Here is a 57,671-nt window from a genome sequence, read left to right on the forward strand (position 1 = left end):
GGACCCGCCATGGGCTAACGACTACCACACCAATATCAACATGCAGATGTTGTATTGGCCGGCAGAAACGACTAACCTTTCGGAATGTTATCTGCCGTTATCGGACTTCACCAAATCGATTGTTGAACCTGGAAAACTGGCGGCGAAGGAATTTTTCAACACAAGGGGCTGGACTGTCAATACCATGCTCAATGCCTATGGTTTCACATCGCCGGGATGGAGTTTTCCCTGGGGATTTTACCCCGGTGGAGCAGGCTGGTTAAGTCAGCATTTATGGGAACATTATGCTTTTACAAATGATGTTGTCTATCTAAAAAACACCGCCTACCCAATTTTGAAGGAAGCCTCTCTTTTCTGGATTGATTATCTGACAAAAGGAAAAAGCGGATATCTGGTTTCATCTCCATCTTATTCTCCGGAACACGGAGGGATTTCGACCGGTGCGTCCATGGATCACCAAATTGCCTGGGACGTACTTTCCAATACGATTCTTGCCAGTAAAGTTTTAAAAACAGATACCGAATTTGCTTCCGAAGCGCAAAAGATAAAGGATCAGATCCAGCCGCCACAAATTGGACGCTGGGGACAATTGCAGGAATGGAACGAGGATGTGGATGATTCCACCAATAAACACCGTCACGTTTCACACCTTTTTGCGCTGCATCCTGGCCACCAGATTTCGTTAACAGAAACACCCGCGTTTGCAAATGCCGCCAAGGTAACCCTGAATGCCAGAGGCGACGAAGGAACGGGCTGGTCGCTGGCGTGGAAAGTTAATTTCTGGGCAAGATTGCAGGATGGAAACCGCGCTTACTCTTTATTTAAAAGAATCCTGCGTCCGGTTGACGATAAAACAGAAAACATGATGAACGGCGGTGGCTCCTATGCAAACCTGCTTTGCGCGCACCCGCCATTCCAACTGGATGGCAATATGGGCTCGACAGCAGGCGTCGCCGAAATGCTTTTGCAGTCGCAGGCTGGTGTCATAGAATTGTTGCCTGCTTTGCCCGATACATGGCCAACAGGTGAAGTGAAAGGTTTGAAAGCACGCGGAAATGTTACCGTAGATGAGCAGTGGAAAGCAGGAAAGCTTGTTTCCGTGACGCTAACTGCGGGCGCTTCGGGAAAACGGACATTAAAATCGGGAGCGAAAACATTAGAGGTTAATCTGGTAAAAGGCCAGAAAAAAACCATTTTGGCCAGTTCCTTTAAATAAGCAGGATTGGGCCAAACAGGTTGTGCCACCCCTTCGGGGTTGAAACGAACGAGATTTTGTATTTTCTATAATACGATCATCCCTTCGGGATTTTCGCACAAGTATAATCCCAAAGAGATGGCAGTGTTATAGAAAATACTCGTTGCGCTCACGAGTTTTAACCCCGGAGGGGTGATAGAACCAACACCACCAACTTTTGATCGGCCACATCAATTATAAAAATTCTGGATATTAATAAACCGATAGCGATGAACATCCGGGAAGAACTTTTGAAACAGCAGATTCACTTCAAAAAACACGCACTGGCCATTACAGAATTTGCCGTTTCTTCTGACAAAAATTTCAAAGAGCTTATAGACTGTTTTCTTTCCAAGGATATTCGCGTCGCACAGAGAGCTGCGTGGAGTGTTAGTTGGGCTGCTCAGAAAAAACCGGAAATCATTCAGCCCTACATTGGTATTCTGGTTGATCAGCTAAGGAAAACAGATGTACACAATGCGGTAATCAGAAACAGTCTGCGGATCCTCGAAGACCTGGTAATACCGGAAGAATTTCATGGCGAAGTAATGGATGCCTGTTTTACATTTCTTCAAAAACGTGACAGCGCTATCGCAATCAAGGCATTTGCACTCACGGTGCTTTTTAATCTCTCAAAAATTTACCCCGAAATAAAGAACGAACTGCGTTTTATTATCGAAGAAAATATGGATTATGAAACAGCCGCTTACAAATCACGGGGAAAGAAAATTCTGGCAAAATTGTAAAATAGAAGAATAAAGGATGAAGCACTTAGTTTGCCGGCTAGCATGGATAACGTAGCTTTAAGGGTTGATTTATAAAATCATTGTCAGGAGGTTATAAATTTCTTCAAAAGATAATTCGAAAAAATACAGGTAAAATCGGGATATTCTCCCTCTTTAAACATAGAAACGATGATCATATACTGTCATGCTAATCTTGATGAGGTGCTTCAAAACCGATTGAAGGAAGCGCTCTCTCCAAAATATACTTTACATTTTCAATCAGATACGACATCAAAAACAGAGGCGCAAAGTTTATTTAACAAGGCCGATTACATATTGGGAAACCCGCCGTTGGACTGGTTTTCGGAGCCACAGAACAATCTGAAATTCTGGCAGCTTGATTCAGCAGGATTTGACCAATATGCATCAGTTCCCTTAAATGAACAGACCAAAGTAGCCAATATGGGCGACTGGTTTGCCCGTCCTTGTGCGGAGTCGATTATTGGAGGTATTTTGGCCTTGTACCGCGGGCTTGACAAGCTGACGTTGTTAAAAGAAAAAACCGAATGGATTGGCAGTCCGTTACGCGCACACCTGCGTTTGCTGTCCGGACAGGAAGTTGTGATTCTGGGTGCGGGAACGATCGGAAAAACGGTCCATAATTTTTTGCAAGGATTTGGCTGCACATTACATATGATGGCCCGAACCTCGCCCGATGCCGATATCCATTCGAGAGAGGAGCTGTTTGACATTTTACCAAATACGGATCTTGTGATCAATACCTTGCCCGGCTCGGCCAACCAGTTTGTGGACCAGCAGTTTTTCCAGACCATGAAAAAAGGCAGTGTGTATGCAAGTGTAGGACGTGGCAGTACAACGGATGAGCCGGCGCTGATTGCGGCGCTTCATTCACAACATCTGGACGGGGCCGTGCTGGACGTGACAGAAGTGGAACCTATCCCAAATGACAATCCCTTATGGAAAATGGAAAATGTCATTTTAAGTCAGCATACAGGCGGAGGCCATGCAGACGAACATGTGGGAAAAGTCGATCTGTTTTTGAACAACATCATGACCATCGAAAACGGCGGCAGTCCGATCAACGAAGTAAATCTTGCCAAGGGATATTAATTAGAAATTGAAACGGTTATCCTTTAAGTCAAACTTAATGGCTAGTCTACAACCAAAATATAGATGATAAGTACAGAATCGAGTACCGCAGACAGAATACGGAATAAATATATTGAGCATTTCGGAGGTGATTCCAACGCCCGTGATTTCAGACTTTTCCGCTCACCGGGCCGCATTAATCTAATTGGCGAACATACGGATTATAACAACGGATTTGTTTTGCCAGCCAGCGCAGACAAGGCTGTCTATTTTGCAATTTCTCCAAGAACCGATAACCAGGTCCTGTTATACGCCGTTGATTTAAACGAGACCTACACCTTTTCCGTTGAAGATATTTCCAAACCGGATCAAAAATGGGCTTATTTCCAGCTCGGTGTGATTGAGCAGATTTATAAAAACGACTTAACCATCGGCGGATTCCAGGCTGCTTTTGGCGGTGATGTACCGCAAGGGGCCGGGATGTCGTCATCTGCCGCTTTGGAATGCTGTTTATTATTTGCGCTTAATGAAATTTTCAGCCTTGGACTTGACCGGTTTTCTGTTGTAAAACTGGCTCAAAAAGCGGAGAATGAATATGTTGGTGTTCAGTGCGGGATTATGGATCAGTTTGCATCCGCTTTTGGTAAAAACGAAGCCGTGATCCGCTTGGATTGCCGATCACTGGAATACGAATATTTCCCGTTCCCGATGGATGAATACCTGATCGTACTTTGTAATACAATGGTGGAACATTCTCTCGCGAGTTCGGAATACAATACCCGCCGGCTGGAATGTGAAAAAGGTGTTTCTATTCTTCAAAAATACTATCCGGAAGTTAAAAGCCTGCGTGACGCAACACCTGCGCAGGTGGAAGAGCATAAAACAGAGCTCGGCGATGTTGTCTACCGCCGCTGCAAATTTATGACCGAAGAAATCGAACGCGTGCAGGTTGCCTGTGATTTTCTGACCGCCGGTGACCTGATCAGTTTTGGTAAAAAAATGTATGAAACGCATCAGGGCCTTCAGCATGAATATGAAGTAAGCTGCGAAGAACTCGATTTTCTGGTTGCACAGACTCTGGACGATGACTCGGTGATCGGGGCGCGGATGATGGGCGGCGGTTTTGGTGGCTGCACAATTAACCTTGTCAAAAAAGATGAAGTGGACCGTTTTGAAGAAAAAATGAAAAAAGCCTATCAGGAGCAATTTCAGATCGATATGCCATGCTATCGTGTGCGAATCACTGACGGAACCGAGGAAATTATATAGAACGTTTAAACCATCATATTTCCGGAAATACCTTTATGAAAAAACGATCATTTATACTCGCTGCACTGATCGGGATAGGCCTGATGAGTTGCTCAAAAACCAAAAACGAAAACGAAAGTAAAACAATGACCAGTACGATTTCGAAAGAAGTATTCGGGGATCTTCCGGACGGTAAAAAGGCAGACCTTTACACGCTGACAAATGCCAACGGGATGACTGTTAAGATCACCAATTACGGTGGAATTATTACAGAATTAACCGCAAAAGACAAAGATGGAAAATGGGAAGATGTAGTGCTCGGCTTCGATTCGCTGGCTCCATATCTGGGTGAACATCCTTTCTTCGGCGCACTGGTTGGCCGTTTTGGAAACCGTATTGCAAACGGAAAATTTACATTGGATGGTAAAACGTATAATTTGCCGATCAATAACGGACCGAATTCTTTGCACGGCGGTATCAATGGTTTTAATAAAAAACTATGGAACGCAACTGAAATTAAAAACGATTCGATCGTTGGTCTGGAATTGACGTATCTGAGTAAAGATGGTGAAGAAGGCTATCCGGGCAATCTGAATGTTAAAGTGATCTATACGCTTTCCAATGACAACGGACTTCGTATCGACTATGAAGCGACAACGGATAAAAATACGGTTGTCAACCTGACAAATCACTCGTATTTTAACCTTACAGGCTTAAAGCGTGATATCTTGAATCATGAAGTTTCAATTAAGTCGGACAGCCTGGTGCCGGTTAACGCCACGCTTATTCCTACCGGAAAACTTTTGAATGTAAAAGGAACTCCATTCGATTTCAACGAGCCTACACTGGTTGGGAAAAGAATCAACGACAGCACGGATGTACAAATCAAGAATGGTGGCGGGTATGACCACTGCTGGGTTATCAACCGCGCTGCGGACAAAAGTTTGTTACTTTTCGCAACGGTAAAAGACCCTGAAAGCGGCCGCTTCATGGAGGTTTATACTACTGAACCTGCTGTACAGTTTTACACGGGTAACTTCCTTGATGGTAAATTAACAGGAAAAGGCGCGACTTACTCAAAACGCTTCGGTCTTTGCCTTGAAACAGAACATTATCCTGATTCTCCAAACCAGCCTCAGTTCCCGACAACGGAGCTAAAACCGGGCGAGACGTATAAAACTTCCACTGAGTATAAGTTTTCGGTGAAGTAAAAAATCAAAAAAAAATAGATCGAACTGCCGGTAGAGGAATCTGCCGGCAGTTTTTTGTTTATAAGTTATCATTGAAGTAGAGGCAATGGCTAAAGCCGGAAAGATTCGGATTTAGCCGCCCTCCCAAGGCTAAAGCCTTGGGTTAAATTCATTCGCCCGTGACAAACTAGTGGAAGAAATGAATTCCGGCTGCTAGGGATTAATCCAGGGTTTTTACACCAACCCAACGGTTCAGCCTTGGAAGCCAGAAGTACCACCGGCCTTATCCATTGATTGCCCAGTTCAAGAACCACTCATACATAAAAAAGAAGATTCCTCGCGCACACTTAACCCAAGGCTTCAGCCTTGGGGACACGCCAGATGCCCGAAGCCCCCGGCTTTAGCCATTGATTTCCCCTCACCTGATCCAAAAAGTAATTTATTAACAATAAAATTCCCCCGATGAATTATCTTTGCGGGAAATTTATTGCAACTAATAACATCAACATGCTAACCAGAACAGTAAAAATCAGTAACGTCACAAACTTATCCGATGCCCGTTATTGTGCAGGTATGGGTGTGGAAATGCTTGGTTTTTCAATTGATCAGGATTCTCCCAATTACATTTCTCCCAAAAAATTCGAAGAAATATGTTCATGGCTGGCTGGCGTGCAGTTGGTTGCGGAATCCAGCCAAAGCGACCCTGAACTTCTTCTGAAAGCACTTTCGGAATATCCTGTACATTACGTTCAGGTTGAAACGCCGGGATTGCTTACTTATTTACAGAGCGAGCTGAACCTTCCACTGATCCTCCGGGTGAGTGTGGACACCTATGATGCCAACGATATTTATTCAATTCTGAGCCGTTATGGCGACGATGTTGCCTATTTCCTCTTGGAAAGTGACGCCAATACTACCTTATCCGAAGAATGGGTCGATGTGCTGGCTAAACTGGCCAAAGAATATCCGATACTGATCGGTTTTGGTCTTGATGACGAAAATACTGTCAATAACCTTACCGAAACTTTTCCCGAAATAGGGATTGCTTTGCGTGGAAGTGAAGAAATCCGTCCAGGCTACAAAGACTTCGGCAGCATGATGGATATTCTTGAAGCACTTGAAGAAGAATAAAATACAACGTAACTTCCCGAATGACAGATAAAAGGAATTGCTTTCATTACCAATTGCTTTTATCTGTTTTCATTTAAAATTGGAGCTGTTTCAGTGTAACTAAAAGTTTAAAAATCGGAAATCATTCCAGATTACCTTTTAACACGATTACTAACCGATAATAAACTTCCAGCTTGCAGTATCTTGTATCACCCACTACCTTTGATTACAAATAAACGTAAACAACGAAATGGAAAAGAAATTGCACCGCATACCCGATCAGGCCGTATTTGGAGGAGTTGCTTCCGGTATTGCCCAATATTTACAAATAGATGTCGTAATCGTTAGGGTTTTATTTGTCGTGATGTTATTCCTGCCCATCCCGCCAAGTTTCGGCTGGACCGGTATTTTGTACATCATCTTATGGGCTGTGCTTCCAACCGGCAATGCGGATGTCCATAATTTCGACACCATTGCCTCAAAACCACACGATCCCGAAGCCGAGAAAAAACGTAACGACCAGACGATCAAAATTCTTGGAGGTGCGTTGGTCCTGTTTGGTATCTTTATGCTGGTTGACGACTTCCCGTTGTGGTACGAAATCAAACCCTATTTCTGGCCGGTCGCACTGATTATTGTGGGTGCATTTTTGATCCTTCGTCAGCGTGATAAAGAACAGGAAAATGGCAATACCACAGTTTACCCAACAACACCGCCACCGACGGAGCCGGTAGAGCCATACACACCAACACCAGATCCGCAACCTTATACACCATTCAGCACAACTGAATCTACACCAGCGGATACGTTTCCTCAGGATCCAAACGGGCCCAAAGGAGAAAATGATGACGATGTAATAAAAGTTAATTAGAGTAAATGAGTTGAAAACACTAAAAATTTTCAACCGCGCGGCGGACCGCTCTTAACTGTCAACTCTCAACTATTTTAGCCATGAACTTTCGAAGCATATTCTGGGGTGTTATCCTCATCATTGCAGGCTGCCTGTTTCTTATCGAAGAACTTACCGGTTTTGACTTCAAAGGCTTTTTCTGGCCTGTCATGCTCATCATCGCAGGCGCTCTGCTTTTACTCAAAAATTTCATTAATTCTGATACATCCAACCACTCAAATATTTAAGCAATCATGAAAAATTCAAGAGGCGTTTTTTGGGGTGGAATTCTTATTGTCATTGGTATCGTTGCTCTCCTTCGTAAACTAAATCTGTTTTACTTCCACTGGGATTCCGTTTTACCGTACTGGCCGGTGCTGCTCATTTTGGCCGGGATATTGTTGCTGGTAACACAAAAACATGCGCCAGCCCGGGCATTCGTAGGTATTTTGATTGGCCTCGCTGTTTTCGGTGGCATTGCACACAGAACTGACCGCGCCATTGACCACAACCGCGACAACTGGAATTTTAACTGGAATGACGACGACGATCAGGATCAGGACGATAATGATGATCAGGACGATAACGACGATGAAAATAAAGACGAAGACTACGAACAGGACCGCAGCGACAATCAGGATGATGGAGATAATAAGTTAAAAAACAACTCCTATCAGTACGATATGCAGGATTTTATCCAGAAAGCAAATTTCAATCTGGAAGGCGGCGCAGGTTCTTTCACAATGAAGGGCAACACGGATAAATTGTTTGAAGCCGATACAAAATCTTCCGTGATCGGTTTTCTGTCAAACACATCCATCAACAAACTGGCTAATTCAGCGACCGTTAACTTTAAAATGGAAGATGGCAATGTGAAACTGAATCACGGCGAGCTGAGCAACAAGGCACAGATTGAATTGAATGATAAGCCTGTCTGGACGATTGATCTGGGTCTTGGAGCTGGTAAAGGCGATTTCGACCTGAGCAATTATAAAGTAGAGTCCCTGAAAGTAAGCACCGGTGTGGCCGACATGAACATCCGTTTGGGAGATAAACTGGACAATTCAAAAGTGGACATTGAAGCTGGTGTAGCATCAATCGATCTTGAAATCCCGAAATCGGCCGGCTGCGAAATCGTCCTGGACGGAGCCCTCAACCTGACCTCATTTGATGATCTTGAAAAAATAAATGACAAACTTTATCGTTCTCCCGGATATGATAAGGCATCGAAAAAGATCAATATCAACTTTGAAGGCGGTCTGTCGAAGGTAAAAATCAGAAGATATTAATCATTTCCCCTCCTTTTCAAACACTGAAAAGGAGGGATTATTTATTGTTTGAAGTGTATGCGTGCTTTTAAGGTATTTTTTTCGATTGCGTTTTTTTCAGTTTGCTTCACATCAGGTCAGGCACAGCACGCTAAAAATCAACCTGAAAAGAATATTTCCCCTACCGAAAAAAAGATACTCGATCAAGGGCTCGTCAATATCCAGACCGTCAATCCCGATATACTGATTGAGTTAAAATATGCGACTGCTGATAATTTCATGAAGAGAAATGTGTATGGAGATTTGACCCATGCTTATCTTCAACCGGAAATGGCTAAAAAACTTTCTCAGGCCAGTGTCATTCTTCAACGTACAAAACCAGGTTTCAAATTGCTGGTGTACGATGCAGCCCGTCCGAATTCAGTTCAATACAAGTTGTGGGATGCGCTCGATGATCTCAAAATACCTGTTCGTCAGAAAACGCAGTATGTTGCCGATCCAAAAATTGGCTCCAACCATAATTTTGGTTGTGCCATAGACCTTACGGTTGTAGACGAAAAAGGACAGCCGCTGGATATGGGGACCAAATATGATTTCTTTGGCCCCCTCGCCTATCCCCGCTCGGAACAGGAAATGCTGAAACAGGGTAAGCTCACATCCAAACAAATTGCGAACCGAAATATTCTGCGCAAAGCCATGACTCAGGCCGGTTTCACCGTCAATACAACCGAGTGGTGGCATTTTGACGGGATGTCGAAAAAACAGGCACGGGCCCGATACGGGATAATCAAATAACTTAATCCTGATGCACCGAACTGCCGCCGGAAACCTTTTTCTGAACGTTCGGATTTCCCAGATACCTTAAATTACTCGCTCCGCTGGCATCAGCTTTCAAAAATTTACTGACACGGACTTTCCCTTTGCTGGCTCCTGACAACTGAAGATCCGATTCTTCTGCCTGATAATCGAAACTGCTTAATTCCGACGCCCCCGACAGTTCTCCATCCAGAAACTGCCCGCCGCCAACCAGGCTCAGATAAGAGGCGCCGGATAAGTCAACTTCGATACTTTTAGCAGACCCGATAAAATTACACTGAGAAGCACCAGATAATTCAAAGTCGATTTCACGTGCATTTTCAAATCCACGAATACCGGCGTCCACTGCTCCCGAAAACTCTACACCGGATAAGTTGGGCATGGTAACGTCAATTGTCATTTTTTTACGACGATTCCTCCAATCCTTATAACGGACGACAAGTTCTCCATCCTGAGTAAAAATTTCAAGGTCATCAAGATCATTCAGTTCACCCGTTGCCGCGATGGCATAGGTGTTGCCCGCCTTTACGTTGACATGAAAAGCGTTGCCCATTTCAAGCTGGTCAAAACCGGTGAAATTAAAATTACGCGTACTTGTTCCGCGTGGTTCCGGATCGTCGTCGACATATTCACAGGATTGCAGACTGAATAAAGTAAAAGCGTAAACAAACAAGGGAAGAAATAATTTTTTCATAGCTAATAAATGATGATTGACTTAGGATATTTCCTGTTCTCCCTCTCAGGACAATCCAAAAATATTTTCCCCCTACGCATAAAAATATTTTTTTACATAGGGGGAAAGAAGCTTCCGTTTGTCATATAGAAAAGAAACTTGAACCGTGTCAGCAACCGCTCTTATTAATCGGGATTTTATAATCGGAAGAGATTATCTACTTTTGGCCAAAAATCAAAAGAGAAAGTCTGTGCAAGCCACCGATCCGGAAATTGTTCAAGCGATAAGAAGAGGAGACGAAGCCGCTTTCGAGCGTACTTTTCGTTTCTATTACCAGCGCTTGTGCAATTATGCCAGCTCTCTGCTGAAAGACGAAGAGGATGCGGAGGAAATTGTACAAACAGTCTTTATAACGATTTGGGAAAAAAGAGAAGATCTTGAAATTACCCTTTCGTTAAAATCTTACCTGTATCGCGCAGTGCATAATCATTGCCTGAACCGGTTCAAGCATGCATCGGTGAAAGAGGCGTACCGGGAATATTCGGTTAACTATATGCCGCAATCATATGAATCCGTAACGGAGGTGATCCATGCGGACGAACTGGCTGAACGCATTGAAAAAGCAATACGCCGCCTGCCGGAACAATGCCAGAAAGCATTCCGGATGAGCCGCTTTGAAGAAATGAAATATCAGGAAATTGCCGATCAGCTTAGTATTTCCATCAAAACAGTGGAAAACCAAATTGGCAAAGCATTGAAAATATTACGGAGTGAGCTGGCGGATTACCTTCCTTCCCTGCTTTTATTAGTTTATTTTTTACATCAACAGTTTTTCCAATCGTAAGCATGAACAATCATGAAAACATATCGGATGAGCTGTTAGCACGCTACATGGCCGACATTGCCACTGCTGAGGAAATAGCAGAGGTACAAAACTGGCTTAAAAATTCACCCGAAAATGAAAAGGAGCTTGCAGCCTTTGAAATGATCTGGGAGAAGTCTGCTGCGCTAAAAACAAAACAGGTAAAAGTAGATACCGACGCGGCCTGGGATAAGGTTCGTTTAAAAATGACTGCTAAGAATCCGGTCGTTGCGGAAACACGTATTGATCCGGACCCGGCTCATGAAACAATTATCAAAAAATTACCTGTAAAAAAACAGGTTTCCTATACATTATGGATTGCCGCAGCGGTTTCAATGGTTATGATGGCATTTGGATGGTACGTTTTTCAGACCCAGTTCAACAACCCCGAGCCATTGCAGGTTGCCACAACCAACAATACAACCGAAGCAATCCTGCCCGACGGGACCAAAGTGTTTTTGAATTATAACTCAAAAATAACTTATCCCGAAAATTTTAGCGGTGATTTACGTTCGGTTGCTTTACAGGGAGAAGCCTTTTTTGATGTAAAACCTGACGCTGCCCACCCTTTTGTTATTGATGCGAATGGCACCGAAGTAAGGGTTTTGGGAACTTCTTTTAACGTGAAAGCCTATAAAAAAGAACTTGTACGTGTTGATGTAAAAACCGGAAAAGTGCGCGTCAGCAAGGCCGATCAACAAATTGAATTGGTCAAGGGGGAAAGTGCAGAAGTGGAAGAGGACACCTTGCGAAGTTTGCAGGCCGATTTGAACATCATGGGTTATCGCACGCAGGTTTTTGATTTTAATGCAGCACATTTGGGCGATATTATTAATTCGTTAAAAGACGGTTATCACGCTGATATTCGCTTAGCCAACGCTGACCTGGCGAAATGCCGGCTGACCATTGGTTTTCAAAAGGAGCCACTCGATGCCACGCTTTCCGTTATCGCTGAAACCCTGCAATTACGTTTGAGAAAAGAAGGAACGACTTATTGGCTTGACGGAAACAGCTGCCAGTAGTACCTCGTTTCATTGCCGCAAGCCTCAACCTATCCGCACATTCCCTTGAAAAATTTCCAGTTCCCTTTCCTGATAATGTTATTGAGTTTTCTGGTGTCCATTCCTTCCCAAGCGCAGGAATTGTTGGAACGAAAAATCTCAATCCGGGTCAATAACCAGCCTCTGGATGAAGTTTTACAGCAAATCGGTAACCTGGGCGGGTTTAGTTTTTCATATAGCCCTGATGTTATCGATACCAGAACCCGCGTCTCTGTTAACGTGTCCAATCAAAGCATACGTGAAATACTGATTGAGTTGTTTAAGGGAAAAGTTAATTTCAAGGAGCGGCACAAGTACATTATTTTACAAAGCAATCCGAAAAAGGAAAACGAGGTCCCTGAAAATTTCAATCTGAACGGCTACATCATAGATAAAAGAACGGGCGAAAAACTCGCCAATGCCAGTATTTATGACCCATACACGCTGGCTTCAACGATAAGCGACCGGTATGGTTATTATAAAATCCGGTTACCCACAGCTTCTTCGCCGGTAAGACTTGAAGTCAGGAAACACCAGTATGTTGGCAAATCGGTTATTATATCCAGTAAAAAAAATACTTATTTGCCCATTTCTCTTAATCCGGATACCATCAAATCGCTATCCGTCAGGCCAATCAATATTCCTAAAAAGACAACTTCTCCTGATAATCCCAAAATACTAATTCCACAATTTGAATATACTTCAACTACCTACGTATCACCTGATACCATCATTGAAATAGATTCCATTCGTTTTCAGAAAAAACTGCGGACTACCTACCAGCGCGTCCGAAAGGATTTCAGTATGGCATTTGCCTCAGCAAAACAGGCCATCAACACCAGAAACATTACCGACACTTTGTACCGGACGGTGCAGAACTCCATTTTACCATTTCTCAGTACCAACCGCGAATTGAGCGGCAACGTGGTCAATGACTATTCTTTCAACGTTTTTGCAGGGTATTCCCTCGGCACCAATAAGCTGGAAATTGGTGGATTTTTTAATGCCGACCGGGGGCATGTACGAGGCGTTCAGCTTGCCGGGATTGCCAATGTGGTCGGAAATAACGTCACCGGTTTCCAGTACGCCACAGCGCTTAATGTGGTCATGGGCAGTGTGACAGGTTTTCAGTATTCTACCTTGTTGAATTTCACGGCCGGCAATTTCCATGGCCTGCAACTCGCGGGCGCGGGCAATGTGCTTTTAGGAAATCTTTATGGATGGCAGGTTTCAGGAGGTTACAACTATGCAAGAACGGTACGTCGCGGTCATCAGCTGAGCGCCGTTAACTACGCGGATTCATCAGCGACAACACCTATTGGATTATTCAGTTATGTGCGTAAAAACGGATACCGTCGCTATGAGGTCGCGACTGATGAATTCAACTACATAAACTCGTCTTTTAAAACCGGGGTGAACGCATTTTACAACATATTTACGTTTGGATTTAACGCGCTGGCTCACAACAAACCAATCGCAAGTATTGGCTACGGTTTTGGTACGGCAAGAAATCTCGGACGCGGGTGGATGGTCAATGCTGATGTAACAGCCAACCTTGTATTCGTGGATGAACATATTGAGGATAACGATCCGGCAGGTTTGTTCAGACTTGTTACTGCCATTGAAAGAAAACTCGGCAACAGGTTTTCATTAGCTTTTGGCCCATCAATAAATTTGCTGACCGGAAATTATGTAGGTAGGGCCAGAGATGACCGGAGATTTTTTTCCACGTTTTGGCTCGGTGGAAAACCCGATCAGACACGGAGCAACTACGGCTGGGTGGGGTTTCAGGCTGCTATTAGGTTCCGGGATAAAATTTGAGAAGGGTTTCACGCAAAGCAATAAAGCTAAAAACGCAAAGATCACACAGAGTTTAAACTTTGCGCTCTTTGCGTTTTTTTACTTTGTCTCTTTGCGTGAAACCAAAAAGAAGTCCTAAAATCCGATTCTTCCCCTGCTATTCCTTCCCCCATTGCCACCTGCATATTCTCTCAGTTCTTCCAATTCTTTTTCAAATCCTCCTGAAAGAATCGGGAAACGGCACCAGGAACGTGGATCCAGATTCAGGTCATCCAAATGGAAGGACGGCGCATAACGCTCTCTTTTCCATTGATTCCGGCTCCATAATTTAAAGAATCTTTCCGTCCAGCCTAGCACCTGTGCATCCGAATAAACGCCGTTATATTTTACGAGCATGTGCCTGTAACAGTCAACCGGCGATTTTTTATCCCGGATGGCTACTTTTTCCAAAGCATCCAGAAAATCATACGGCATCAGATCCGCCTCATCCGTCTGGTTTAATTCCAACGGCCGGAGCTCTGCTGTGGGTTGCAGCGAATTGACCTTTTTCAAACCTTCAATCCTGATATGTTTTCCTTTCACCTCACATCCAACGGTTTCCAGCCACCGAAGCCACTGACGCAAATAATGTTTGTCAATTCCAGCCAGCGGGCTGATACTTCCGGAAGTATCGCCATCCATCGTAGCGTAACCCACCGCCACTTCGGAACGATTGGAGGTGGCCAGCAGCAGGTGATTTGACAGGTTAGTCAGTAACCAAACACCCGGGGCACGCACCCTCGCCTGGATATTCTGCAAGGCGATATCGTCCGTTTTCCAGGACAATTTCCGACCGATCTGATCTTCAATTAATCCTTTGTAGGTCTCAACCAGACCGTTGATATTAATGTTATAAAAAGTTGACCCAATAGACAAAGCCAGTGAACTGGCCGAATCCAGCGTGTCAGACGAGCTGTTTTCCGTGCCCTGATAAATATTATGGATCAAAGCCAAAGCAATATCTTCCTCCGTCTTGGCTGACTGAATGCCCTTGATATACGACAGTTTTTCCTTAAACCGTTTCAGACCAATACTTTCATCGGCAAGACGGATCATCAGACCACATAACGCAGTACAGGCGCAGGAATCAGCACCTCCGGACAAGGAAATGGTAAAACCATTGGAACGACTTTTTCTCAGATAGTCAAAAAGCCCAAGAGAAACGGCACGTGCAAATTCCTCTTCCTTCAAGGCACCGCCCTTTTCAAAAGCTTCCAATTCTGCTATTTGCTGCGGAACGGGACTTATCTCCGGAAAATCAAAACGTCCGGCGACACGCCAGGTTTTATCTTTATTTGACGATGATATCTTGTTCTGTAACTGATTCAAACGTGTATTGTCGGTATCGATCACCGCGGTGATGATCAGATAGTCTTCATAACTGAACCGGTCACTTGTTACCAGCATTTCACCGTTGGAGGCGATCATCGCATCACCATCATAAATGGCTCTCCCGGCTTCATTTCCCAATAAATTGGTGTAAACATAACTGCAACCGAATGATCTCGAACCATCAAGCACCAATCTTTCACGTGTAAGAAACTTATGGAAAGCAAAATGGCTGGCGCTTGGATTTAATATCACATCCACACCACGTTCATAATGGCGGCGCCCCGGACGGTTTGACACCCAGGCATCTTCGCAAATTTCAAAGCCGATCCTGATTCCTGACAAATCAAAAATCACATCCCCGATCGGATACAACATCTGATCAATTTCGATACTTTCAACCAGCCCCGCAGGCCATGGACGAAACCATCTTGCCTCATAGTGGATCCCGTTATTGGCGAGATTTTGTTTACAATAAAATCCTATAATCTGCTTATTGGCAATAAGACAGGCGGCATTGTACAAGCTGTTGTTATGACGAACCGGTAAACCCACCGCAACAATAATTCCGGCAGTAGCCCGAACAATTTCATGAAGACATTTCTGAGCCTGATCCACAAGATCCTGCGCGAAAAAATAATCTTCACAACCATAACCCGACACGCACAATTCAGGCAGACAGAGCAGGCTTACATCCTGTTTCTTTGCTTCTTCAATCGCCTGTAAAATGTGTTTGGTATTGGATTCCCACGCCATCGGCGTCTGATTTACTACGCCTGAGGATACTTTTATAAATGACATATTTAGAATAATCCGTTTTGAGGTACTGGAGTTTTACCGTTTGACAGAACACAAACCGCTTAGCAACTTAACAAAAAAATGAGGAGAAGAATTGAATATTTTGATCTAAGACGTAAAAAAACATAAAAGAAAGCGTGATTACGGTATTTACCATGGATTCGAGAGGAAGTAAACTTTTTCGCTACTTTTGTCAGAATAATAATAAAATCTAAAATCCGATTTCTTTGCAGTTTCCCTCATTTATCGCCAAACGCATCCGGAACAACGAAGCCGGTTCTTTTTCTGCAACGGTTTCACGCATTGGCGTAGCCAGTATTGCTATCGGTGTGGCGGTCGGAATTGTTTCATTTGCAGTGCTGATCGGGTTTAAGGAAACAATTCAGAAAAAAGTTTTCCTCTTCGGTGCCCACATCAACGTGACCGCTTTTGCGTTGGGAAATATGTATGAAGAGGGCGCTATGCATATCAAAAACCCGGTTTCTGACGCCTTGAAGAAAATGCCGGAAATAAGTCACTGGCAGGCCGTCGCTCACAAATCGGGCATCCTGAAAACCTCTGATGAGATAAAGGGCGTGGTTTTAAAAGGTGTAGGCAAGGATTATGATTGGGACTTGTTTAAAAGTACACTGGTAGAGGGTCGTTTAATCGGTACGAAAGATTCGTCATCTTTGAAGTATGGCTATTCTTCCGAAATCCTGATCAGTCGAAAAATTGCATCCCAGTTGAAGCTGAAATCCGGCGACGACGTTATTATGTATTCGCTGCAAGATCCACCGCGTCCCAGAAAACTGAAAATTTCGGGTATTTATGATACGCAGATGGAAGAATTCGACGACCGGCTTATCATTGGCGACCTCGCTCTGGTACAGCGCCTCAATGGCTGGGGACCAGATTCGATCGGTACTTATGAAATCTATCTTAAAGATTTTCAGCAGCTGGACAACGTTTCGCATAAGTTGAAAAAGATTTTGCCGCCAGCTGTTTATCTTCAAAAAGTCACGGATACATTCCGCCAGTTATTCGACTGGCTCATACTACTCGACAGAAATACAGCCGTTTTCCTTACGTTAATCCTTTTCGTTGCCTGCTTCAACATGATCTCCATTTTACTGGTTATGATCATGGAAAGGACGCCTTTAATTGGTTTATTAAAAACCCTCGGCAGCCCAAACAAACAAATCAGAATGGTTTTTTTACGGGTAGGTTTGTATATGGTGCGTACAGGACTGCTGATTGGGAATGTGACCGGTCTGGCATTTTGCTGGCTGCAATATCAATTCAAAATCATTCCGCTTGATCCGGTCAATTACAACATGGACACCGTTCCCATCATTTTTGACTGGCCCACGTTTTTGTTAATTAACGTGATCACCGCTGTTGTTTCTGCCTTGATTCTCATGATTCCTACACTGATCATTACCCGCATCCAACCGATTAAAGCCTTGTTATTCAAGAAATAAAGGTTTGTGTTTAGGTTACACAGAGAACCACAGAGGTAAAGAGAGATTCACAGAGTTAATGTTATAATAACCTCTGTATATCTCCTTTTATTTCCACGTACCTCTTAGGTTACACAGAGAACCACTGAGTAAAAAAGAGATTCACATAATTGATGTTGAATAATAACCTCTGTGTACCTCCATTTACCTCGCGTATCTCTGTGTAACCACAAAATGATCACCAAACAACCTTGTTCAATAACGCAGCGGCTTTTAGAAGGGTATCATTGTTTTTAGCAAAGCAAAATCTCAAAACCCGGAAATCCGCAGGCTGATCGTAAAATGAAGAAATAGGAATTGAAGCAACGCCCGCTTCCCTCGTCAGCCTTTCTGCCAAAACAAAATCATGCTCATCGGACAAATGCGCATAAGATACGTTCTGAAAAAAACTTCCTTCCGAAGGTTTAAGAATAAATCCAGTGTCCCTGATTGCATTATTAAACAGGTTCCGCTTGGTCTCATAAAATGAGGAAAGACTTAAATAATGATCCGGTTCCTGCAGATACTCTGCCAGCGCGAACTGGAATGGCGTAACCACACTGAAAACCATGTACTGATGGATTTTACGGAACTCGGCGGTATATTCCGTCGGTGCCAGGCAATACCCCACTTTCCATCCTGTTGTATGAAAAGTTTTCCCGAAAGACCCGCAAAGAAATGTTCTGGAAGCCAGTGCAGGTATCGAAGCTGCTGAAATATGCTGTAATCCGTCAAAAATAATATGTTCGTAAACTTCGTCGCTGATCACAAACAAGTCATGTTTTTCAGCCAGAAAACTAAGTTGTTGCAGGTCCGTTGAAGTCCATACTTTCCCCGTGGGATTGTGTGGTGTATTGATGATGACCGCCTTTGTTTTGTCCGTGACCTTTGCTCCGACAATAGCCCAGTCAATGTATTCATATTGCGGATCCAGGGTCACAAAAACCGGGATTCCGCCGTTCATTTCAATCGCCGGAACATAACTGTCATAAGCAGGTTCAAAAACAATTACCTCGTCACCCGGATTCACCACCGTTGAAATAGCAACGTAAAGCGCCTCCGTGGCTCCGCTGGTTATGGTGATTTCGGATACGGGGTGATATTCCGTGCCCGTTGCCTCAAACACCTTCCTGGAAATGGCCTCCCTTAATGCCAGCACGCCTGCCATCGGCGCATATTGATTTTTGCCCTGCCGAATGTATTTGTCAACCAGTTTTTGCAAATCCGGAGCACAGTCAAATTCCGGAAAACCCTGCGCCAGATTAATCGCCTTGTGATCTTCGGCAAGTTTCGACATATGGGTAAAAATGGTAGTACCCACCTTGGGCAGTTTCGACTGGATTCCTGAGATTGCAGAAGGCATAAAAAACGTAACAGAAGTGTCAGATGAATGAAAATATTACACCGGCAACCGGACTGGTTCAAATATAATTGAAACAGTCTGACTGCCGGTGCAGATGATATAAATTTTAAATACTTTTATTTTTTGTCTTTCCAGTCGTAAACTGTTTTCAACAGCTCCTTACGATTTGGCGCTCCGTCGAAATTTTCGTCCACAAAAGTGTAGGCAATTTTTCTGTCATTACCGATCACGAACAATGATGGTGTGAAAACTTCCTCTGAAATGCCCGCAATGCGGTCCCAGATCGGCGATGTTTCCGAGTAAACCCCGTAAGAACGCGCCACGTTGAAGTCCTTATCGTGAATGATGGCAAAATCAAGTTGCAGCTTCTTTACTATCCGCTCTATTTGCTTTGGTGACTCGTTGGTCAGCACCAGAAGCTGTCCGCCAAATGCTTCTATTTGCGGAGCAAGTTCCTGCAAAACAGCCAGATGTTTGGGCGCATAACTTCCCCAGCATGGACAATAGAAACTCAGTACAAGTGGCTTGTAAGACAACAGATCAATCAGAGACCTGGAATCGTTGGCTACGGAATATCCGGAAACAGATGTTACCTGCACGCCATCTTCCGATCTCAAATAAAATAAAGGGGCCAGATCACCAACTGCCAGTTCCTCAGCTTGTTCGTCCTGCTCCCGCTCTTTCAGCTGAATGGTAGAAATGTTACCCAATTCATCTTCGATTTCGTAATACATAATCGTTAGGGTTGTGTACTTGTTTGAGTTTCTAATGCAAAGGTATTATTAATCTATATAATCTACAATATTTATAGACTTTTAATTTAAAAGAATATTTTTTAGTAGAAACGAAACGATGATTTGTTTACTAGATGACAAGGACGCAGGAGACAAATTCCGGAAGAACCTATTATTTCCGGAAAAATAAATCCGAAGAAATACCGCCCCTATCGGAACATCCTTTTTCAATGCAATTCCATTCCTAAAACCCACATATGAAACGATTTTACCTGTTTTTATTGCTATTGACATCTGGGTATCTGTTACCGCCTGCTTCCGCCCAATCTGTGCGATGGCATGAAATTCATCCCGGAATCTGGAAGGGCACCGTTGGAAAACCCGATGCTTATGATTTACTGAAAGCAGCCGATACAGAACCGTCGTCAACTCTGAAAAAACTCAAAAAAGCAGATTTCCCGTTAAACAACGAGGATATTTCCGTTGAAGTGAAAAATGGTAAAACCTATCTTCGTTTTCCACTCGAAAGAAATGAACAACTTTATGGCTTTGGTCTGAACTTTCAGACGATCCACCAACGCGGGCGGATTATGCAGCTGCACGCGGATCATTATGGCAAATCCGATAACGGACGAACCCATGCACCCGTTCCTTTTTATGTCTCTTCCCTGGGATATGGCGTATTTGTAAATTCAGCGAAATACATTGATGTTTATGCCGGATCGTCGGTCAGGAAAGACAGCAGAAACGCCCCGGAGGTTCAGGACAGAAATACGGATAAAAACTGGCAGGCCCACCCCTATTCCGACGCCGTGGAAATGCTTGTACCTGCCGAAGGGATTGAGCTATATGTTTTTGCTGGTCCTAAGCCCGTGAACGCGATTGAGCGATTCAATTTGTTAAGCGGCGGGGGTTGCCTGCCGCCCCGGTGGGGACTGGGCTTCACGCAGCGTGTCAACAGGCTTTATAACGAGGAACAGGTAAAAGCCGAAGCCAAGGCTTTTTCGGATAAAGGTTATCCGCTCGATTTTATTGGATTGGAACCTGGCTGGCAGAGTAAATCCTATCCCTGCACGTTTGAATGGGACCAAATCCGTTTTCCAAATCCTGAAAAGTTTGTAAAGGAAATGGATGCTGTCGGTGTAAAAATTAACTTATGGACCAACCCATATGTTTCGCCGGATGCTTCTATTTATTCAAAAATAAAACCTTACACCGCGTCTAATACCGTGTGGAACGGGATTGTGCCCGATCTTTCTATGCCGGAAGCGAGAAAGATATTGTTTGGACAGTTTGAAAAAGAGCATGTAAAAATTGGTGTGAGTGGATATAAAATTGACGAAGTGGATGGTTTCGATACTTATTTATGGCCGGATGTCGCAACTTTCCCTTCGGGTCACACGGCCGAACAGCTAAGACAAACCTACGGATTGCTGGTCCAGAAATATTCCTATGACATGTTCAGGAAAAACAACAGCCGTACCTATGGCCTGGTACGCGGCTCCAATGCCGGCGGCTCTTCTTTTCCTTACGTTATTTACAACGACAATTACAGCCACGAAGATTTTATTACCGCGCTGATCAATAGTGGTTATTCAGGCGTATTGTGGACACCGGAAGTGCGCGCATCCAAAACAAGCGAGGAATGGCTCCGAAGATTTCAGACCGTATGCTTTTCTCCTATGGCTATGATCAACGCCTGGGCAAGCAGCACCCAACCCTGGACATTCCCCGATGTGGCCGAACAGGTTAAAGACATGGCTCAGCTACGGATGCGCATGATGCCCTATTGGTACAGCACTTTTGCCAAATATCACTACGAGGGCACCCCGCCATTCCGTGGAATGAACCTCGAAGAGGGTTTTGGGATGGAGATAAATAAAGAAAAAACGCCGACTAATCTGGAAGAAAATCCGTATGAGGAAGCCACGGCAAAAGAAGTTAAAAACCAGTATATGGCAGGAGAATATTTACTGGTAGCTCCGCTTTTTACAGGACAAACTTCCAGGAAGGTTATCTTGCCAAAAGGGAAATGGTACGATTTCTACACCGGAAAATTTGCAGGTGAAGGCGAGGTCATTACGGTAACACCCGGATTATCCAAAATCCCTGTTTTCGTGAAGGATGGCGGCATTATCCCGATGATGCCCGCGTTGTTACATGCCCCCAAAGCAAATGAAAAGGTCGATCTGGAAATACGGTATTACGGGAAAAAGCAGGCAGCGGTTTCCAGCCTGTACGACGACGACGGCGAAACTTTCGCTTACGAAAATAACCGGTACACCTGGCGTGAATTAAAGGTGGAAAGCCGCAACGGTGTTTTGAGAGGCACTATTTCTGCACCTGAGAAAGACAAGCCAAACACCATCGGCAGAGTAACCTGGCATTTTATGACAAACTAGTTGTCGCGGTATTCAGGTTTTTAAAACCCAGATTAATATGCAGAATGGCAGTAGTGTTAAGTAACAAATCGGTCGTGATAAATTCCGGATAAATACTTCCGGAATCGATTTGTCCGATGTCTTCCCAATGAAACAACAACTCGTTATCATCTTCCCGGACGACAAAATCCAGCTGATTTTCAATGTCCGGGATTTCCATTTTGTAATAAAAACCGATCTCATGATACCGGATTTCATTGTATTCAAAGAAATTCTCAACCACCCATAACAAATTGCCGACGTGCACGGTTTTACCGATCTCCTCAACCATTTCGCGCAAAAGCGTTTCTCTGGAAAATTCAAACATATCCACACGCCCACCCGGCAGACTCCAGAAATTATCAGTTGGTGTCTTGTGAAGAAGCAGTTTTCCGTTTTGAACAGCAACGCCGGCTACCCTGAAATTGAACAGTGAATTGCCCACGGGAAGGCAGATAGATTCGGCGCTGTTCATAGATCAATCGACATTTTAATTACACATCAACGGTTTTACTCGCCGTCGATTCTCTGATGATCAAGGATGTTTTCAATGATCTTGTTTCAAAAACAGTCGGTTTTTTGGGGTGCTCGATCAGCCTGATTAAAAGCTCCGTGGCCTGATGGCCCATATCCAATGCCGGCTGTACAACGGCAGTCAGCGGCGGGTTCAGCAAATCTGCAATGCCGGTATTGGTAAAACCGACAACGGCTATTTCTTCGGGAATCCTGATGTGTTTCTGGTGTAAAACCGATAAACAGCTGGTTGTTAACCGGTCGCTGGCAGTAAAAATGGCATCCGGCGGCTCAGGCATATCCAGTAGTTCCTGCACAGCAGTTTCGTTTTCACTGGTCATCATCCCGCCATGGTGACAATATTTAACATACGATTCATCAAACGGAATGCCGTTATCTTCCAGCGCCTGCCGGTATCCGTCAAGCCGCTCCATAGTGATCGACAGATAAAAAGGGCTGGTCAAATGTGCGATTTTTTTCCTTCCCGTTTTGATCAGATGTTCCGTTGCCTGATAACTTCCAAAGAAATTATCCACGACGATTTTATGCGTATCAATATTCTTGGGAACCCGGTCGATAAACACGATGGGCATCCCCTTTTCCAGCAGTTCTTCAAAATGTGTCAGATCTGTGGTAAGGCTCGAAAGCGACACCAAAAGGCCATCCACCTTTCTTGAAACAAGATAATTTGTATTGGCGACCTCCCGCTCGTAAGACTCATGGCTTTGAAAAATCACAACATGATAACCCATGTTGTAGGCAATGGATTCGATGCCATTGATAAGCTGGGAGAAAAAATTATTAGCAATTTCAGGAATGATAACGCCGATCGATTTGCTCTTGCTGTCTCTCAAACTCAAAGCAATCGGATTAGGCCGGTAGTTCATTTTCTCGGCATATTCCAGTACCAGCTTTTTAGTTTCATTATTGATTTCGTAACTATTTCTCAACGCACGGGAGACCGTGGATGTTGACAAATTTAATGCACGGGCAATATCTTTTATTGTAATTGTTTCCAAAGAATATATTCGTTTATTACAACTTATTCCTAGATAAAATATACTTAACTAAACACTCAGTGAATATACTAAATTACCCTTTAATTCTACAATTTTCAATTATTAACTTACCACCTGACATTTCTGGTAACGTTCCCGAGAACGATTGCACAAAAAAAGACAATCCAATATTTGATAATTCTAATTATTAAATCTAAACTCGTTGAAAATCATACCCATTTTTTGCAAAAACTGGCTGTATTTATGCCAGCGGCCCAAAAATCAACAGAAACATTTAAATGAATAGTACAAATTTGTTCAACCTAACCGGGAAAACTGCACTCGTAACTGGTTGTAATCGTGGTATAGGCAAAGCTATGGCCGAAGCACTGGCCGAAGCTGGGGCTGATATCATCGGCATATCTTCTTCGCTGCCCACAACGGAAAGCGAAATTCAAAAATCGATCATATCGCTTGGGAGGAAATTTTATCCTTATCAGGTAGATTTGAGCAGCCGCGAGAGTCTTTATGCTTTTCTCAAAGTGGTTAAAGAAGATCATCCGGTTATTGATATTCTGGTCAATAATGCCGGCATTATCCTTCGCCAGCCTGCGGCCGAGCACAGCGACGAATACTGGGATCAGGTATTGAACATTAACCTGGACGCACCTTTCATCCTTTCCCGTGAACTCGGTAAAGAAATGGTTACGCGAGGATATGGTAAAATAATCTTCACTGCATCTCTGCTGACTTTCCAGGGTGGAATAAATGTACCGGGTTATACGGCATCCAAAAGTGCCATTGGAGGTTTGGTGAAAGCGCTGGCCAACGAATGGGCCGGAAAAGGAGTTAATGTGAACGCCATTGCGCCGGGTTATATCAACACCGACAACACCGAGGCGCTGCGCAACGATCCGGTCAGAAGCAAATCCATTCTCGACCGTATTCCCGCCGGTCGCTGGGGATTACCCGAAGATTTCAAAGGCCCTACGTTGTTTCTTGCCTCGGATGCCTCCAATTACGTCAACGGAACGACTTTGACCGTCGATGGCGGCTGGATGGGTAGATAGCGGTCTGGCGCGCGGTTAATAATAGCATGTTGACTCTCCCGAATTTAATAGGTAACAACAAAATTTATAAAAGCGCTGTTTTCTAAAAAGCCAATTGCTAACAGCCAAAAGCTAATAAATACCCCTAAACTATGGAAATCAGGTTTGAAAGTAGCCGTAAGGAAGTATCTCAGATGAATACCGAGACTTTGCGGGAGAATTTTTTAATTGAAAATATATTTGAATCCGGTAAGATCAACTGGGTTTATTCGCATTACGACCGTGTGATGATCGGTGGCGCCATACCCGTTTCCACGCCTCTGGTGCTGGAAACGTTCGATTCGTTGAAAGCAAATTATTTCCTGGAAAGACGTGAAATCGGTATCATCAACATTGGCGGCGATGGAAAAGTTACCGCTGACGGTGAAGAAATAGCAATCAGCAAACTGGGCTGTATTTATGTAGGAAAAGGGACGCAGAAGGTCATTTTCACAAGCAACGACGCAGAAAATCCTGCCGCATTTTACTTGTTGTCGTCACCGGCGCATCAGACTTATCCAACGCGTTTATTCACAAAAGAAGATGCAACGCCGGTAACGATCGGAAGTATGGAAACTTCCAACCACCGGACCATCTACAAATACATTCACCTGGATGGTATCCAAAGCTGCCAGCTGGTGATGGGGCTTACGGTGCTAAAAACGGGCAGTGTATGGAACACCATGCCATCGCACGTGCATGACCGTCGCATGGAGGCTTACTGTTATTTTGACGTACCTGCCAACCAGCGTGTGCTGCATTTGATGGGTGAGCCGTCTGAAACCCGTCATTTATGGGTAGCCGACCGTCAGGCTATTATCTCGCCACCCTGGTCGATCCACTCGGGCTGTGGTACCTCCAACTATTCATTTATTTGGGGAATGGCCGGAGAAAACAAAGATTACACCGACATGGACGCCGTTGCCATAGGCGATTTGCGTTAACAGCATCCAAAAAATACAGAGGAGTTTGGTAAAATTAAGTCTTTTACCAAACTCCTTTTTTATTGCTATAATACCAATTTTCAGCAAGCCGTTTTTGCTCTCAAACAGCTTCAAATTCCGCCTAAATTCATTTATACAGCTTAAAATCATATCTGATCAGGTAAAATACTTCGACTGGCAACGTTCCCGAGAACGATTGCACAACAAAAGACAATTTATTATTTGATAATTATAATTATAAGCTATAAACTCGTCGTATCCCAGGATATTCGCTGCTGATGACAACAGGGAATAATTATTAAAATAAGTCAATTAATGAAACCATTTCCGGGAAACCGGCGGTGTATGAAACAAGGATGAAAAAACTATTATTACTTTCTCTGGTAATCATTTTAGGGTTCAGACCGGATCAGGATAAAATCCAGGTTTTTCTGATTGGTGATTCTACTTTGGCCAATAAACAACCTGGGGACGCTCCCGAAACTGGTTGGGGAATGGTTTTTCAGGATTTTTTCGAAAATAATATTCAGGTACAAAATCACGCGATGAATGGCCGCAGCACCAAAAGTTTTATCAACGAAGGACGCTGGGCAACAATCACAAAAACGATGAAATCAGGCGACTGGGTATTGATCCAGTTCGGGCACAATGATTCAAAAGATAAAGACACCAGCCGTTACGCCGCTGCCAATACCGATTATAAGAAAAATCTGGCTCGTTTTATAAACGAAACCCGGGCCAAAGGTGGAAAACCGGTTTTGATAACCCCCGTAATGCGTCGCCGTTTTGACGAAAAAGGCAAATTTTTGGATACCCACGGCGACTATCCTGCTGCGGTAAAAGCAGTGGCGACAGAATTAAAAGTGCCGGTGATTGACCTGCATCAATTAAGTCAGGCAGTCATTGTCCAGCACGGTATTGAAGGGTCGAAGGCTTTGTTTATGCATCTGGAAGGTGGTTATTATCCAAAATTCCCAAAAGGTATTGTGGACGACACCCATTTCTCCGAATACGGTGCGCGGATTATGGCCGGTTTGGTTGCCAAAGAAATAAAGTCTCAAAATCTTGCTTTGGAAAAGCATCTCAAACATTTCGGCACCACCGACAAATATGTGTTTGATTTGCCAGTCATTCAACAGCCGGCGTTCCGGAAAGACACCTTCAACATCATTTCCTATGGTGCTAAAAATGATGGCATAACCCTCAATTCCGTTGCCATCAGCAAGGCTATAAATGCCTGCGCAGAAAAAGGAGGCGGAACGGTTTTAATTCCGGAAGGTTTCTGGCTGACCGGCCCGATTACTTTAAAAAGCAACATTAACCTGCACATTGCCAAAGGCGCTCTGTTACAATTCAGTGACAATTATAAAGATTATCCCCTTGTAAAAACCACCTGGGAAGGGTTGGACGCCATTCGCTGCCAATCGCCGGTGAGTGCCGCCGATGCGGTTAATATCGCCATCACCGGCAGCGGGATTATTGACGGAGCCGGGCAAGTCTGGCGGTCAGTTAAAAAGGAAAAATTAACAGATTCACAATGGCAAAAACTGATTACCTCCGGAGGCGTTCTCGATGAAGGCCAAAAAACCTGGTATCCAAGTGAAGGTTCACGTTTGGGAAATAAAACGCCGGGAGCAGGCAACATTGCGGCCGGTTACACGATAGAAAATGTTGTTAAATTTCAGGAGTTTTTGCGTCCCAACCTGATCCGCTTCACCAATTGCAAAAAGATATTGCTGGAAGGCGTCACATTCCAGAACTCCCCTGCCTGGAACCTGCACCCGATGCTTTGCGACCATATCACGTTAAAAAATTTAACGGTTCGTAACCCCTGGTATGCACAGAACGGAGACGGTGTCGACCTGGAATCGTGCCGGTTCGGAATGATCGACAATTGTACTTTTGATGTAGGCGACGACGGAATTTGCATTAAATCCGGCCGTGACGAAGAAGGCCGTAGGCGTGGCGTACCTACCGAAAATGTTATCGTCCAGAATTCAACGGTTTTCCACGGCCACGGTGGTTTTGTGATCGGCAGTGAAATGTCCGGCGGCGTTAAAAACCTGTTTATCAACAATTGTAATTTTCTGGGAACCGACGTTGGGCTTCGCTTCAAAACAGCACGCGGCCGCGGTGGTGTGGTTGAAAATATTTTCATCTCCGACATTAACATGTCAAATATTCCGGGCGAAGCAGTTTTATTCGATATGTATTACATGGCCAAAGATCCGGTTCCAAAAGCGGGCGAGAAAAATGAACTACCCGTTATGAAAGCAGAACCGGTTAACGCCGGAACACCACAATTTCAGAATTTCCATATCCGCAACATCGTTTGCAAGGGGGCCGAAACGGCCATCATGGTTCGCGGTTTACCTGAAATGAGTATTAAAAACATCACCATCGAAAACGCGGTATTGCAAAGTAATAAAGGCTTTATCTGCATTGAAGGCGAAAATATCAATCTGAAAAACGTCTCACTTTTTACAAAAGATAAAACCGTGATGCAAATTCAGAACAGTGCCAATGTCACGATGGATAATATCAAATATTCTGACGGCAAAGAGTTGCTTTTGAACATTACCGGCGATCGTTCCAAAGGAATCCGCCTATTGAATACCGATGAAAAGAAGGCAAAGAAAAATATTGAATTTGGTGGAAATGCCTCAGCAAAAGCATTAACCGGAAAATAATTATCGCACCGGGCAGGCGTCATAAAATATATCATTAAATCATAATGGACCAAAAAGGAAAAGAGTTTATCAACGATTCGGAAATTGACTGGGAAGAGCTCGGAGGCGGATTGAAAAGGAAAATCATGTCATACGACGATAACCTGATGATGGTGAAAGTCGCTTTTGAAAAAGGCGGCATCGGTACTTTGCACAGCCATTTTCATACCCAGATGAGCTATATCGACAGCGGCTCATTTGAGATAACCATCGGCGATAAAACCGGCGTATTGAAAAAGGGAGATGCCTACTACATTCCGCCAAACATCGTGCATGGCGCTTTGTGCCTGGAAGCGGGCATACTTGTTGATATTTTCACCCCGCTGCGGGAAGATTTTATCTCAAAATAAGAATTTCAGACATCAATTAAATCATGAGTCACAAATCACAACTTTTTAAGTCCGCACTAGTTTGTTTAGGGCTTTTCCTTTCCGGCAATCCGTTATTCGCACAAAATGCTCAGGCGACTGCCGCAAAAGGAAAACAATTTATCGTGGATGCTGAAATCCCCTGGCAAGAGCTGGGCGTGGGATTGAAACGTAAGATCATGTCTTACGACGAGACCATGATGATGGTAAAAATCGACTTCCAGAAGGGCGGTACCGGCACACCTCACAAGCACGTGCATACTCAGATGAGTTATGTCGACAGCGGTGTTTTTGAAGTCACAATCGGAGATAAAAAACAGATTCTGAAAAAAGGTGACGCCTTTTACGTGCCATCCAATATCATGCACGGCGCCGTTTGCCTGGAAGCCGGCGTGCTGATAGACATGTTTACGCCGATGCGTGAGGATTTTGTAAAGTAAAAAACCGAAACCAGTATATATTTTAAGATTTTGAATTGCATGAAATATTTATCCAACCGTTTTATAAAAATTACTTCGTCCCTGCTTTTTGGGCTCACCGCCATATCCTCCCACGCGCAGGAAAAACCGTGGTCGACACGCATGGCGGATTCGTTTATTTCGTGGAACAAAGACTCGATCCTCGTAGGGGAAGCCAAACGTTCCAACTGGAATTATGAGCAGGGTTTGATGCTAAAAGCGCTTGAAAGAGTGTTTTATCGCACGGGTGAAGGTAAATATTTCGAGTATATCAGAAAGGATGAGGATCAGTTTGTGAAACCGGACGGCTCCATCCGCACCTATGATTTCAGTTCTTTCAACCTGGATAATATCCCGACTGGTCGTGCCTTACTAACCCTTTACCAGCAAACACAGCCTGACAAAGAGAAATACAAAAAAGCGGCTGATCTTCTTTGGAAGCAGTTAGCTGAGCAGCCTCGCACCAAGGAAGGTGGATACTGGCATAAAAAGAGGTATCCAAACCAGATGTGGCTCGACGGGTTATTCATGGCTGAACCTTTTTCTGCCGAATACAGCCTGCTGTTTAACCACCCCGAGCATTTTGATGACATCGCCAAACAGTTTGAGCTTATTGAAAAATATGCAGTGGATGAAAAAACAGGCCTGATTTACCATGCCTATGACGAGAGTAAAGAGCAAAAATGGGCAGATAAAAAAACAGGCAGATCTCCTCATTTCTGGGGGCGTGCCATCGGATGGTATGTCATGGCGCTGGTTGACGTGCTGGATTATTTTCCAAAAGACCACCCAAAACGACCTGAGCTGATCAAATATCTTCAGAGAATTGCACCGGTGCTGGCCAGATATCAGGATAAAAATTCCGGTGTATGGTATCAGATCATGGATCAGGGAACACGCAAGGGCAATTATCTTGAAGCTTCTGCCTCCACGATGTTTGTGTATGCGCTGGCAAAAGGCTCGCGTTTGGGTTACATTCCGGCGAACTATGCTGCTGTGGCCAAAAAAGGTTATGACGGGATCATTAAAAACTTTATCGAAAAAGAATCCGACGGGACGATAAGTCTGAATAAAACGGTGAGCGTAGGCGGACTTGGCGGCACACCTTACCGTGACGGGAGTTATGAATATTACCTGAGCGAACCAATCCGCAAAAACGATCTCAAAGGTGTAGGACCATTTATCATGGCCAGCATCGAAATAGAAATTGCTGCTGAAAATGCTGTTGGAAAAGGTAAAAAAGTGGGACTGGATTATCATTTCAATAAAGAAGTGAGAAAAAATGCCGCCGGTCAGCAAGAACCGTTTCACTATACCTGGGAAGATCGTCAGCATTCGGGCTACTGGTTGTGGGGGAAAATCTATCGTGAGTTAGGTGCAGAAACAGTTTCAATCCCGTCCGCTCCCACCGCAGAAAACCTCAAAGACATTGACGTATACATCATCGTTGACCCTGATACAAAAAAAGAATCACCAACCCCAAACTTCGTACAGGCGAAAGACATCGCTGAAATTGAAAAATGGGTGAAGGCTGGCGGTGTGCTGGTATTAATGGCAAACGACACAGCCAACTGCGAAATACCTCATTTCAACCAGCTGGCAAAGGTTTTTGGTATTCAGTTTACCAATAAAAACAGAAACATGGTCCAGGGTCTTCAGTTTGAACAGGGCCGGATTGACGTGCCTGCCAGCGACAAGGCCATTTTCAAAAATGCCAGCAAACTGTATATCAAAGAATTATCTCCAATTGCGGTGACACCACCTGCCAAATCGGCTCTGACCGACCATGATGACATTATCATGGCTGTTTCAAAATATGGCAAAGGGACAGTATTCGCGCTTGGAGATCCGTGGATTTACAACGAATATCTTGATGGTCGCAGAATCAATAATACGTTCCAGAACTTCGAAGCTGCCAAAGAACTTTCCACCTGGTTATTGCAGCAAACAGCAAAAAAATAGGATCTGACTTTTTACATTGACTAAGATTTAAAACTTATGAATCACCTATTTCGCGAACATTTGCGCCGGCTGCGGAACCATCCGGACGTGACCGTACCAGACGATTCAGTTTTCGAATTGCCGGAAAAAGTAATTCAGTTTGGAACCGGCGCATTTTTACGCGGACTTGCTGATTATTTTGTAGACAAAGCAAACCGTGAAGGTATTTTCAACGGACGGATTGTTGTTGTAAAATCAACTGATGAAGGCGATTTAAAAGCATTTGACCGTCAGGATAACCTTTACACCCTTGCCATGAAAGGGGTGCATAATGGAAAGTTAATCGAGGAAACCATCATTTCCTCATCGATCAGCCGGGTCTTATCTGCTAAAAACCAATGGTCGCTTGTCCTTGACTGTGCCAGAAATCCGGCGATAAAAATTGTGTTTTCCAATACCACCGAACTCGGTATCCAGCTCGTTCAGGATGATATTTACCAGTGGCCTCCGATTTCATTTCCGGGTAAATTATTGGCATTCCTATATGCCCGTTTTACCGCATTTGCCGGAAGTCCCGACCATGGATTGGTGATTGTACCAACGGAATTAATTTCTGATAACGGAAAAAAACTGGAATCGATCGTACTGGAACTCGCCCACAGAAACGGGCTGGAAGGCTCTTTCATAGATTGGCTTGAACAAAACAATTCGTTCTGTAACTCGCTCGTTGACCGCATTGTACCCGGCCGGCCGGATGTTCAGATCAAAAAACAGATCGAAGAAGAATTGGGTTACATCGACGACCTGATGATTATTTCGGAACATTACCGCATGTGGGCTATCGAAGGTGATGAAAGGGTAAAAGAAATTTTATCATTCAGCCAGGTAGACTCCGGCGTTATTATCGAGCCGGATATTGAATTATATCGTGAATTAAAACTTCGTTTGCTCAACGGCGCGCATACGCTTGGTTCCGGTCTGGCCTATTTGTGCGGTTTTACCACCGTGGTAGAGGCCATGGAAAATGCAACATTCGCCGCATATCTGAGCAATCTGATACAGGGTGAAATTTCCCTTGCCATTCCTTATCCGGTAAGTGAAGAAAGGGCTCAGAAATTCAGTAAAATGGTACTGGACCGTTTTCTGAACCCGTACATTGAGCACAAGTGGATCAATATCACCCATAATTATTCTGCTAAAATCAACTCGCGCGTTATCCCGGCCTTTTTACAATTTCATAAAGAATTTGGCACCACGCCCGAATACATGACTTTTGGTTTCGCGGTGTATATATTTTTCATGAAGTCGGTTCGTAAAGACGGTGATCATTTTTACGGCCTTGCAAACGGCAGTTATTATCTCATTCAGGATCAGCGGGCGGCTTATTTTCACCAGAAATGGCAGATCACGTCTTTACCCGAAATGGCCCATCTGATTTTAAAAGATCCGTTCATTTGGGGCTCTGACCTCACGAAGTTGGGGGTATCAGAGGAGAATGTCGTCCAGTATTTAGAATCCCTTGAAAACGTCGGCGCATCTCAGACTCTGGCCGATTTTCTTTCGAAAGTTGAGTACGTCAAAATTTAAGTTAAACCCCGGAAACAATAATCTGTCGCAAATATGCTTACTACCGAAATCCCCAAGTTGGAAAATCAAATGACGAAGTACCGCTGGCGCGTTGTTGCTTTGCTGTTTTTTGCAACCACCATCAACTATCTCGACCGCCAGGTATTGGGTTTATTGAAACCAGCCCTGGAATCTGATTTTAGCTGGACTGAAAAAGATTTCAGCCACATTGTAATGGCCTTCCAGGCAGCATATGCAATTTCGCTCATCGGTTTCGGTGCCATTATTGATAAAATCGGGACTAAGCTGGGATACATTATTTCGGTTGTGGTATGGAGTATTGCGGCTATTTTACATGCCGCGGCTACCGGAACACTCAGTTTCGGTTTCATGCGTGCACTGCTCGGACTGGGTGAAGCCGGCAACTTTCCGGTGGCTATTAAGGCAACTGCGGAATGGTTCCCCAAAAAAGAGCGTGCACTGGCGACTGGTATTTTTAATTCAGGTGCTAACATTGGTGCCGTGGTTGCACCGATTATGGTTCCCTGGTTATTGGGAGCTTACGGCTGGCAGGAAGCATTTTTGATCACGGGCGCACTGGGTTTTGTCTGGTTATTTTTCTGGTGGAGATACTACGAGGTACCTGCAAAACAACAACGCATGAACCAGGCAGAATTTGAATATATCCACAGCGACAACGAACCGGACACCAGCAAAGAAGCACCTGTAAAATGGCTTGACCTTTTCAAAGTACGTCAGACCTGGGCTTTTGTTTTCGGAAAAATGCTGACTGATCCTATCTGGTGGTTCTTTCTTTACTGGCTCCCTTCCTACTTTGCAGAAGCATTCAAACTGAACCTTTCCAAACCAAGTCTTGAACTTGTGATCGTTTATACGGCTACTACCATTGGTAGTATCGGCGGGGGGTATCTTTCAGGATACTTTATTAAAAAAGGCTGGCCGATTTTCCGCGCCCGTAAAACCTCGATGTTCATTTTCGCAGTTTTGGTTACACCGATTATGCTCGCACAATACACAACCAACATCTGGCAGGCTGTATTTTTGATAAGTTTGGCAGCTGCTGCGCACCAGGCCTGGAGTGCCAATATTTTTACAACGGCATCCGATATGTTCCCTAAAAAAGCCGTTAGTTCGGTTGTCGGTATAGGTGGTATGGCCGGATCAGTAGGTGGGATACTTTTCCCGCTTTTGGTAGGTATTATCCTTGACAATTATAAAACAGCTGGCAACATCGGTGCCGGCTACAACCTGATCTTTATCATTTGCGGTTTCGCCTATTTGCTTGCTTGGGCAGTTATGCACTTCTTTGCACCTAAAATGGAACAGGTTAAAATTTAAAAGCATTCGTTCCCGAAAACTCTAAAATCATTTTTGATCATTATGAAAAAAACATTCTTTGTCGCAGCGTTATTGTTATTTACCAGTCTGGCTTCTTTTGCCCAAAGTGCTGATGAAAAAGCAGTTGGTGATGCTGTGGAAAAATTAAAAAATGCAATTATTGCCGCGGATGCACCGGTATTGGACAAACTGACTTCTCCGCTATTATCTTATGGACACTCCAACGGGCTGCTTGAAGATAAAAAGGAATTTATCCGTGCCCTTACGAGCGGCGAATCACATTTCACCAAAATTGACCTCTCGGACCAGACTATCTCTGTTTCCGGGGATTTGGCTATTGTTCGTCATAAGCTGATTGGAGATACACATAACAAGGGCAAGGATCCTGCTCCGGTTAAGCTGGGAGTGTTCTATGTTTGGCAAAAAACAAAGGGTGCCTGGTTGTTATTAGGTCGTCAGGCGTTTAAATTACCAATGTAACTGCAGTCCCTTGTGGTTGCCCGTTATCCCATCCAAAATCCTGGATATGGCCAATATTTCTGCGTTACAGATATGTTTTCCTGGGAAATCGTGGGTTCATAGAAATTTGGATTTTTTTGGAGCGACCACAGGGGTCGCCCCTACTTGTAAAAACGATCTTCTACCCATTTTGCAGGATTATTTGTGATGTAATTTGCGATGTTATCAAAGGCGGCTGACGTTCTTATGATATGTTCGTAGTAGTTTCTTTGCCATAATTCTCTTCAAAGCGTTTCCAACCGGAAGCTTTTATACCTTCAATGAATTTTACGGTCGTTAGCGATTTAAATGCGGCGATTATCACTTGGCATCATAAAACTTTAATGGGCCTTTATAATAACCTGTCAGCTTTTTGCCGTCCGAGCCTTCTGTACAGTCAAAAGTTAATTCGTAGTTATTACCATCTTTTTTAACATTGACCTTTCCATAAATAATCTCGTGTACCTCCCCCGCCGATGTTATGTAATCTGCATTGAAAACGACGTATGAAAGTCCAAAGGTTTTTGCCATCAGGGTGGCTGTGTCGTCAAAAATATATTCACCCTCACCCAGAGCATTTGAAACCGGGCTGAATATTTCAAAATAAAGAATGTGTCCTTTACCCGATGTGGAATCAATTTTTCCTGCACCCTCATATACCTTAACGCCGGACGAATACAAAAACAAAACCTGCGCATGCCCCTGGTTCTTTTTGGACTGTCCGTAGTCGATCAGCAAACCACTGGCGAGATCGTAGGTTTTTCCGTCAAACGTCAAAATACTTTTTGGAGTGACTTCGTCGTCCTTTTTACAAGCGGAAAAGACAAAACCAACAAATACCAGAAGACACAAAAATTTGGAGAAATTTAGCATAGAACGGATCATTAGAAATAAAAAGTTGGACTAAACGCGCAAGAAAACTCTATTGAACTTCTTAAAATATTCTGCAACTTTTCTTCTAATCATCCGGCACACTACCATGAAGAATAAAAGTATTTTTGATACAAAAATAGCATTCCGGTTGTCCAAATTCTTTTACAACCGGAATGCTATTGAATTAGATATGTCGTATTCCGACAGGCCGAAACCAAGATTATTTATCGATGATAAGACTTCCTTAAAGTTAAAATAAAACTATTAATTATCAATGCGTTGGACGGTCAGGAGCCGGTGCCGATGCGTGATAATCACTTTGAATAATATCGGCATATTTATCCAAAAGCTCAATAACCTTGTCCTTGGACTTAGAGCGAACGACAAGACCTATATGGTGTTCTTCATCCATTCGCCAAACAACCTCAGGATCGCTAAAAACCGAAATATCCGGCCACGGCTGCCTGGTCAGTGAAATGATGATTCCGGCATATTCCTTACGGCTTGGCGGCAGTTTGAACACTTCGCCTTTCGCCTCAGCGGTTTCCATTTTCGCCCATTCTTTCCACAAATTAATTCCGGAAGAAGCGTCAACAAGTTCGGATAAATGTGCCCCGCCAACCCGACACGATGTTTCCAGAAAATAATACTTGCCATCATCTTTTGACCGTATCACCTCTGTATGTGACGCGCTATGCCGCAAGCCAAATGCCTTTAAAACATCAACCGATATCGTTTCCAGTGCATGCGCCTCTGACGAGTCAAAAGGTACAGTCATCGAGCGGAATATCCCTCCGCCATGGGCCACGTCAAACGGTGGTGCCAGGTATTTGCTGTTCCATGAAAAAATAACCCGCCCGTTCATCGACAAACTATCCACATGATAAACATCCCCCGGCTTGAATTGCTCAACCAGGTAAGCATGCCTCTTATCGCCTAGCTCATGTATTGTTTCCCACAACTCTCCCCGGTTATATAATTTTTTGATACCCGTTGCCGAGGCCTCCGAACGTGGTTTAATCATCCACGGTCCCGGATGACTGTCGAGAAATTTATTAATTACATCATCATTAAACAAACCACAAAAACCCGGAACCAATATCCCCGATTCAGATGCTTTGGTACGCATGGCCAGTTTATCCCGGAAATATTTCCCGGTCGTTTGTCCCATGCCGGGTATCCTGAAATACTCACGGATCAGGGCCGCTTTTTCAACGTCAAAATCATCGAGCGCAACAACACGGTCGATCATGCGGCTGCGCATAATATACGCAAGCCCCGTAATGACTTCGTCCATGTTGTAGGTCTTATCCTCTTCTTCCTCTATGTAAAAAAACTCATCGACCGATTCCCGCGCCCACGGTTTCTGATCCAGTTTTTTAGCTGTTAATAAATACACGATATTCCCCGCATCTTTGCAGGCTTTCAGAAAATCATTCCCTTTAAAATAGGTCGAAATACATAGAAAAGTTAAAGGACGCGCCATAAACAACCGGTTGTAGTGATAGTATGCATATCAAAGCTTTCCTGTTTGGCGAGAGGTCGCCGGAAAACTTCCTTTTCCCAAATCTAACAAAAACAAGCTATTTATCAAGTAAAGCCGAAGTTAAATTTCTATGATATGAGAAATTTAAAACAACAGCCAAACCTGCCTGTACAAAAGAAAAAAACCGTGCTGAAAGATATCCTGTTCTATTTCAATGATGTCAGATAAGTCCTCAGCAAACGAATTCCATAAGCCGTTCCTGCCCGGCCCGGTGCAAAATCATTATCCCCGAAAGCCATCCCGGCAATATCAAGATGTGCCCATTCCGGGTGTTCGTCGGTGAATACTTCCAGGAATTTAGCGGCAACAATGGCGCCTGCCAACGGCTTTCCGTGGTAGTTTTTAAGGTCCGCAATATCAGACGATATCTCCTCCTTGTATTCATCCCAGACCGGTAAACGCCATAACCGCTCCCCTGTTTCCTCTCCGGCTTTGGTCAGTTCACTTGCCAGATTATCGCTGACGGTAAACAGCCCTGCTGCTTCGTAACCCAAGGTTTGAATGACACTTCCGGTTAATGTGGCAAGGTCAATGACAACGTCCGGTTTATATTCTCTGACTGCATAACTCAGCCCATCCGCCAATATCAGCCTTCCTTCCGCATCCGTATCAATCACTTCAATGGTCTTTCCGGCATAAGAGCGAATCACGTCACCCGGTTTCATGGATGAACCATCGACACAGTTTTCCGTGGAAGGGACAATACCGATAATCTTCACCGGAAGTTTTAGCTGGGCAGCCAGTTCAACGATTCCCAAAACGGCAGCAGCGCCCCCCATATCACTCTTCATCAGGTGCATATTGGCAGAAGGTTTTATCGAAATCCCTCCCGTATCAAACGTGACCCCCTTTCCAACCAGCGCGATCGTTTTGTTATAATACTCCGGTTCGTATTCTGAAATAATCATTACCGGCGGCGCATCACTTCCCTTGCTGACCGAAAGCAACGCATACATGTGAAGCTCATGTAATTTGTTTTTATCAAAAACAGTGACTTTATACTGATTGTTTTTCCCTGATTCGACAGCCCATTCTGCCAGTTTTTCAGGTGTTTTATAATTCCCCGGCGCGTTCATCAAATCCATGATCCGGATTTGTACCAATGCAGTTTTATGCGCAAGGTTTATGGCATTTTCGTTTTCCTCAGTCAGTGCATCGGTCAGGATAAACAACTTGCCCGTCGCGCCGAAAAACGGGCTAAAAATCTTCGGTTCAGTTTTGTACAATTGCAGATTATATCCGCCCAGAATGATGCCATTCACAGCCACTTCGATCCATTCTGCTGATTTGCCTTTCGCATCCAGGACAATCTGGTCGGGCCAGCGATCCTTTCTTTTGAAAAACAAAAAGCGCAGCGCTTTGAGAACAGCAGCCAACTTTGGAGACTTTCCCAACCCTAACCAGATTTCGTTTTCGGAAGGCCACCATAACTCACCTTTCTCAGCTTTAAAATTTTGCTGATTCCCGGGTTCAGTACCCGATTCAAAAGTACGAAGTAGAAGTATATTTTCCGGTGCTTCTATGGTCTGGACGAAATGCATAAGGTTTCACGAATAAAATGATATCTTCAAAGCTAAGCATAGTAACGCTTTATTTAAATTTTATCCATGAATATTATCACAGAAAGCAGGTGAGTACGGGAATGTCGAAAAACTTTAAAATATTATATTTGTATACCATGTTAATCCAATTTTAACCAGCTATCTCAGGCAGCTCATGTACGCAAAACATCTATCAAAACAACTTATATTTCAGGGTGTTATCTTTTCCGGACTGGTTTTAGGGCAAACACAAAATGTCATTGCCCAGCGTAATGAAACCAAGGCGAACGACTCCAATACGCCGCTCCACTTGTTGCAGCCGGATTATCCGGTACCCTACGGCATCGTAAAAAAAGAGAATATTGTTAATGATTTAAATCGTATCCATGCGTATTTAAATAATGTTACGCCGACTGCATTTGTAGATAGCAAAACTGGCAAACCGGTGACGGATCTGACCAAAATTGATCAGAACACGGCTTTACAAAAAGGTGATTACCGGATCGTGAGTTATGAGTGGGGCGTGACATATTCGTCGATGCTGCTTGCAAGCCAGGTGACAGGCGACCCCAAGTTTAAGGAATATGCCGATAAACGACTGCAATTCATTGCTGAGTCTGTTCCTTATTTCAAAAAAACCAGTGCAGAACATGCCGACTGGGGCACAGCCGGTCCTTTACGTGGGTTGGTGGATCCGCACGCGCTGGACGACTGCGGTGCGATGTGTGCCGCGATGATCAAGGCTACGAGAGCCGGAACAAAAGGAAATTTCCGTCCATTGATCGACAGCCATATCGATTATATTTTAAACAAAGAGCATAAATTAAAAGATGGCTCGCTTGCCAGAAACAGACCTCAGCCTAACACAATCTGGCTCGACGATTTGTTTATGGGTGTTCCCGCGCTGGCACAAATGGGGAAACTTACCGGCGACAAAAAATATTATGATGAAGCCGTAAAGCAAGTTTTACAGATTTCCGGCCGAATGTTTAACAAAAATAAAGGGGTATACATGCACGGCTGGGTGGAAGGAATGACAGATCATCCTGAATTTCACTGGGCGCGTGCCAATGGATGGGCAATTTTGACGAAAGTGGAATTGCTGGATGTACTTCCTGTGAACCATCCCGGAAGACCAAAAATTCTTGAACTTCTAAAAGCGCATGTTCGAGGACTGGCCTCTTATCAGTCGGGATCCGGCTTTTGGCACCAGTTGCTTGACCGCAACGACTCTTATCTTGAAACATCTGCCACGGCAATTTATGCCTATTCCATTGCCAAAGCGATCAATAATGGCTGGATCGACGGGCTTAGCTATGCACCCATGACGCTGCTTGCATGGAATGCGGTTTCTACAAAAATTAATAAAGAAGGACAAGTTGAAGGCACTTGCGTAGGGACCGGAATGGGCTTTGATCCTGCATTTTATTACCACCGTCCGATCAGCCCTTTTGCCGCGCATGGTTATGGGCCGGTGATTATGGCGGGGGCAGAAGTGATTAATTTACTGAATAACAAGTCGTTCGAAATCAATGACAGCTCCGTACAGCTATTGCAAAAAAAGTAATTTTCTGTTTCTGGTTTTTCTGCTGGGATTCAGCCGCTTTGTATGCGGACAAAACTTAAAGTTTGATTTCGGATCCGGACAGGTTGCCAAAGGATATGTTAAGGTCAGTCCTGAAAATATTTACTCGAACGAAAAAGGATATGGTTTTCTGTCGCGAACAGGCCTGAAAGCGGTCGACAGAAAGACTAAAAACCGGTTGCAGTCTGACTACATTTCATCTGATTCATCGTTCTTTTTCTCTGTAAAATTGCCGGAAGGAAATTATGATGTGAAACTGATATTGGGAGACGAAGAAGGTACCTCGTCAACAACCGTAAAAGTGGAATGCAGACGGTTGATGCTGGAAAATATCGGGACTAAGGCAGCCGAATTCGTATCGCCCATTTTTACGGTGAATCTGCGTTCGCCTCAGATCAATGCCAGCGAAAAAATCGCCATCAAACCACGTGAAGCAGATTACCTGCATTGGGACGATCAGCTCACTTTTGAGTTTTGCGGAAAAGAACCAAAAATCTGCGGGTTGGAGATTACGAAAAACGAGAAGGCAAAAACGATTTTTTTAGCAGGAAATTCCACCGTTGTGGATCAGGCTTATGAACCCTATTCTGCCTGGGGAAATATAATCCCGAGATTTTTCAAACCCGGCGCCATTGTGGTGGCCAATTATGCAGAATCCGGTGAGTCTCTGAAAAGTTTTATAGCGGAAAAACGTCTGGATAAAATCTTGTCGCAGATGAAAGCAGGCGATTATCTGTTTATCGAATTTGCCCACAACGACCAGAAACAAAAAGATTTGCTGCCATTTGTTGGTTACAAAGCACTGCTTGAAAAATTCATTACCGAAACCCGCAAGAAAAAAGGGATTCCGGTTCTCGTATCAAGCATGCACCGCAGAAATTTTGATTCAACAGGACATATTGTGAACACATTGGGCGATTTCCCCGAAGCTGCCAGACAGACTGCTGCTGAACAAAAAGCGCCCCTGATTGACCTTAACGCGATGAGCAAAATTCTTTGGGAAACACTAGGACCGGAAGAATCCAAAAAAGCCTTTGTTCACTATCCGGCAAACAGTTTTCCAGGGAGGGACAAGGCAATAAAGGATGATACGCATTTCAGCAATTACGGTGCTTATCAGCTTGCAAAATGTATCATGGAAGGAATAAAAAAAGCAGAACCGGAACTGACGAAATACCTGCTGGATGAGTTATCGGCTTATGATCCCGCTCGCCCCGATCCGGTAAAGGAATTCTATTTCCCAACAAGCCCATTGGTAACTGCTGTAAAACCTGACGGGAATTAAGATTTGCTTAGCTGATTTCCTCTGCTAAAACAAAGAAGTCAAGTTTTGAAAACTTGACTTCTTTAATACAAAAGCGCACAAAAACGTAACGTATATCTCAAAAACGAAACATTAATAATTAATCAAGTCCGCCTTTGCGCGTCGGTTGCCTCACCGCTGGCCAAAGCCCCGGTTCTCCCTTTGCATTTGCAGGAAGCACGCTTTTTTCACGGGATGTTCTGGCAGGATCTTCACTCGCCTGATAAGCCATAATAGCGGCTAAAATGGCATTGCTGCGTACATCATCAAAAACAATTTTATCGTAGGTATCGCGGTTCGTATGCCAGGTATAAGTTCCATAAGACCAGTTTAATGAGCTCAACGAAAATGCAGGCGCGCCGGCTGCTACAAATGAAGCAAAGTCAGAACCTCCTGCTCCCGGCGCACCCGGAAATTTGGTTTCAATGGGTGCCTTAATCGCGTCCGGCACTTTCGATAGCCAACGTCCCAAATAGTCATAGGCATACAAAAAGCCCTGACCCGACAAGTTTATTACCCGTCCCGTTCCATTATCCTGATTAAAAACCGCCTGAATATTTTTCACAATTTCCGGGTGATCCTCAACAAAGGCACGTGAGCCATTCAAGCCCTGCTCCTCGCTGCCCCAGTGCCCTACCAGAATTGTCCGCTTCGGATTTGGATAAACTTTTTTCAGGATACGCATGGCTTCCATCATCGTCAAAGTGCCGGTGCCGTTATCTGTGGCCCCAGTACCGCCGTCCCATGAGTCAAAATGGGCCGAAAGAATGACATATTCATCCGGTTTCTCTGTCCCTTTTATTTCTGCAATGGTGTTGAAAGTTGGCACGACGCCATTCTCCTTCGAATCTGCTCTAACACTTATTTTAGGTGTATGCCCCGATTCTGCCAGACGATACAGCAAGCCGTAATCTTCCAAAGCAATATCAACGGCTGGCACCTTTTTCGTAACCGCACCAAAAATTTTATTTGCTCCAAATCCTTTTGACCAGTAAGAAGCCACAATACCGACCGCTCCCGCTTTTTCCAAAGCCAGGGGCAATGTCCGCGCTGAATAACCCGTTTTGGCAATTCGTTTCGCCCATGCCTCCGTCTGGATATCACGGCCTTTCTTCATCTTTTCAAACGATTCCTTCGTGCCAAATTCCTGCCAGTTGTAATCCGGGCGGCCTGTTGGCTGCAACATGCTGATCATCACAAACTTTCCTTTTACCGAAGGAAGCCATTTAGCAAACGCCAGCGAATCCGCCAGATCGGGCACAATCACCACGTCGGCCGTGACCGTTTTGCCTCCTGTCGACGGGCTCCATGCAAGCTGCATACCCTCCAGTGATTTCACCCGCGGCGACACCATATCAATATGCGACGCACCTCGCTCCCAGCCACGCCATTCGCCCCATTTTTCATTTTTGGCAGAAATATTCCATTCTTTATATTTGGCAACTGCCCACTCATTGGCCTGCACCATTTGCGGCGACCCGACAAGTCTTGGGCCAATCACATCCATTAATTCATGCGCCAGTTTTTCGAGCTGCGAATTTTCATTGGCTTCCTTAACGATGCCTTCCACAACAGGATCTTTTGTCTGCGCCTGGGTTAAAACTGAGGTTGCCATGAGCAGCCCAAGCGAGAGCCCGGATAGTTTCTTCATAGATTTTAAAACTTAGGTTTTGGATTTCGGTTTTCCTAAATTAGGAATATTGAATGATCCGCCAACCCATTCCCGGATTATTCCTGATTTGTCCAAGAAAAACCTTATCCATGCCACAGAAAAGTACGAAAGCACATGCCAAAATAGTAAATCTGATCAGCTCGGTTATCTCTCTGAAAGATGAGGATATCGACCTGATTGTTCAGGCTTTCGAACCTTTTTATGGCAAAAAAACGGAAATTCTGGAATCGGAGGGAAAACCTGCGCACTACCTCTATTTTATAAACGAAGGCTTTTTAAGGCTGTTTTACTTTGAAGATGGGACCGAAATAACCACACACATCAATTGTCCGCCTGGTTTTATAACGTCCTTCAACAGTTTTAATGACGAAACCGCGTCTGCCACGAATTTGCAGTGTATAACTGATTGTTCCCTTTTAAGAATCGATAAGAAAAACCTGGACAACCTTTGTCAGCAGGAATTGAAATGGATGGAATTTGCGCGGGTCATCACCGAAAAATCATTGCATTATAACGAACAAAGGACAAAAGATATGTTGGTGCTGAGCGCAGAACAGCGTTATCAAAAACTGATTTCCCGGCAGCCCGACATCATCCAAAATGTACCTCTCCAATACATCGCTTCTTTTATCGGCATTAAACCGGAGTCATTAAGCCGCATTCGCAGACAGATCATTTCCTAACATTTGTCAAGAAGCGCAGGAAAATTACATGCGAGATTTGTGCCATCACAATGATCGCAACACAATGAAACATTTAAAAGGAAAAACAGCGCTGATTACCGGCGCATCATCCGGCATAGGCGAAGCATTTGCCAGAGAACTTGCAAAACGTGGCATGAATCTCGTGCTGACTGCCCGATCCGAAGAAAAACTAACAACTATTGCGGCCGAAATCGCGACAACATACGGTGTTGAAACTCATGTTTTCGCTGGTGATTTGTCTGAAAAACAGACGCCCTTTGAACTCTTTCAATTTACCAGAAAAAACAACCTGACAATTGATCTGCTGATCAATAACGCCGGCTTTGGGAAATGGGGACATTTTCTGAGCGAAAATAGCTCCGTTTATGAAGATATGCTCGAAGTGAATATCAATGCCGTTGTAAAACTGACACACCTGTTTCTACCACCAATGCTTGCATCAGGCTCAGGCGGCATTATTAATGTTGCCTCAACGGGCGCTTTTCAACCTTGTCCTTACATTGCAACCTATGCTGCCAGCAAGGCTTTTGTGCTTTCTTTTTCCGAAGCACTTTACGGGGAATTTTACAAAAAAGGCATTACCGTCACCGCGCTTTGCCCGGGAAATACCGCCACCGGATTTCAGGCCGTTGCGGGTGCAGATACCCGTGATATGTACATCGAACCGGCTGAAAAAGTAGCACGTGAAGGGATTGAAGCACTTATTGCCGGCAAAAATTATAAGGTCAACGGGACGGTTAATTATCTGCAATCTTTTATCCCCAAACTACTGTCACGAAAAACCGTGATCTCTCTTGTTGAAAAAATGATGCGCAAACGAATCAACGGTTCCAAATTAAATCAGATGCCTGTGCCACAAACCGATGGCATTTCCGGTATAGTAAAATAACAGCCAACAGTTGTTTTGCTCAAAAAATAAAACCGGATTTCAAACCGCTCTATGAAAGAAACTTTACTGAAATTTTCCCTTAACCTTCATTAAATGATTTTCATATGAAAGAGCAAATCAGAAATTTACTGGCTGTCAATACCGGACTTCCTTTTCACTCGATTACCGATGATGCAAACCTGTCCCGTGATCTTGGACTCGACAGCCTGGACACAGTGGACCTGGTTTTGCAGCTGGAAGATATGTTTAAAGTTTCTATCCCCGACGAAGATTACCAGCATTTGCAAACGGTGAAGCAGTTTTGCGAGTATTTGCAGGATAAGGTAGTCGCTACGGCATAAAAAAGAGAAAGGCTTATCGGAATCAAATCCGATAAGCCTTTTTCATCACCTGATCTTTTAGAAAATGGCTCCTGAAAATGGCTGGCACCGTTCAGGGAGGTTTTCCTCTCCCAGCATATCTTTCAGATCGATTTCTATATTACGCACAATCGTTCTTACCGGAACATCATTCAATAACCCTTCAAACGGATTTTCGCTGACATCTCCTGTATACTCCATGAACATAAATACCCAGGAGACGATCAGGTTGAAAGGAATCAGCAGCCACATAAATTTTTCACCCAGTTTGAGAAATTCCGTCAGCAAACCGAAGGGAAGCAGCGTCATAAAAATGAATATAAATACAATAGAAGTGGTAGCATACTGACGCGGGAAAGGCGTATTTTTTATTCTTTCGCTTTTTCCCTGTTCGTCATAAAGAGATGCGATAAGTCGCTGCAACGTGATATGCTGATAAGAATCGATCAGATCTCTTTTTCGTAACTGGTTGATATGCTGCGACTGCCTGTCGAGCAGCTGTGTTGACATATTTTTCTTCGTCTTAATCCACCCCACTTCCTCCGGCGACAAATACCGGACAATCTCAGTCTCGAAAGATTCCAGCTTTGTACCCAGCGCTTTTCGCTGACGCTCACTTGCCTTATCCTTATGCTCCCAGGCTGTCCGTTGCGCCATGGCGTTTTTCAGCGCATATAACCAGCCGATATGCCTGTAAATAATCACCTTAATCTCTGCATCCACATCCGGATCTACGCCAGTTCCGACAAAAGCCCGGATCGTTGCACCAAACGAGCGGCTGTGATTGGTAATAGCGCCCCAGACTGTCCTCGCCTCCCAGCTACGGTCATACGATTGATTGTTTTTAAAACCGACAAAAAAAGCCGTGGCCGTACCAACCAGTGACACCGGCAACCAGGGAATGGCAACCCATTGCCATTCCAGATATTCGTAAGATAGGATAGCAGCAGACCCGGTAAACAGCGAAAGCAGCACCATGCGCCAGGAATAATAGTAGAAAATAATGGGATTGAGGTAACGATTAATGTACATAGAACAGGAGTTTGAGTAGTAAGTTTTACTGGTATAAGGTTCGCAAAAAACGTAAAAATATCAATCACAACGGATTATGAGGCATAGAAGCATCCTATCGCAGCAAATTCATCAATTACGAGCACTGCACTCGTTACTTCAAATAACGTTTCTTGAATTCGGAAGGATTTTCGCCCTCGACTTTTTTGAACAGTTTGTTGAAATAAGACAGGCTTTCAAAACCTACCGCAAAACAGGTTTCGGATACGGTTTTATCCTGTAACAAATAATTTTTTGCCTGATTGATCCGATAGTGGTTCACGAAATCAGTGAAAGTCATTTTGGCATTTTTTTTAAAAAACCTGCAAAAGGCAGCTGTTGTAAGGTTAACCTGTTCCGCAATAAAGTTCACATCCGGCTTTTGATCAAAATGCGTTTCCACATATTTATAGATCGAATTCATACGGAACTGTTCCTTCTGCAAAGATTTATTTCCTGCCGGTGTGTTATTCAAAACGGTAACCTGTTCGGCAGACGCCAGCAATCTTAGTATCTGAAGGAGAGAAATAAGCTGGTCAAAATGATCCAGTTTTGGTAATTCTTTTAGCTTTTCACCGACAATTTTCTTGGTATTGCCCGTAAATGAAAGTCCAAAATGCGACTGATCAAACAGTGATTTAATGGAAGCGAACTCGGGGATATCAAGAAAATCCTTTCCCAGAAAATTCTCTTTCATCTGGATAATGACCTGTTCACACGCCGTCCTGACACCATAGTCAAAATTTAAATGCGGAATATTGGGTCCGATCATCACCAGATCGCTGCCCTCATAAACGGAGGTATGCTCGCCAACATGCCGGGTTCCGCTGGTCCCTTCTACGTACACAATTTCGTATTCCGGATGAAAATGCCATAAAAAAGTGTCATTCAGTCCTGGTGTAAGCAGTACTTTAAATGAACTTCCCTCATCAGGCGCAATATTTTCACGGATGATTTTCACTTCTCAGTCTGGTTTCGAACAGGGTTAAATACTGTTTCATAAACTCCAATTTTGCTATTTACTTCATTTAAATTATAAAAAATATCAATAGAGAGCAAATAGTGGTTATTGTGGCGGTTGATATCACCCTTGCAAACAAAGTAGCTTTGTCATATTAAATCACGTAAAAATATTATATCCCATGACACATCAGACGATGACTCCCACGATGGCGCCAACCAGCGCGCATAAAGATATTCCCGGCAATCCGTCGACGGCAAAATCCAGTAACGTGAAACTGAATGACCGAAGCAATGGCAAACCTTTGCGCCTGCTGAGTGAAGAAGATTGGCAGTTCTGGATCACGAATGGTTATATTGTCATTAAGGATGCTGTCCCAAAAGAGCAGGTGAAAAAACTGGCAGATTTTCTTTGGGAATTTGAAGAAAAAAATCCGAACGATCCCGAAACCTGGTACACGCCGCCACGTGCTGAGATGAAAATGAAAGAGCTCACCAACACCGGCATGGTGGAAGTTTACAACCATCAGTATCTGTGGGATAACCGTCAGTTTCCAAAAGTGCACGAAGCTTTCACCGATATTTGGGGTACTGAAAAATTATGGGTGACCATTGACCGTGCCAACCTTAACCTGCCTCTAAGACCCGGATTTGACTACAAAGGTTTCATCCATTGGGATTATGATCCCGAAACAAAACCGCAAAATGTACAGGGCGTTTTGGCTCTCGCCGATCAGGATGACGAAAATATGGGCGGTTTTCAATGTATTCCGGAATTGTTCAGGACGTATGATACCTGGAAACTGACTCAGCCCGAGGATCGCAACCATTTTCAGCCGGATACCACAGGTTTTGACCTGGTGAAAGTAAAAATGAGTGCCGGTGACCTGTTAATTTTCAACAGTTCGCAGCCGCATGGTATACGGCCAAACCGTAGCCAGGACAAAGTCCGGATGGCGCAATACATTGCCATGATGCCGGCTCAGGAAGACGACGAAGCACTTCGCCAGTGGCGCATTCATTCATGGAAGGAAAGGCAGGCCCCCGAAGGATACGCTTTCCCGGGCGATCCCAGAAATTGGGAGAAAACAAAGTATGAAACGGCGGAGTTATCGGAATTGGGAAGAAAATTGCTGGGGCTGGATAAGTGGTGAGGTCTTGGATTTAGAAATATTTCCTATCCATTGAAACTAATAACAGTAATTTTTTTAGCTTCGGGTCTCAGGATTCTCCAAAAAATGAACCTTAAAGACAAGCTATCCAAGATACTCGTACAAGAAAAGCATGAATATGTCTTAGAATTACCTTTTGAGGTTGTTCAAAGCAAACTTGATACATTTTTTAATCGCAGCTTTTGGAATAGTACAATGGATACTCAAATTAGACTGTATGGTAAGTTTACCAATGTAGACAAAACTCAATTTTTTGTAGCACAAAACTGGGGTATTTATACAACCGGTGGGGCAATATCTAAAAGTCATATTGCTACGATAGAAGCTATAAACGCCAAATCAACAAAAATAATATACAAAAACAATTCTCAACTAACGTCCTTGCTGATTTGCGTCATTGGTATTTTCATAATGCTACTTTTATTTATAACTCTCCTCAAAAAACCTTTTGAATTTTGGCTTCAACTGGAAACCTGGTTCTCATTTTTAGGTTTGTTTACAATAATCCTATTTTTGCGCGGATTATCATTGGGGTATGCTGAGGGAATAAAACAGGACTTTGAAAAATTGCTAAAAACGTTTTAACATTATACTATTTCAACAGATTAATTCATTTTTGTTAAACCCAATTCTTCTTCATTACGTAAAAATTACTGGATTCAAAAGCGTCAATGAAATTTTAAGTGTCTAACCAACACAAATTTTTCTCAAAGTCTGTTACTTTTTAACCAGACTGAGCGTTCTTTGTATAAATATTGATTCAGTAAATACATTAAAATGTCAGATATTAAGCTGGTTGCAACCGATATGGACGGTACGCTTCTCAATTCGAAGCATGAGTTAAGCGATTCTTTTTTGCCTGTTTTCAGAAAATTAAAGGATCAGGGAATCATTTTCGTGGCAGCCAGCGGGAGGCAGTATTACAATTTGCTGAAGACATTGGATGAAGTCAAAGATGAGGTCATTTTTGCGGCTGAAAATGGAAGTTATGTGGTTTTTCGGGACGAAGAAATACATGTGCAAGCCATGGACCAGCAAATCGTGAGAGAACTTATCGTTAAAGCGCGAAACATTGGTGGTACGTATGCCGTCATTTGCGGTAAGAAAAAAGCTTACGTGGAAAGTGCAGAACCCGAATTTATTGATCACCTTAAGCTTTATTTCGAACGATACGAGATCGTTGAAGATCTGCTGAAAGTGGAAGATGATGAGTTTTTGAAATTTACGTTATGCGACCTGGCCGGCTCTGAAGGCAATAGTTATCCGCATTACAAACATTTGCAGGATACCTTGCAAGTGAAAGTGTCCGGACCGATCTGGCTGGATATTTCTCACAAACAGGCCAACAAGGGAGAAGCAATGGAAGTACTTCAGGCCAAATTTGGCGTTTCCTTTGAACAGACTATGGTTTTCGGAGACTATTTCAATGATCTGGAAATGCTTCAGAAAGGATATTACTCCTATGCGATGGCAAATGCACATGAAGATATCAAAAGTGTTGCCCGTTTTATCGCCAAAAGCAACGATGAAAATGGCGTGGTAGAAATTCTGTCCACTTTGGTAGATAATACGATTTCAGCCGATAAATAGCATATTTTTAAAGAAGTCAACACGGGGCGAGCCCTTTTGTTGACTTCTTTAATAAAAATACTCAGGCCGGATTCATGGCCTGCAAAGCATCAGCTGGGGAAGCCAGTGATAATTTATAGATATCGGCTGTTCTGCCTACGTGGATTTCATAAATATCATTTTCCAGCGCGTTCAATAGATCTTCTGCCACTACAACCGGCGGGATGCCGTTTGCTCCGCCAATTTCTTCTGAGAAATCGGTATTGACCAACGGAGGCATTAATTCAAAAACTCTGGTACCTGTTGTTTTAGAGAGCGCGATTCGCAACGATTGTGTGTACGAGTGCAGTGCCGCTTTGCTCGCCCCATACGTCGCCATTCTGTGATTTGGCACAAAAGCTACGATGCTGGAAACATTAACAATCGCCGACTGCTGCTTTACTCCTATCAGTGAAAGCAATTTTTCATTGATACGGATAATGGAAAGATAATTGGTCAGCATTTCCTCGCCTGCTTTCTGAAAAACGTTCGAATTTTCAGTTAAATCGACAAGATAGGCCTTGCCCGCATTGTTAACGATGATGTTAAGCTCTGGAAAGTCAGTGGTTAAAGTTTTTACAAGCTGGTCCACATCTGCATCGGAGGTCACGTCACAGGCGATTCCCGTAACGTTCGGTAATTTGGCCACAGCCTGATTCAATCGTTCAGGATTTCTGCCGGTGATGATCACTTTGTTACCTTTTTCTGATAAAATCTTAGCGATTTCAAAACCAATACCAGCACTACCACCGGTAACCAAAACTGTATTATTTGTCGTTTTCATCTTTAAGTTTATTTTAATACCAATCGGTATATTCTATTCTAAAAAAATATTGAATCAAAACAGGTACCCTCAGCAAGCGTATTCCCTTTTTGTAATGATCGATACAAAAATATACCATTCGGTATTATTCTGCAAGTTTTTCACAGAAAATATTTATTTCACAAACAATTAACCTGACCCGAAAAAACAACTGCATTGCAAAAAAGCCTGATCCAACAGAATCAGGCACCTTATTTTATCTCCCATCGCTAATTTTTTTATTGAACGCTCACACGCCATATCGTATTGCCGGCATCGTCATTGACGAGTAGTGAACCATCATCCAGGACGGCAATCCCAACCGGACGACCATAGACCTTATCTTCACTTTCTATAAAACCGGTTAAAAAATCTTCCGGTTTACCAGCTGGTTTCCCATTTTTAAACGGAACGAAAACTACCTTATATCCTGATATCTTCGATCTGTTCCAGGATCCGTGCTGGCCGATAAAAACACCCTGATGATACTTTTCAGGAAATTTCTTCTTGTTGTAAAAGGCCAGTCCCAGCGATGCTGTATGGGCACCAAGCGGCACATCCGGAACAATCGCCTTTGCCACCAGCTCCTTTCCTTCACCCTTCATTCTCGGATCAGGATGCTGCCCGAAATACGAATAGGGCCAGCCGTAAAATCCGCCTTCCCTGACACTGGTCAGATAATCCGGAACCAGTTCGTCACCCAGTTTATCTCGCTCATTCACAGCAGTCCATAAAACATTTGTGCCAGGCGCCCAACCCATACCCACCGGGTTTCGTAATCCACTGGCATAAATCCTTTCACCAGTCCCGTCCGGATTAATTTCCAGGATATTTGCCCTTCGTTTCTCATTTTCCATCCCATGCTCAGCGACATTACTTCCTGAACCCACAGAAACATAAATCTTGGATCCGTCTGCATTGGGTAAAATATTTCTCGTCCAGTGATTATTGTAACCTCCCGCCGGAAGTTCCAGAATCTGCTGCCCCTTTCCTGTGATTTTCGTATCACCGGTTTTATAAGAATAACGCACGATCCCATTCGTATTGGCCACATAGAAATAATTTTTCAGTACCAGCATACCCAACGGCTGTTTTAATTTCTCGATGAAGATTTCCCGCATTTCAGGAACACCATCTTTGTTCACATCCCTTAAAAGTGTTATCCTGTCTGCGCTTTTTTTCGTTCCTGATTCAGCCACGAAGACATCGCCATTGGGTGCCACATAGGACCAGCGCGGGTTATCAAGCTTGTCTGCATACCTGGTCACGACAAATCCGGCTGGTGCTTTTGGTTTCTGCCCCTCCTTCCATCCGGCGACATCAGGACGTTTCTCCGCTGATTCTGTCGCAAATGGCGCAGGCAGGCTAAGGCTATCCACCGCAGTTTTAACTTCGGTCCGAACCGTATCGGCACCACTTTCTTCAACCTCCTTTTTACCGTTATTACTACAACTGAATAACATGGTTCCAACGAGCGCATAACCCACAATCCGTTTTATTTCTTGCATAATCCGTTCCGTTAATAGCAAAGAGAGCATCAGTCGTGATGACCGATGCTCTCTTTTTTAAATAATAATGCCAGATTGTTTTAGATGAATTTATTACCCGTTCACTAATTCAACTTACCAGTTTTCCTTTTAAAATCGGGCGTGCGTCTTTGGTGTTTCCTAAAATAGCCAGGCTTCTCACAAATTCAGTTTCAATATCTCCCTGGTTAAAACGGCATTTCACGACCTCATAATGGGCTGTTTCAATAAATCGCCAGGTCATCTCGAAGGTGTTATCGTCTGTCCATGCACCGCTGGCCGCAATTTTGGTTTGCGTTTCACCCGGGATAATGGTCTGTGTCAATTTCAGAGGTAAGGTATTGATATCCGTAATCCCATATTTCCATTTATTGATTCCGCAGCTGACCAGGTGCTCTCCCTTATTGTCCTTGATTTTGAAATCGCAGCCGTCATCCCTGAAAGACAGCGAAACATTGGTAACCGATAACGCGTTTTCTCCAATTGCAAAATTTTTGCCATTCACCGTCGCGGCGGTGGGCGACGCCGGTTTTCCTTTTTGAATTACCAGTGCCAGTGTCGACAATTTTTGTTTTAACTGATTTTGCGCCGTTTTATCCGCAGGAATTGGAGCATTCCTGACCGCAGGTAAAATATGATCCCACACCTGATCCAAAATTCCCTGCATATCGGCAGTCTCACTTGTGATCGCTACAACCAGATCTTCTTTTGGCAAAACGACGCAGTACTGCCCGTAGGCACCATCTCCCCGAAATCCGTCATGCCGGCAACGCCAAAACTGATAGCCATAACCCTGCAACCAATCATTTTCCTCTTTCTTGCGGGAGCCGCCCTTGGATTCTACCTGCGCACTGCTGGCGTCTTTAATCCAATCTTCGGATACCAAGCGTTTACCATTCCACACACCTTTCTGGATCAGCAACTGCCCAAATTTTGCGATATCCTCTGTTTTTAGGCGAAGTCCCCAGCCACCGGTATTGATGCCATTCGGGTCTACTTCCCAATCCACCCCCACGATATTCAACGGTTTAAAAAGTCTGGGTGTCAGATAATTAAGCACGGTTTCACCCGTCAGCTTCTGGATAATTGCGGAGAGCATATAGGTGGCGCCGCTGTTGTAAACGAAAAATGTTCCGGGCTCATGTTCAACAGGCAATGCCAGAAAACTCTTGACCCAATTTGTTTCCTGAGCGTTTCGCAGGGATGGCGTACTATCTTTGTCATGCCCGGTTGACATCGTTAACAAGTCTTTCACCCGCATCGCCGCCAGATTTGGGCTGATTGTCGCGGGCGCATCCTTTGGAAAAAACGAAACGACTTTATCTTCCACCTTTAATTTCCCCTCAGCCACCGCCAATCCGATTGCCGTTGAAGTAAAACTTTTACTCAAAGAATAAAGTGTATGTTTCAGATCCGGCGCATAAGGTCCCCACCAGCCCTCTGCCACGATTTTTCCATGCCTGACCACGATAAGGCTGTGCAAGTTCAGTTTTTTACTTTCGATTGCATTCACAAAATCAAAAATTCCTGCTGAACCAACGCCCTGCAATTCGGGAGTACTGCGAGGCAATCCGGTGTTTGGCGCAGCCTCTGCCCAGGAAGACAAAGGCAGCTGACTGATCAATCCCAGCTGAAGGGCAGCGAGCCCCGTTTTCTCTAAAAATTCTCTACGATTTAATACCATATTGCAAAGGGGAATAAAAAGTCTGTCAAATAATTTATTTCTTCTTTTACATTCGTTCGTGGTCAATTCAGGCCGGATTTAATGACGAATAACATGGTTTTCCATGTTACCGAAACATGATAGCCCGCTAATTGGTATATTTGCAGCGACCAAATGGTCATTTTATCATAACAGTACAGAATCATATGTCTTTTCAAAAACTTGGTTTATCCGAACCTTTATTAAAAACCATAGCAGAACAAAATTATACTCAACCTTATCCGATTCAGCAGGAGGCAATTCCGGCCATTTTGGAAGGGAAAGATATTTTGGGAATCGCTAAAACAGGTTCGGGAAAAACAGCAAGTTTTGTGTTGCCGATTCTGGAAATGTTTCAGTCCAAAAGTGCTCCGAAAAACAGGTATATCACGGCCCTTGTACTGGTACCAACCCGGGAACTTGCCGTGCAGATTGGCGTGGTTTTTCAAACATTCGGAGAAAAACTGCCACGAAAGGTAAAAAGCCTGGCGGTGTATGGCGGGGTGTCAATCAATCCGCAGATGATTGCTTTACAGGGTGTTGAAATCCTGATCGCGACACCAGGCAGGCTCATCGACTTATTATCTCATAAAGCCCTTAATATTTCTGAAACCCAAATTCTGGTTCTGGATGAGGCCGACAAGATGCTTAATCTTGGCTTTGCCGAAGAAATGAAGGATATCCTTTTTCTTCTTCCCAAAAAACGGCAGAGTATTCTTTTCTCAGCGACGCTCGGAGAAGAAGTAGACAAGATCAATAAAAGCACGCTTAAAAATCCGGTGACAATCGAAATCACCGAAGAAGAGCAAAATCTGGATCTGATCAAACAAAGCGGATATTTCGTTGACCCGGAAAGAAAAGGCCCCTTACTGCGCTACCTGATCAAACAAGGCGAAATGAAGCAGGTACTTGTTTTCGTTTCATCTACCAGAACGGCTGATAACCTGGTTGTAAAACTGGTTAAAAATGGTATTCAGGCCGCCGCCATGCACAGTAAAAAGAGTCAGGGTGCAAGAACGGAAGTTTTAAATAAATTTAAATCCGGCAAGCTGACCGTTATGGTGGCAACCGATCTTGTATCAAGAGGTATTGACATTCAGTTTTTACCGCACGTGATCAATTTTGAATTGCCGCGCTCACCAAAAGATTACATCCACCGCATCGGCCGTACCGGACGCGCAGAGTCAACCGGCGAAGCGATTTCACTGATAACGCCGGAAGAAGCACACCACTGGAAAATCATTCAAAAGAAAATGGGCAAACGCGTTGAGATGATAGAGACTTTTGATTTGGATTTGATGGGGTATTGATGAAAAGTAAAATAGTCAAGCTAAGCAAGGGTTAAAAGTCAGCTCCAAAATCGTCGCTGTTAATGAAAATCACACTACTTCGTAAATTAAGTCTTACATACATTCTGATCCCCAATTTACTATTTTCCTTTGGGTGGTTTCGCCAACCCTACTCAGGAATTTTAATAGCAGGTTTTATTTTCTTGTTAATAAGAGAACTGAAAAAGAAAAATGAGCCGGATTTTTTACCTGCCAAAGACTTATTTTTCACGTTGTTGTTTGCGATCGTATGGACATTTTTTTCAGGAGCAGGTGGTTTAAGCGATCAAAAAAGTGATTTTTTTGCCCATAACGCTAAGTTTTATGATTTATACAAAAATCCCTGGCCTACGTATTTTCCAGAAGTGGGGCGCTATGCCTGTTACTACTTTGGGTATTATCTCGTACCATCGTTTCTTGGTAAAATTACCGGTGACCTCAGCCCCTCATTTATTTATTTTTGGAGTGTATTGGGATATTTCCTGGGTTTCTCCTGGGTCTACCTTTTAATAGGGAGAAAAAAGGTGGGTTTGTTTGCTTTTCTGTGGTTTAGGGGCATCGGTTATGTATTATGTCTGGCGCTGCAAAAAAGTCATATTATGAATATTCCGCTATACCGACCGGTTATCAATGGCATCGTCCAACAGTCGAGCTATGCACCAAACCAGTTCCTGGGAACATTAATCGTTACCTGTATACTCATTCACGACGTCTTTGTAAGAAAAGAATTTAAAGAAATCTGGTTTCCAATTACACTGGTCTTTATCTGGAGCGTTTTTCCTTCGATTTCACTTTCTATTATTTACCTGATTGTTTGGGTAAGACACTTCATCATCAAGCAAAATTATATGACTCTGTGCAACTGGTCTTCGCTGGCTAGTTTCATCCTGCCCGCTATCCTCCTTTTACCAACCTTGGGATATTTTCTTTCTGCGAATCAAACAACTGTAAAAGGACTTCTCTGGCAATTCGGAGATCCTTTCAAAATCAGTTTTTATCATTTTACCGGGATCATGATCGATCTCGTTGTTTACTTTTTATTGATTCGCTCGCTGAAACACCGGGAAAAACTTATTCCATTCTGGTTCACGGCATCCTTGCTCACGACTTTATTCGTATTTTCACTTTACCGAGTCGGGTTTCATAATGACTGGTTTTATCGTACACAAATCCCTATATTTATTATCCTGGTTATTGTACTCATCAGAGGTGCTTATGACTGTGTAGAAGAAAAGTTACTCCCGGCTGGCTGGCTTAACAGATCTTTATCTTTACTGATTGTAATTATGATGTTTATCCAGTTGAGTGCATATGTTCATCTCTTAAGAGACAATATCATTGTTAAAACACTGTTTCCCTCTGCCACGTCATTTAAACCTATGCCATATGACCGCTTCCCGAACGTATATCTGCTGATGAAAAAAATGTATCAGGACCGGGGAGATGCCGAGCAGTATCTGGGACAGAAAAACTCATTTTACGAATTGCATCTTGCACCAAAAACAGATAAAAATTGAAGCAAATTTTACGGAACACACGCTATGTCAATTTCAACACTCCGTAAAGCAAGTATTGGTTATTTACTAGTACCAAATCTGCTATTCTGTTACGGCTGGTTCAGATACCCCTATTCACTGCTTTTGATAACCGGATACAGTTTTTTGCTATATCTCGAATTGCGAAAAAGTGAAAAAAGTGACACGATCCAGATCAAAGAGCTTGTATTTCTACTTGCTTTCGCACTGATCTGGACTGTATTTACGGGTGTCGGCGGCCTCAGTGAGCAGACGAGTGACTTCTGGGCACACAACGCCAAATTTTATGATTTGTATAAGAATCCGTGGCCGAATTATTTTGCGGAAATTGACCGGTTTTCCTGTTATTATTTTGGCTACTTTCTTGTTCCTGCAATCATTTCAAAATCCGCTCATGAACTTCTTCCCTCAGCACTCTTTTTATGGTCATTACTAGGATATTTTCTTGCGGTTTGCTGGGTATACCATTTGCTGCATAAAAACAAATGGCTGTTGTTCTCTTTTCTGTGGATCAGAGGAATAGGACATGTGATCCTTTACACGCTAAAAAAAACACTTTTCATCGTATCTCCATTTTACATGCCCGTTTTACGGGCTATGTTTGAACAATCCTCCTGGGTAACAAATCAGCTAATTCCGGTTATTATTGTAAGCTGTATTTTGTTAGATGACACATTTAACAGAAAAAGAACACAGGATACTTTCTTTTTACTGACACTTACCTTCGTCTGGGCAATATTTCCGGCCATTTGTCTCATACTAATCTTCTCCGTTCTTTTTATCCGGAAATACTTTTTCGAAGAGTCTTTTATGCACATTTTTAACCGGGAAGCAATCGTAACATACTGGCTGCCGGGGATGCTGGTGGTACCAACTTTGATTTTCCTGAGTTCTTCTCAAAATACACCATTGAATGGCCTTTTAT

The 57,671-nt window shown here is 43.7% G+C and carries 50 protein-coding genes (2 of these 50 cut by a window edge); 35 read left to right on the plus strand and 15 right to left on the minus strand.

The window, feature by feature from the left end; translation table 11 throughout:
* The 10 genes from M1L62_RS04185 to M1L62_RS04230 all read left to right on the plus strand — a co-directional run.
* On the plus strand, positions 1-1,216 hold the 3' portion of the coding sequence (locus M1L62_RS04185; RefSeq protein WP_254411749.1) for a glycoside hydrolase family 95 protein. 1,157 nt of this gene lie to the left of the window's left edge; the window shows 1,216 of its 2,373 coding nt (coding positions 1,158-2,373); its start codon lies off the left edge, out of view; it ends in the stop codon at positions 1,214-1,216.
* Between the two features lie 248 nt (positions 1,217-1,464).
* Entirely contained in the window at positions 1,465-1,980 is a 516-nt protein-coding gene (locus tag M1L62_RS04190; RefSeq protein WP_254411750.1) for a HEAT-like fold family protein, read from the plus strand.
* A 168-nt stretch (positions 1,981-2,148) separates the two neighbouring features.
* Positions 2,149-3,090, plus strand: a complete 942-nt coding sequence (locus M1L62_RS04195; protein ID WP_254411751.1) for a D-2-hydroxyacid dehydrogenase — start codon at positions 2,149-2,151, stop codon at positions 3,088-3,090.
* Between the two features lie 63 nt (positions 3,091-3,153).
* A complete protein-coding gene (locus M1L62_RS04200; protein WP_254411752.1) occupies positions 3,154-4,338 on the plus strand; it encodes a galactokinase in 1,185 nt (394 codons plus the stop codon).
* A gap of 35 nt (positions 4,339-4,373) precedes the next feature.
* A complete protein-coding gene (locus tag M1L62_RS04205; protein ID WP_254411753.1) occupies positions 4,374-5,528 on the plus strand; it encodes an aldose epimerase family protein in 1,155 nt (384 codons plus the stop codon).
* Positions 5,529-6,014: 486 nt separating this feature from the next.
* Entirely contained in the window at positions 6,015-6,638 is a 624-nt protein-coding gene (locus M1L62_RS04210) for a beta/alpha barrel domain-containing protein (RefSeq protein WP_254411754.1), read from the plus strand.
* 229 nt (positions 6,639-6,867) lie between these two features.
* Positions 6,868-7,488: a PspC domain-containing protein gene (locus M1L62_RS04215; RefSeq protein WP_254411755.1), complete on the plus strand. Its 621-nt coding sequence runs from the start codon at positions 6,868-6,870 to the stop codon at positions 7,486-7,488.
* Between the two features lie 80 nt (positions 7,489-7,568).
* Positions 7,569-7,754 (plus strand): LiaI-LiaF-like domain-containing protein, encoded by a 186-nt coding sequence (locus tag M1L62_RS04220; protein WP_254411756.1) that lies wholly within the window; start codon positions 7,569-7,571, stop codon positions 7,752-7,754.
* A gap of 6 nt (positions 7,755-7,760) precedes the next feature.
* Positions 7,761-8,795, plus strand: a complete 1,035-nt coding sequence (locus M1L62_RS04225; protein WP_254411757.1) for a toast rack family protein — start codon at positions 7,761-7,763, stop codon at positions 8,793-8,795.
* A 57-nt stretch (positions 8,796-8,852) separates the two neighbouring features.
* On the plus strand, positions 8,853-9,569 hold the full coding sequence (locus tag M1L62_RS04230) for a M15 family metallopeptidase (RefSeq protein WP_254411758.1): 717 nt from the start codon (positions 8,853-8,855) through the stop codon (positions 9,567-9,569).
* 1 nt (position 9,570) lies between these two features.
* Here the strand turns inward: M1L62_RS04230 and M1L62_RS04235 are convergent, their stop codons facing one another.
* Positions 9,571-10,284 (minus strand): head GIN domain-containing protein, encoded by a 714-nt coding sequence (locus M1L62_RS04235; RefSeq protein ID WP_254411759.1) that lies wholly within the window; start codon positions 10,282-10,284, stop codon positions 9,571-9,573.
* A 229-nt stretch (positions 10,285-10,513) separates the two neighbouring features.
* Here M1L62_RS04235 and M1L62_RS04240 point away from each other — a divergent pair, with 229 nt between their 5' ends.
* The 3 genes from M1L62_RS04240 to M1L62_RS04250 are packed head-to-tail and all read left to right on the plus strand — an operon-like array spanning position 10,514 to position 13,986.
* A complete protein-coding gene (locus tag M1L62_RS04240) occupies positions 10,514-11,107 on the plus strand; it encodes an RNA polymerase sigma-70 factor (RefSeq protein ID WP_254411760.1) in 594 nt (197 codons plus the stop codon).
* A gap of 2 nt (positions 11,108-11,109) precedes the next feature.
* Positions 11,110-12,147 carry a FecR family protein gene (locus M1L62_RS04245; RefSeq protein WP_254411761.1) on the plus strand — a complete coding sequence of 346 codons (1,038 nt, stop codon included), beginning with the start codon at positions 11,110-11,112 and terminating at the stop codon, positions 12,145-12,147.
* Between the two features lie 45 nt (positions 12,148-12,192).
* A complete protein-coding gene (locus M1L62_RS04250; protein WP_254411762.1) occupies positions 12,193-13,986 on the plus strand; it encodes an STN and carboxypeptidase regulatory-like domain-containing protein in 1,794 nt (597 codons plus the stop codon).
* 114 nt (positions 13,987-14,100) lie between these two features.
* Here M1L62_RS04250 and nadE read toward each other — a convergent pair whose 3' ends face one another.
* Positions 14,101-16,134: an NAD(+) synthase gene (gene nadE, locus M1L62_RS04255; RefSeq protein WP_254411763.1), complete on the minus strand. Its 2,034-nt coding sequence runs from the start codon at positions 16,132-16,134 to the stop codon at positions 14,101-14,103.
* Between the two features lie 224 nt (positions 16,135-16,358).
* Here nadE and M1L62_RS04260 point away from each other — a divergent pair, with 224 nt between their 5' ends.
* Positions 16,359-17,594 carry an ABC transporter permease gene (locus tag M1L62_RS04260; RefSeq protein ID WP_254411764.1) on the plus strand — a complete coding sequence of 412 codons (1,236 nt, stop codon included), beginning with the start codon at positions 16,359-16,361 and terminating at the stop codon, positions 17,592-17,594.
* A gap of 217 nt (positions 17,595-17,811) precedes the next feature.
* Here the strand turns inward: M1L62_RS04260 and M1L62_RS04265 are convergent, their stop codons facing one another.
* The gene (locus M1L62_RS04265; RefSeq protein ID WP_254411765.1) at positions 17,812-18,975 is read right to left on the minus strand and encodes a methionine aminotransferase; all 1,164 of its coding nucleotides are present in this window, start codon (positions 18,973-18,975) and stop codon (positions 17,812-17,814) included.
* A gap of 116 nt (positions 18,976-19,091) precedes the next feature.
* Positions 19,092-19,709: a redoxin domain-containing protein gene (locus tag M1L62_RS04270; protein ID WP_254411766.1), complete on the minus strand. Its 618-nt coding sequence runs from the start codon at positions 19,707-19,709 to the stop codon at positions 19,092-19,094.
* A gap of 257 nt (positions 19,710-19,966) precedes the next feature.
* On the opposite strand from M1L62_RS04270, the gene M1L62_RS04275 reads away from it, so the two are divergent.
* Positions 19,967-22,111 (plus strand): glycoside hydrolase family 31 protein, encoded by a 2,145-nt coding sequence (locus M1L62_RS04275; protein ID WP_254411767.1) that lies wholly within the window; start codon positions 19,967-19,969, stop codon positions 22,109-22,111.
* Here M1L62_RS04275 and M1L62_RS04280 read toward each other — a convergent pair.
* Positions 22,098-22,604, minus strand: a complete 507-nt coding sequence (locus tag M1L62_RS04280; protein ID WP_254411768.1) for an NUDIX hydrolase — start codon at positions 22,602-22,604, stop codon at positions 22,098-22,100. The genes M1L62_RS04275 and M1L62_RS04280 overlap by 14 nt on opposite strands.
* Positions 22,605-22,623: 19 nt before the next feature.
* On the minus strand, positions 22,624-23,661 hold the full coding sequence (locus M1L62_RS04285) for a LacI family DNA-binding transcriptional regulator (RefSeq protein WP_254411769.1): 1,038 nt from the start codon (positions 23,659-23,661) through the stop codon (positions 22,624-22,626).
* Between the two features lie 278 nt (positions 23,662-23,939).
* Here M1L62_RS04285 and M1L62_RS04290 point away from each other — a divergent pair, with 278 nt between their 5' ends.
* The 9 genes from M1L62_RS04290 to M1L62_RS04330 all read left to right on the plus strand — a co-directional run bounded on the left by M1L62_RS04290 (position 23,940) and on the right by M1L62_RS04330 (position 34,573).
* Positions 23,940-24,710: an SDR family oxidoreductase gene (locus tag M1L62_RS04290; RefSeq protein WP_254411770.1), complete on the plus strand. Its 771-nt coding sequence runs from the start codon at positions 23,940-23,942 to the stop codon at positions 24,708-24,710.
* Positions 24,711-24,841: 131 nt separating this feature from the next.
* Positions 24,842-25,672: a 5-dehydro-4-deoxy-D-glucuronate isomerase gene (gene kduI / locus M1L62_RS04295; RefSeq protein WP_254411771.1), complete on the plus strand. Its 831-nt coding sequence runs from the start codon at positions 24,842-24,844 to the stop codon at positions 25,670-25,672.
* Positions 25,673-26,028: 356 nt separating this feature from the next.
* Positions 26,029-28,362, plus strand: coding sequence for a glycosyl hydrolase family 28 protein (locus M1L62_RS04300; protein WP_254411772.1), 2,334 nt, complete (start codon positions 26,029-26,031; stop codon positions 28,360-28,362).
* Between the two features lie 44 nt (positions 28,363-28,406).
* A complete protein-coding gene (locus M1L62_RS04305; protein ID WP_254411773.1) occupies positions 28,407-28,751 on the plus strand; it encodes a cupin domain-containing protein in 345 nt (114 codons plus the stop codon).
* A 23-nt stretch (positions 28,752-28,774) separates the two neighbouring features.
* Positions 28,775-29,209, plus strand: coding sequence for a cupin domain-containing protein (locus M1L62_RS04310; RefSeq protein WP_310589956.1), 435 nt, complete (start codon positions 28,775-28,777; stop codon positions 29,207-29,209).
* A 39-nt stretch (positions 29,210-29,248) separates the two neighbouring features.
* Positions 29,249-31,189: a glycoside hydrolase family 88 protein gene (locus M1L62_RS04315; protein ID WP_254411774.1), complete on the plus strand. Its 1,941-nt coding sequence runs from the start codon at positions 29,249-29,251 to the stop codon at positions 31,187-31,189.
* 36 nt (positions 31,190-31,225) lie between these two features.
* Positions 31,226-32,755: a tagaturonate reductase gene (locus M1L62_RS04320; protein ID WP_254411775.1), complete on the plus strand. Its 1,530-nt coding sequence runs from the start codon at positions 31,226-31,228 to the stop codon at positions 32,753-32,755.
* Positions 32,756-32,788: 33 nt separating this feature from the next.
* Entirely contained in the window at positions 32,789-34,093 is a 1,305-nt protein-coding gene (locus M1L62_RS04325) for an MFS transporter (RefSeq protein ID WP_254411776.1), read from the plus strand.
* 42 nt (positions 34,094-34,135) lie between these two features.
* Positions 34,136-34,573 (plus strand): nuclear transport factor 2 family protein, encoded by a 438-nt coding sequence (locus tag M1L62_RS04330; RefSeq protein ID WP_254411777.1) that lies wholly within the window; start codon positions 34,136-34,138, stop codon positions 34,571-34,573.
* Positions 34,574-34,912: 339 nt separating this feature from the next.
* On the opposite strand, the gene M1L62_RS04335 is transcribed toward M1L62_RS04330, so the two are convergent.
* The 3 genes from M1L62_RS04335 to M1L62_RS04345 form a co-directional block, all read right to left on the minus strand.
* Positions 34,913-35,464 carry a hypothetical protein gene (locus tag M1L62_RS04335; RefSeq protein WP_254411778.1) on the minus strand — a complete coding sequence of 184 codons (552 nt, stop codon included), beginning with the start codon at positions 35,462-35,464 and terminating at the stop codon, positions 34,913-34,915.
* A gap of 271 nt (positions 35,465-35,735) precedes the next feature.
* Positions 35,736-36,950, minus strand: a complete 1,215-nt coding sequence (locus M1L62_RS04340) for an ATP-grasp domain-containing protein (RefSeq protein WP_254411779.1) — start codon at positions 36,948-36,950, stop codon at positions 35,736-35,738.
* 206 nt (positions 36,951-37,156) lie between these two features.
* The gene (locus M1L62_RS04345) at positions 37,157-38,551 is read right to left on the minus strand and encodes a leucyl aminopeptidase family protein (RefSeq protein ID WP_254411780.1); all 1,395 of its coding nucleotides are present in this window, start codon (positions 38,549-38,551) and stop codon (positions 37,157-37,159) included.
* Positions 38,552-38,726: 175 nt separating this feature from the next.
* Between M1L62_RS04345 and M1L62_RS04350 the strand changes: the two genes are divergently transcribed.
* Both M1L62_RS04350 and M1L62_RS04355 read left to right on the plus strand, forming a co-directional pair.
* Positions 38,727-40,118: a glycoside hydrolase family 88/105 protein gene (locus M1L62_RS04350; protein WP_254411781.1), complete on the plus strand. Its 1,392-nt coding sequence runs from the start codon at positions 38,727-38,729 to the stop codon at positions 40,116-40,118.
* On the plus strand, positions 40,084-41,421 hold the full coding sequence (locus tag M1L62_RS04355; RefSeq protein ID WP_254411782.1) for a rhamnogalacturonan acetylesterase: 1,338 nt from the start codon (positions 40,084-40,086) through the stop codon (positions 41,419-41,421). Before M1L62_RS04350 ends, M1L62_RS04355 begins: the two co-directional genes overlap by 35 nt.
* Positions 41,422-41,539: 118 nt before the next feature.
* On the opposite strand, the gene M1L62_RS04360 is transcribed toward M1L62_RS04355, so the two are convergent.
* A complete protein-coding gene (locus M1L62_RS04360) occupies positions 41,540-43,090 on the minus strand; it encodes a M20/M25/M40 family metallo-hydrolase (protein ID WP_254411783.1) in 1,551 nt (516 codons plus the stop codon).
* A gap of 53 nt (positions 43,091-43,143) precedes the next feature.
* Between M1L62_RS04360 and M1L62_RS04365 the strand changes: the two genes are divergently transcribed.
* From M1L62_RS04365 to M1L62_RS04375, 3 genes are all read left to right on the plus strand, one after another.
* On the plus strand, positions 43,144-43,794 hold the full coding sequence (locus M1L62_RS04365; protein WP_254411784.1) for a Crp/Fnr family transcriptional regulator: 651 nt from the start codon (positions 43,144-43,146) through the stop codon (positions 43,792-43,794).
* Between the two features lie 64 nt (positions 43,795-43,858).
* Entirely contained in the window at positions 43,859-44,704 is an 846-nt protein-coding gene (locus M1L62_RS04370) for an SDR family NAD(P)-dependent oxidoreductase (protein WP_254411785.1), read from the plus strand.
* A gap of 104 nt (positions 44,705-44,808) precedes the next feature.
* Positions 44,809-45,045 (plus strand): acyl carrier protein, encoded by a 237-nt coding sequence (locus tag M1L62_RS04375; RefSeq protein WP_254411786.1) that lies wholly within the window; start codon positions 44,809-44,811, stop codon positions 45,043-45,045.
* Between the two features lie 57 nt (positions 45,046-45,102).
* Here M1L62_RS04375 and M1L62_RS04380 read toward each other — a convergent pair whose 3' ends face one another.
* Together M1L62_RS04380 and M1L62_RS04385 are read right to left on the minus strand one after the other, a co-directional pair.
* Positions 45,103-46,095, minus strand: coding sequence for a bestrophin family protein (locus M1L62_RS04380; protein WP_254411787.1), 993 nt, complete (start codon positions 46,093-46,095; stop codon positions 45,103-45,105).
* 133 nt (positions 46,096-46,228) lie between these two features.
* Entirely contained in the window at positions 46,229-47,074 is an 846-nt protein-coding gene (locus tag M1L62_RS04385; RefSeq protein WP_254411788.1) for an AraC family transcriptional regulator, read from the minus strand.
* A 181-nt stretch (positions 47,075-47,255) separates the two neighbouring features.
* Between M1L62_RS04385 and M1L62_RS04390 the strand changes: the two genes are divergently transcribed.
* The 3 genes from M1L62_RS04390 (at position 47,256) to M1L62_RS04400 (ending at position 49,835) form a co-directional block, all read left to right on the plus strand.
* Positions 47,256-48,227: a phytanoyl-CoA dioxygenase family protein gene (locus M1L62_RS04390; RefSeq protein ID WP_254411789.1), complete on the plus strand. Its 972-nt coding sequence runs from the start codon at positions 47,256-47,258 to the stop codon at positions 48,225-48,227.
* An 84-nt stretch (positions 48,228-48,311) separates the two neighbouring features.
* The gene (locus M1L62_RS04395) at positions 48,312-48,830 is read left to right on the plus strand and encodes a hypothetical protein (protein ID WP_254411790.1); all 519 of its coding nucleotides are present in this window, start codon (positions 48,312-48,314) and stop codon (positions 48,828-48,830) included.
* Positions 48,831-49,022: 192 nt separating this feature from the next.
* A complete protein-coding gene (locus M1L62_RS04400; RefSeq protein ID WP_254411791.1) occupies positions 49,023-49,835 on the plus strand; it encodes an HAD family hydrolase in 813 nt (270 codons plus the stop codon).
* Between the two features lie 61 nt (positions 49,836-49,896).
* On the opposite strand, the gene M1L62_RS04405 is transcribed toward M1L62_RS04400, so the two are convergent.
* The 3 genes from M1L62_RS04405 to M1L62_RS04415 form a co-directional block, all read right to left on the minus strand.
* Positions 49,897-50,637, minus strand: a complete 741-nt coding sequence (locus M1L62_RS04405; protein WP_254411792.1) for an SDR family oxidoreductase — start codon at positions 50,635-50,637, stop codon at positions 49,897-49,899.
* 257 nt (positions 50,638-50,894) lie between these two features.
* Positions 50,895-52,163, minus strand: coding sequence for a PQQ-dependent sugar dehydrogenase (locus M1L62_RS04410; RefSeq protein WP_254411793.1), 1,269 nt, complete (start codon positions 52,161-52,163; stop codon positions 50,895-50,897).
* Positions 52,164-52,272: 109 nt separating this feature from the next.
* Positions 52,273-53,865 (minus strand): serine hydrolase domain-containing protein, encoded by a 1,593-nt coding sequence (locus M1L62_RS04415; RefSeq protein ID WP_254411794.1) that lies wholly within the window; start codon positions 53,863-53,865, stop codon positions 52,273-52,275.
* Positions 53,866-54,050: 185 nt separating this feature from the next.
* Between M1L62_RS04415 and M1L62_RS04420 the strand changes: the two genes are divergently transcribed.
* The 3 genes from M1L62_RS04420 to M1L62_RS04430 form a co-directional block, all read left to right on the plus strand.
* The gene (locus M1L62_RS04420; protein WP_254411795.1) at positions 54,051-55,193 is read left to right on the plus strand and encodes a DEAD/DEAH box helicase; all 1,143 of its coding nucleotides are present in this window, start codon (positions 54,051-54,053) and stop codon (positions 55,191-55,193) included.
* A gap of 62 nt (positions 55,194-55,255) precedes the next feature.
* Positions 55,256-56,728 (plus strand): hypothetical protein, encoded by a 1,473-nt coding sequence (locus M1L62_RS04425; RefSeq protein WP_254411796.1) that lies wholly within the window; start codon positions 55,256-55,258, stop codon positions 56,726-56,728.
* A gap of 24 nt (positions 56,729-56,752) precedes the next feature.
* Positions 56,753-57,671, plus strand: the 5' portion of a protein-coding gene (locus M1L62_RS04430; RefSeq protein WP_254411797.1) for a hypothetical protein. 548 nt of this gene lie beyond the right edge of the window; the window shows 919 of its 1,467 coding nt (coding positions 1-919); it begins with the start codon at positions 56,753-56,755; the stop codon falls past the right edge of the window.

It is taken from the genome of Dyadobacter diqingensis, from assembly GCF_024220585.1.
In the GTDB taxonomy this organism is placed as follows: domain Bacteria; phylum Bacteroidota; class Bacteroidia; order Cytophagales; family Spirosomataceae; genus Dyadobacter; species Dyadobacter diqingensis.

Bases quoted from the DNA above. Each gene is read 5' to 3' on its own strand.
- M1L62_RS04190 (WP_254411750.1), top strand. From the start codon at position 1,465: ATGAACATCCGGGAAGAACTTTTGAAACAGCAGATTCACTTCAAAAAA.
- M1L62_RS04195 (WP_254411751.1), top strand. From the start codon at position 2,149: ATGATCATATACTGTCATGCTAATCTTGATGAGGTGCTTCAAAACCGA.
- M1L62_RS04200 (WP_254411752.1), top strand. From the start codon at position 3,154: ATGATAAGTACAGAATCGAGTACCGCAGACAGAATACGGAATAAATAT.
- M1L62_RS04205 (WP_254411753.1), top strand. From the start codon at position 4,374: ATGAAAAAACGATCATTTATACTCGCTGCACTGATCGGGATAGGCCTG.
- M1L62_RS04210 (WP_254411754.1), top strand. From the start codon at position 6,015: ATGCTAACCAGAACAGTAAAAATCAGTAACGTCACAAACTTATCCGAT.
- M1L62_RS04215 (WP_254411755.1), top strand. From the start codon at position 6,868: ATGGAAAAGAAATTGCACCGCATACCCGATCAGGCCGTATTTGGAGGA.
- M1L62_RS04220 (WP_254411756.1), top strand. From the start codon at position 7,569: ATGAACTTTCGAAGCATATTCTGGGGTGTTATCCTCATCATTGCAGGC.
- M1L62_RS04225 (WP_254411757.1), top strand. From the start codon at position 7,761: ATGAAAAATTCAAGAGGCGTTTTTTGGGGTGGAATTCTTATTGTCATT.
- M1L62_RS04230 (WP_254411758.1), top strand. From the start codon at position 8,853: ATGCGTGCTTTTAAGGTATTTTTTTCGATTGCGTTTTTTTCAGTTTGC.
- M1L62_RS04235 (WP_254411759.1), bottom strand. From the start codon at position 10,284: ATGAAAAAATTATTTCTTCCCTTGTTTGTTTACGCTTTTACTTTATTC.
- M1L62_RS04245 (WP_254411761.1), top strand. From the start codon at position 11,110: ATGAACAATCATGAAAACATATCGGATGAGCTGTTAGCACGCTACATG.
- nadE (WP_254411763.1), bottom strand. From the start codon at position 16,134: ATGTCATTTATAAAAGTATCCTCAGGCGTAGTAAATCAGACGCCGATG.
- M1L62_RS04265 (WP_254411765.1), bottom strand. From the start codon at position 18,975: ATGCCTTCTGCAATCTCAGGAATCCAGTCGAAACTGCCCAAGGTGGGT.
- M1L62_RS04270 (WP_254411766.1), bottom strand. From the start codon at position 19,709: ATGTATTACGAAATCGAAGATGAATTGGGTAACATTTCTACCATTCAG.
- M1L62_RS04275 (WP_254411767.1), top strand. From the start codon at position 19,967: ATGAAACGATTTTACCTGTTTTTATTGCTATTGACATCTGGGTATCTG.
- M1L62_RS04280 (WP_254411768.1), bottom strand. From the start codon at position 22,604: ATGAACAGCGCCGAATCTATCTGCCTTCCCGTGGGCAATTCACTGTTC.
- M1L62_RS04290 (WP_254411770.1), top strand. From the start codon at position 23,940: ATGAATAGTACAAATTTGTTCAACCTAACCGGGAAAACTGCACTCGTA.
- kduI (WP_254411771.1), top strand. From the start codon at position 24,842: ATGGAAATCAGGTTTGAAAGTAGCCGTAAGGAAGTATCTCAGATGAAT.
- M1L62_RS04300 (WP_254411772.1), top strand. From the start codon at position 26,029: ATGAAAAAACTATTATTACTTTCTCTGGTAATCATTTTAGGGTTCAGA.
- M1L62_RS04305 (WP_254411773.1), top strand. From the start codon at position 28,407: ATGGACCAAAAAGGAAAAGAGTTTATCAACGATTCGGAAATTGACTGG.
- M1L62_RS04310 (WP_310589956.1), top strand. From the start codon at position 28,775: ATGAGTCACAAATCACAACTTTTTAAGTCCGCACTAGTTTGTTTAGGG.
- M1L62_RS04315 (WP_254411774.1), top strand. From the start codon at position 29,249: ATGAAATATTTATCCAACCGTTTTATAAAAATTACTTCGTCCCTGCTT.
- M1L62_RS04320 (WP_254411775.1), top strand. From the start codon at position 31,226: ATGAATCACCTATTTCGCGAACATTTGCGCCGGCTGCGGAACCATCCG.
- M1L62_RS04325 (WP_254411776.1), top strand. From the start codon at position 32,789: ATGCTTACTACCGAAATCCCCAAGTTGGAAAATCAAATGACGAAGTAC.
- M1L62_RS04330 (WP_254411777.1), top strand. From the start codon at position 34,136: ATGAAAAAAACATTCTTTGTCGCAGCGTTATTGTTATTTACCAGTCTG.
- M1L62_RS04335 (WP_254411778.1), bottom strand. From the start codon at position 35,464: ATGCTAAATTTCTCCAAATTTTTGTGTCTTCTGGTATTTGTTGGTTTT.
- M1L62_RS04340 (WP_254411779.1), bottom strand. From the start codon at position 36,950: ATGGCGCGTCCTTTAACTTTTCTATGTATTTCGACCTATTTTAAAGGG.
- M1L62_RS04345 (WP_254411780.1), bottom strand. From the start codon at position 38,551: ATGCATTTCGTCCAGACCATAGAAGCACCGGAAAATATACTTCTACTT.
- M1L62_RS04350 (WP_254411781.1), top strand. From the start codon at position 38,727: ATGTACGCAAAACATCTATCAAAACAACTTATATTTCAGGGTGTTATC.
- M1L62_RS04355 (WP_254411782.1), top strand. From the start codon at position 40,084: ATGACAGCTCCGTACAGCTATTGCAAAAAAAGTAATTTTCTGTTTCTG.
- M1L62_RS04360 (WP_254411783.1), bottom strand. From the start codon at position 43,090: ATGAAGAAACTATCCGGGCTCTCGCTTGGGCTGCTCATGGCAACCTCA.
- M1L62_RS04365 (WP_254411784.1), top strand. From the start codon at position 43,144: ATGATCCGCCAACCCATTCCCGGATTATTCCTGATTTGTCCAAGAAAA.
- M1L62_RS04370 (WP_254411785.1), top strand. From the start codon at position 43,859: ATGAAACATTTAAAAGGAAAAACAGCGCTGATTACCGGCGCATCATCC.
- M1L62_RS04375 (WP_254411786.1), top strand. From the start codon at position 44,809: ATGAAAGAGCAAATCAGAAATTTACTGGCTGTCAATACCGGACTTCCT.
- M1L62_RS04380 (WP_254411787.1), bottom strand. From the start codon at position 46,095: ATGTACATTAATCGTTACCTCAATCCCATTATTTTCTACTATTATTCC.
- M1L62_RS04390 (WP_254411789.1), top strand. From the start codon at position 47,256: ATGACACATCAGACGATGACTCCCACGATGGCGCCAACCAGCGCGCAT.
- M1L62_RS04395 (WP_254411790.1), top strand. From the start codon at position 48,312: ATGAACCTTAAAGACAAGCTATCCAAGATACTCGTACAAGAAAAGCAT.
- M1L62_RS04400 (WP_254411791.1), top strand. From the start codon at position 49,023: ATGTCAGATATTAAGCTGGTTGCAACCGATATGGACGGTACGCTTCTC.
- M1L62_RS04405 (WP_254411792.1), bottom strand. From the start codon at position 50,637: ATGAAAACGACAAATAATACAGTTTTGGTTACCGGTGGTAGTGCTGGT.
- M1L62_RS04410 (WP_254411793.1), bottom strand. From the start codon at position 52,163: ATGCAAGAAATAAAACGGATTGTGGGTTATGCGCTCGTTGGAACCATG.
- M1L62_RS04415 (WP_254411794.1), bottom strand. From the start codon at position 53,865: ATGGTATTAAATCGTAGAGAATTTTTAGAGAAAACGGGGCTCGCTGCC.
- M1L62_RS04420 (WP_254411795.1), top strand. From the start codon at position 54,051: ATGTCTTTTCAAAAACTTGGTTTATCCGAACCTTTATTAAAAACCATA.
- M1L62_RS04425 (WP_254411796.1), top strand. From the start codon at position 55,256: ATGAAAATCACACTACTTCGTAAATTAAGTCTTACATACATTCTGATC.